This window comes from Vibrio gelatinilyticus (assembly GCF_022836845.1).
In the GTDB taxonomy this organism is placed as follows: domain Bacteria; phylum Pseudomonadota; class Gammaproteobacteria; order Enterobacterales; family Vibrionaceae; genus Vibrio; species Vibrio gelatinilyticus.
In genome coordinates this window covers 1-57671 of the sequence record NZ_JAJNNZ010000002.1, presented here as the reverse complement: position 1 = coordinate 57671, position 57671 = coordinate 1, and the positions used below count along the sequence as shown (strand labels likewise).

At 45.2% G+C, this 57671-nt stretch carries 56 protein-coding genes, 2 tRNA genes and 2 pseudogenes (1 of these 60 running past the window's edge); 32 read left to right on the top strand and 28 right to left on the bottom strand.

The genetic code is table 11. The features are described from left to right. Nucleotides 1-4, bottom strand: the start of a protein-coding gene (gene argS, locus LNL84_RS02445; protein WP_244354958.1) for an arginine--tRNA ligase. 1730 nt of this gene lie to the left of the window's left edge; 4 of the gene's 1734 nt are visible here — the first part of the coding sequence; its start codon is at nt 2-4; its stop codon lies off the left edge, out of view. A 175-nt stretch (nt 5-179) separates the two neighbouring features. Between argS and LNL84_RS02440 the strand changes: the two genes are divergently transcribed. Beyond that, entirely contained in the window at nt 180-779 is a 600-nt protein-coding gene (locus LNL84_RS02440; protein ID WP_244354955.1) for a VOC family protein, read from the top strand. A gap of 98 nt (nt 780-877) precedes the next feature. On the opposite strand, the gene purU is transcribed toward LNL84_RS02440, so the two are convergent. After that, complete coding sequence (gene purU, locus LNL84_RS02435; RefSeq protein WP_244354952.1) at nt 878-1711, bottom strand: formyltetrahydrofolate deformylase; 834 nt, start codon at nt 1709-1711, stop codon at nt 878-880. A gap of 332 nt (nt 1712-2043) precedes the next feature. On the opposite strand from purU, the gene yoaA reads away from it, so the two are divergent. The 7 genes from yoaA (at nt 2044) to rnd (ending at nt 9509) form a co-directional block, all read left to right on the top strand. Then, nucleotides 2044-3966: a DNA repair helicase YoaA gene (gene yoaA / locus LNL84_RS02430; RefSeq protein ID WP_244354949.1), complete on the top strand. Its 1923-nt coding sequence runs from the start codon at nt 2044-2046 to the stop codon at nt 3964-3966. Between the two features lie 21 nt (nt 3967-3987). Continuing rightward, on the top strand, nt 3988-4689 hold the full coding sequence (gene tsaB, locus LNL84_RS02425; RefSeq protein ID WP_244354946.1) for a tRNA (adenosine(37)-N6)-threonylcarbamoyltransferase complex dimerization subunit type 1 TsaB: 702 nt from the start codon (nt 3988-3990) through the stop codon (nt 4687-4689). Between the two features lie 28 nt (nt 4690-4717). Continuing rightward, a complete protein-coding gene (locus LNL84_RS02420; RefSeq protein WP_244354942.1) occupies nt 4718-5008 on the top strand; it encodes a chromosome partitioning protein ParA in 291 nt (96 codons plus the stop codon). A gap of 21 nt (nt 5009-5029) precedes the next feature. Continuing rightward, nucleotides 5030-5581: a Slp family lipoprotein gene (locus LNL84_RS02415; RefSeq protein ID WP_244354940.1), complete on the top strand. Its 552-nt coding sequence runs from the start codon at nt 5030-5032 to the stop codon at nt 5579-5581. Between the two features lie 3 nt (nt 5582-5584). After that, entirely contained in the window at nt 5585-6439 is an 855-nt protein-coding gene (locus tag LNL84_RS02410) for an alpha/beta fold hydrolase (RefSeq protein ID WP_244354937.1), read from the top strand. A gap of 169 nt (nt 6440-6608) precedes the next feature. Next, nucleotides 6609-8309, top strand: coding sequence for a long-chain-fatty-acid--CoA ligase FadD (gene fadD, locus LNL84_RS02405; protein WP_244354935.1), 1701 nt, complete (start codon nt 6609-6611; stop codon nt 8307-8309). A gap of 81 nt (nt 8310-8390) precedes the next feature. Then, entirely contained in the window at nt 8391-9509 is a 1119-nt protein-coding gene (gene rnd / locus LNL84_RS02400; RefSeq protein ID WP_244354933.1) for a ribonuclease D, read from the top strand. A gap of 41 nt (nt 9510-9550) precedes the next feature. On the opposite strand, the gene minE is transcribed toward rnd, so the two are convergent. Genes minE through minC form a run of 3 tightly spaced genes read right to left on the bottom strand, consistent with a single transcriptional unit; the run spans nt 9551 to nt 11313 of the window. Continuing rightward, nucleotides 9551-9817 (bottom strand): cell division topological specificity factor MinE, encoded by a 267-nt coding sequence (minE, locus tag LNL84_RS02395; RefSeq protein ID WP_244354931.1) that lies wholly within the window; start codon nt 9815-9817, stop codon nt 9551-9553. Between the two features lie 3 nt (nt 9818-9820). Then, nucleotides 9821-10633, bottom strand: a complete 813-nt coding sequence (gene minD, locus LNL84_RS02390) for a septum site-determining protein MinD (protein ID WP_244354929.1) — start codon at nt 10631-10633, stop codon at nt 9821-9823. Nucleotides 10634-10650: 17 nt separating this feature from the next. Further along, nucleotides 10651-11313 carry a septum site-determining protein MinC gene (gene minC, locus LNL84_RS02385; protein ID WP_244354927.1) on the bottom strand — a complete coding sequence of 221 codons (663 nt, stop codon included), beginning with the start codon at nt 11311-11313 and terminating at the stop codon, nt 10651-10653. A 179-nt stretch (nt 11314-11492) separates the two neighbouring features. Here minC and LNL84_RS02380 point away from each other — a divergent pair, with 179 nt between their 5' ends. Both LNL84_RS02380 and LNL84_RS02375 read left to right on the top strand, forming a co-directional pair. After that, on the top strand, nt 11493-11768 hold the full coding sequence (locus tag LNL84_RS02380) for a YcgL domain-containing protein (RefSeq protein WP_244354925.1): 276 nt from the start codon (nt 11493-11495) through the stop codon (nt 11766-11768). Nucleotides 11769-11792: 24 nt separating this feature from the next. Continuing rightward, nucleotides 11793-12770 carry a lytic murein transglycosylase gene (locus LNL84_RS02375; RefSeq protein ID WP_244354923.1) on the top strand — a complete coding sequence of 326 codons (978 nt, stop codon included), beginning with the start codon at nt 11793-11795 and terminating at the stop codon, nt 12768-12770. Between the two features lie 148 nt (nt 12771-12918). Here LNL84_RS02375 and LNL84_RS02370 read toward each other — a convergent pair whose 3' ends face one another. Together LNL84_RS02370 and folD are read right to left on the bottom strand one after the other, a co-directional pair. Next, nucleotides 12919-13170 (bottom strand): HPr family phosphocarrier protein, encoded by a 252-nt coding sequence (locus LNL84_RS02370; RefSeq protein ID WP_244354921.1) that lies wholly within the window; start codon nt 13168-13170, stop codon nt 12919-12921. 272 nt (nt 13171-13442) lie between these two features. Next, nucleotides 13443-14306, bottom strand: a complete 864-nt coding sequence (gene folD, locus LNL84_RS02365; RefSeq protein ID WP_244354919.1) for a bifunctional methylenetetrahydrofolate dehydrogenase/methenyltetrahydrofolate cyclohydrolase FolD — start codon at nt 14304-14306, stop codon at nt 13443-13445. A 310-nt stretch (nt 14307-14616) separates the two neighbouring features. On the opposite strand from folD, the gene LNL84_RS02360 reads away from it, so the two are divergent. The 7 genes from LNL84_RS02360 (at nt 14617) to LNL84_RS02330 (ending at nt 18273) form a co-directional block, all read left to right on the top strand. Continuing rightward, nucleotides 14617-14693: transfer RNA gene (locus tag LNL84_RS02360), tRNA-Arg, on the top strand. 124 nt (nt 14694-14817) lie between these two features. After that, nucleotides 14818-15570: a hypothetical protein gene (locus LNL84_RS02355; RefSeq protein WP_244354917.1), complete on the top strand. Its 753-nt coding sequence runs from the start codon at nt 14818-14820 to the stop codon at nt 15568-15570. 52 nt (nt 15571-15622) lie between these two features. After that, the gene (locus LNL84_RS02350; RefSeq protein WP_244354915.1) at nt 15623-15829 is read left to right on the top strand and encodes a helix-turn-helix domain-containing protein; all 207 of its coding nucleotides are present in this window, start codon (nt 15623-15625) and stop codon (nt 15827-15829) included. A 9-nt stretch (nt 15830-15838) separates the two neighbouring features. Next, the gene (locus tag LNL84_RS02345) at nt 15839-16186 is read left to right on the top strand and encodes a hypothetical protein (protein ID WP_244354913.1); all 348 of its coding nucleotides are present in this window, start codon (nt 15839-15841) and stop codon (nt 16184-16186) included. Then, nucleotides 16179-17234: a helicase RepA family protein gene (locus LNL84_RS02340; RefSeq protein WP_244354912.1), complete on the top strand. Its 1056-nt coding sequence runs from the start codon at nt 16179-16181 to the stop codon at nt 17232-17234. The genes LNL84_RS02345 and LNL84_RS02340 overlap by 8 nt, the downstream gene beginning before the upstream one ends. A gap of 71 nt (nt 17235-17305) precedes the next feature. Further along, entirely contained in the window at nt 17306-17935 is a 630-nt protein-coding gene (locus LNL84_RS02335) for a hypothetical protein (protein ID WP_244354910.1), read from the top strand. Nucleotides 17936-18066: 131 nt separating this feature from the next. Beyond that, nucleotides 18067-18273: a hypothetical protein gene (locus LNL84_RS02330; RefSeq protein ID WP_244354908.1), complete on the top strand. Its 207-nt coding sequence runs from the start codon at nt 18067-18069 to the stop codon at nt 18271-18273. A 3-nt stretch (nt 18274-18276) separates the two neighbouring features. Here LNL84_RS02330 and LNL84_RS02325 read toward each other — a convergent pair. Beyond that, nucleotides 18277-18429: pseudogene (locus tag LNL84_RS02325) on the bottom strand (IS3 family transposase); the annotation flags it as partial. Between LNL84_RS02325 and LNL84_RS02320 the strand changes: the two are divergent. Beyond that, nucleotides 18419-19001 (top strand): annotated as a pseudogene (locus LNL84_RS02320) (tyrosine-type recombinase/integrase). The pseudogenes LNL84_RS02325 and LNL84_RS02320 overlap by 11 nt on opposite strands. Nucleotides 19002-19330: 329 nt before the next feature. Here LNL84_RS02320 and LNL84_RS02315 read toward each other — a convergent pair. Beyond that, a complete protein-coding gene (locus LNL84_RS02315; protein ID WP_244354907.1) occupies nt 19331-19930 on the bottom strand; it encodes a hypothetical protein in 600 nt (199 codons plus the stop codon). 509 nt (nt 19931-20439) lie between these two features. Between LNL84_RS02315 and LNL84_RS02310 the strand changes: the two genes are divergently transcribed. Then, nucleotides 20440-20709: a hypothetical protein gene (locus LNL84_RS02310; protein WP_244354906.1), complete on the top strand. Its 270-nt coding sequence runs from the start codon at nt 20440-20442 to the stop codon at nt 20707-20709. Between the two features lie 64 nt (nt 20710-20773). On the opposite strand, the gene LNL84_RS02305 is transcribed toward LNL84_RS02310, so the two are convergent. Continuing rightward, nucleotides 20774-21205, bottom strand: a complete 432-nt coding sequence (locus tag LNL84_RS02305) for a hypothetical protein (protein WP_244354904.1) — start codon at nt 21203-21205, stop codon at nt 20774-20776. A gap of 207 nt (nt 21206-21412) precedes the next feature. Between LNL84_RS02305 and LNL84_RS02300 the strand changes: the two genes are divergently transcribed. The 3 genes from LNL84_RS02300 (at nt 21413) to LNL84_RS02290 (ending at nt 26049) form a co-directional block, all read left to right on the top strand. Further along, nucleotides 21413-24307 carry a bifunctional serine/threonine-protein kinase/formylglycine-generating enzyme family protein gene (locus LNL84_RS02300; protein WP_244354902.1) on the top strand — a complete coding sequence of 965 codons (2895 nt, stop codon included), beginning with the start codon at nt 21413-21415 and terminating at the stop codon, nt 24305-24307. A 77-nt stretch (nt 24308-24384) separates the two neighbouring features. Continuing rightward, a complete protein-coding gene (gene avd, locus LNL84_RS02295; protein WP_244354900.1) occupies nt 24385-24744 on the top strand; it encodes a diversity-generating retroelement protein Avd in 360 nt (119 codons plus the stop codon). Between the two features lie 303 nt (nt 24745-25047). Next, a complete protein-coding gene (locus LNL84_RS02290) occupies nt 25048-26049 on the top strand; it encodes a reverse transcriptase/maturase family protein (protein WP_244354898.1) in 1002 nt (333 codons plus the stop codon). Nucleotides 26050-26149: 100 nt separating this feature from the next. On the opposite strand, the gene LNL84_RS02285 is transcribed toward LNL84_RS02290, so the two are convergent. Continuing rightward, nucleotides 26150-28000, bottom strand: a complete 1851-nt coding sequence (locus LNL84_RS02285) for a hypothetical protein (RefSeq protein ID WP_244354896.1) — start codon at nt 27998-28000, stop codon at nt 26150-26152. Between the two features lie 451 nt (nt 28001-28451). Here LNL84_RS02285 and LNL84_RS02280 point away from each other — a divergent pair, with 451 nt between their 5' ends. From LNL84_RS02280 to LNL84_RS02265, 4 genes are all read left to right on the top strand, one after another. After that, nucleotides 28452-30305: a hypothetical protein gene (locus LNL84_RS02280; protein ID WP_244354894.1), complete on the top strand. Its 1854-nt coding sequence runs from the start codon at nt 28452-28454 to the stop codon at nt 30303-30305. A 23-nt stretch (nt 30306-30328) separates the two neighbouring features. Continuing rightward, nucleotides 30329-33175, top strand: coding sequence for a serine/threonine protein kinase (locus LNL84_RS02275; RefSeq protein WP_244354893.1), 2847 nt, complete (start codon nt 30329-30331; stop codon nt 33173-33175). Nucleotides 33176-33254: 79 nt separating this feature from the next. After that, nucleotides 33255-34760, top strand: coding sequence for an Hsp70 family protein (locus LNL84_RS02270; RefSeq protein ID WP_244354891.1), 1506 nt, complete (start codon nt 33255-33257; stop codon nt 34758-34760). Beyond that, the gene (locus LNL84_RS02265) at nt 34760-35473 is read left to right on the top strand and encodes a PP2C family protein-serine/threonine phosphatase (protein WP_244354889.1); all 714 of its coding nucleotides are present in this window, start codon (nt 34760-34762) and stop codon (nt 35471-35473) included. The genes LNL84_RS02270 and LNL84_RS02265 overlap by 1 nt, the downstream gene beginning before the upstream one ends. Before the next feature lie 135 nt (nt 35474-35608). On the opposite strand, the gene LNL84_RS02260 is transcribed toward LNL84_RS02265, so the two are convergent. From LNL84_RS02260 to LNL84_RS02235, 6 genes are all read right to left on the bottom strand, one after another. After that, nucleotides 35609-36904, bottom strand: coding sequence for a tyrosine-type recombinase/integrase (locus tag LNL84_RS02260; protein WP_244354887.1), 1296 nt, complete (start codon nt 36902-36904; stop codon nt 35609-35611). Nucleotides 36905-37223: 319 nt separating this feature from the next. Then, the gene (locus LNL84_RS02255; protein WP_244354885.1) at nt 37224-37673 is read right to left on the bottom strand and encodes an NfeD family protein; all 450 of its coding nucleotides are present in this window, start codon (nt 37671-37673) and stop codon (nt 37224-37226) included. A 2-nt stretch (nt 37674-37675) separates the two neighbouring features. After that, entirely contained in the window at nt 37676-38602 is a 927-nt protein-coding gene (locus LNL84_RS02250) for an SPFH domain-containing protein (RefSeq protein ID WP_244354883.1), read from the bottom strand. 209 nt (nt 38603-38811) lie between these two features. Then, nucleotides 38812-39666 (bottom strand): co-chaperone YbbN, encoded by an 855-nt coding sequence (locus LNL84_RS02245; RefSeq protein WP_244354881.1) that lies wholly within the window; start codon nt 39664-39666, stop codon nt 38812-38814. A gap of 317 nt (nt 39667-39983) precedes the next feature. Further along, entirely contained in the window at nt 39984-40811 is an 828-nt protein-coding gene (locus tag LNL84_RS02240) for an SDR family oxidoreductase (RefSeq protein ID WP_244354880.1), read from the bottom strand. Between the two features lie 97 nt (nt 40812-40908). Continuing rightward, a complete protein-coding gene (locus tag LNL84_RS02235) occupies nt 40909-41823 on the bottom strand; it encodes a TIGR01777 family oxidoreductase (RefSeq protein WP_244354878.1) in 915 nt (304 codons plus the stop codon). 273 nt (nt 41824-42096) lie between these two features. Here LNL84_RS02235 and LNL84_RS02230 point away from each other — a divergent pair, with 273 nt between their 5' ends. The 5 genes from LNL84_RS02230 (at nt 42097) to yfcE (ending at nt 44988) form a co-directional block, all read left to right on the top strand. Then, a complete protein-coding gene (locus LNL84_RS02230; protein ID WP_244354876.1) occupies nt 42097-42831 on the top strand; it encodes a DUF1538 domain-containing protein in 735 nt (244 codons plus the stop codon). Nucleotides 42832-42890: 59 nt separating this feature from the next. Next, a complete protein-coding gene (locus LNL84_RS02225) occupies nt 42891-43622 on the top strand; it encodes a DUF1538 domain-containing protein (protein WP_425244282.1) in 732 nt (243 codons plus the stop codon). Next, complete coding sequence (locus LNL84_RS02220) at nt 43612-43962, top strand: P-II family nitrogen regulator (RefSeq protein WP_244354873.1); 351 nt, start codon at nt 43612-43614, stop codon at nt 43960-43962. The genes LNL84_RS02225 and LNL84_RS02220 overlap by 11 nt, the downstream gene beginning before the upstream one ends. Then, nucleotides 43959-44363, top strand: coding sequence for a CBS domain-containing protein (locus LNL84_RS02215; protein WP_244354872.1), 405 nt, complete (start codon nt 43959-43961; stop codon nt 44361-44363). Before LNL84_RS02220 ends, LNL84_RS02215 begins: the two co-directional genes overlap by 4 nt. A 79-nt stretch (nt 44364-44442) precedes the next feature. After that, nucleotides 44443-44988, top strand: coding sequence for a phosphodiesterase (yfcE, locus tag LNL84_RS02210; protein WP_244354871.1), 546 nt, complete (start codon nt 44443-44445; stop codon nt 44986-44988). Between the two features lie 56 nt (nt 44989-45044). Here the strand turns inward: yfcE and crr are convergent, their stop codons facing one another. From crr to miaB, 9 genes are all read right to left on the bottom strand, one after another. Continuing rightward, nucleotides 45045-45554: a PTS glucose transporter subunit IIA gene (gene crr / locus LNL84_RS02205; RefSeq protein ID WP_244354870.1), complete on the bottom strand. Its 510-nt coding sequence runs from the start codon at nt 45552-45554 to the stop codon at nt 45045-45047. A gap of 41 nt (nt 45555-45595) precedes the next feature. Further along, nucleotides 45596-47323, bottom strand: a complete 1728-nt coding sequence (gene ptsI / locus LNL84_RS02200; RefSeq protein WP_244354868.1) for a phosphoenolpyruvate-protein phosphotransferase PtsI — start codon at nt 47321-47323, stop codon at nt 45596-45598. Between the two features lie 136 nt (nt 47324-47459). Next, nucleotides 47460-47717, bottom strand: coding sequence for an HPr family phosphocarrier protein (locus LNL84_RS02195; RefSeq protein ID WP_244354866.1), 258 nt, complete (start codon nt 47715-47717; stop codon nt 47460-47462). Between the two features lie 299 nt (nt 47718-48016). Next, nucleotides 48017-48985: a cysteine synthase A gene (gene cysK / locus LNL84_RS02190; RefSeq protein WP_244354864.1), complete on the bottom strand. Its 969-nt coding sequence runs from the start codon at nt 48983-48985 to the stop codon at nt 48017-48019. Nucleotides 48986-49207: 222 nt separating this feature from the next. Then, entirely contained in the window at nt 49208-50722 is a 1515-nt protein-coding gene (lnt, locus tag LNL84_RS02185; protein WP_244354862.1) for an apolipoprotein N-acyltransferase, read from the bottom strand. Between the two features lie 46 nt (nt 50723-50768). Then, nucleotides 50769-51665, bottom strand: coding sequence for a CNNM family magnesium/cobalt transport protein CorC (corC, locus tag LNL84_RS02180; RefSeq protein WP_244354860.1), 897 nt, complete (start codon nt 51663-51665; stop codon nt 50769-50771). A gap of 59 nt (nt 51666-51724) precedes the next feature. Next, entirely contained in the window at nt 51725-52195 is a 471-nt protein-coding gene (ybeY, locus tag LNL84_RS02175; protein WP_244354858.1) for an rRNA maturation RNase YbeY, read from the bottom strand. Further along, nucleotides 52196-53290, bottom strand: coding sequence for a PhoH family protein (locus LNL84_RS02170; RefSeq protein ID WP_244354856.1), 1095 nt, complete (start codon nt 53288-53290; stop codon nt 52196-52198). A 115-nt stretch (nt 53291-53405) separates the two neighbouring features. Beyond that, a complete protein-coding gene (gene miaB, locus LNL84_RS02165; RefSeq protein ID WP_244355406.1) occupies nt 53406-54830 on the bottom strand; it encodes a tRNA (N6-isopentenyl adenosine(37)-C2)-methylthiotransferase MiaB in 1425 nt (474 codons plus the stop codon). 348 nt (nt 54831-55178) lie between these two features. On the opposite strand from miaB, the gene LNL84_RS02160 reads away from it, so the two are divergent. Then, entirely contained in the window at nt 55179-56336 is a 1158-nt protein-coding gene (locus tag LNL84_RS02160; RefSeq protein WP_244354854.1) for a 2-octaprenyl-3-methyl-6-methoxy-1,4-benzoquinol hydroxylase, read from the top strand. A gap of 24 nt (nt 56337-56360) precedes the next feature. On the opposite strand, the gene LNL84_RS02155 is transcribed toward LNL84_RS02160, so the two are convergent. Continuing rightward, nucleotides 56361-57398: a lactonase family protein gene (locus tag LNL84_RS02155; protein WP_244354852.1), complete on the bottom strand. Its 1038-nt coding sequence runs from the start codon at nt 57396-57398 to the stop codon at nt 56361-56363. A gap of 168 nt (nt 57399-57566) precedes the next feature. Then, nucleotides 57567-57651 (bottom strand) — tRNA-Leu (locus tag LNL84_RS02150). Nucleotides 57652-57671: the final 20 nt, after the last annotated feature.

Here is a 57671-nt window from a genome sequence, read left to right as displayed (position 1 = left end):
TCACACGCATTTCCTTCAAAACTTGGCTTCAATTCTTGGAATTGGATTTAATCTAGTAAATTGGCGCACATAATAGCAATTTTAGCGCCGCTCACCTAGTGGGAAAGTTTGTATTTTTTCTGATTCTAGCTTAATCCTGCTACTATTTGGCGTTTGATGACCAAAGTGAGCACGAAAAAATGCAACAAACCCTGATAGAAAAAGGTCTAGTGCCTTCTGCAATGTTGAATGAAATCGATGATTTTCTAGATAATATTCAGGCTTTATGCAGCCTATTAGCTATCGATTTATCGGCTTATCAAGCCGATCACATTGCGCTGCGTATCAACGATGGTGAGTTGGCAAAAGCTGCGCATCATGCATGGCTTGACTATGGCAAAGTGATCTCTGAGGCGCAAATTAATGGCCGCCCAATTATTGTACTGGAGTTTGATAACCCAATCGCAGCCCACAGCTGGACGATAGAGTGTTTAGAGTTGCCTTACCCAGCTATTGGTAAAACACATCCGGTTGAAGATTGGGAGCATGTCGAGTTTGTGGTGCCATCGGAGGCACAGACTGCGGACGCATTTTTGCTAGATTTGTATACTAAGTTCCCAGAGCTTGAGAGCCAGCTTGAGAAGGCGAAAGCACAAGGTGTGAAAGTGAAGTTATCGAGCCCGAAAGGCGAAGGGGAGCGGCTAGCGAATCCGACTGTAGCGTTTAAGTGGCAGGGTATCTGTATTAAACTTCACCCACATTCGTTGAAAACCATTGTGGAATCAGAACAAGCCGATTAACAAACTCGAAAGTCACTTTGAGCTTGGCAACATGTGATTAGTAGCATGTGTTTAGTGATCCAGGCTCTAGTGACTCTGCTCTTTTCTATGGTGCTTGATTACAGAATGACAGTTTTATTGCCGTATACAAACACGTGGTCATTGATCACTTTGTTGAGCGCTTTACTTAATACATTCTTTTCTACGTCTCGTCCTGCTTGGGCCATATCTGCTGCACTAAAGTTGTGATCGACGGGGATGACTTCTTGTTTGATAATAGGTCCTTCATCGAGGTCGTTTGTCACAAAGTGCGCTGTCGCTCCAATGATCTTTACTCCTCGATCAAACGCTTGCTGGTATGGTTTTGCACCAATAAAAGCAGGCAGGAAGCTGTGGTGAATATTGATGATTTTATGATGGTACTTTTCGACAAAACCTGGGGTTAATACGCGCATGTATTTCGCTAGCACTAGGTAGTCAGCATCGTATTGGTCGATGGCTTCGAGCATTTTCGCTTCATGCTCTTCACGAGTTAAGTCGACATGCGAAACATGGTGATAAGGGATATCAAATTTCTGTGTCAGCGACTGTAAGGTATCATAGTTACCTACGACTGCGGCAATCTCCACATTGAGGCTACCGTCAAAGTTTTTCATCAGAATATCACCTAAACAGTGTGCTTCTTTCGTGACCAGAATTACCACGCGTTTGCGAGAAGAACCAACCAACGATCGCTTGGTCCCCTTTGGTAGTGCCTGATCCAGATCGGCGAGGAAGGTGGCATCATTAAAATAACCTTCTAACTCTGTGCGCATAAAAAAGTGACCACTGGCATTGTCTACATACTCGTTGTTGTGAACGATATTTAACTGATGCTTATAACAGATATTGGTGATCTTGGAGATGAGTCCCGGCGCATCATTGCAGTGCGTTAGTAAGGTTTTCTTTTCCATGTGAACGGCTTCCATAAAATAGACAATTGAAATTAGAGTTCGGCGGCGCAATTCGATTCAGAGACAGCAGGGATTGAAACTTAGTGACCAAAGAGCAAGTGCATGCATATGTCAGCGATAATCCAGAGTGCTAATGTGAGCTCAGCCGTAATATGACTCCCATATTTAATCTATTCTGGCGTTGGTTTCAACTAAATAACAGTGCCTCTGAACAGATAGGACACTTCTTAGCTGCGCCAAGCCAATGAAATTGACAATGGAGCAGGAGTCGCCAGCGCTCCTTAAACCTGCAATAATGACGGATACTATTTACCATCTAACCAACTCGCGGTATGACACCCAACTCAATCAATAAAACCTTTACCAGTGATGGTGCCTTAGGGAAAGTGATTCCTGGTTTTCAACCAAGGCAGCCTCAACTTGATATGGCAAAAGCCGTTGCCCAAACCATATTGGATGAGTCTCAACTTGTGGTTGAAGCCGGAACGGGGACAGGAAAAACGTTTGCCTATTTAGTGCCTGCATTGTTGAGCGGTAAAAAAACGATCATCAGTACGGGGTCTAAAAACCTGCAAGAGCAACTGTTTCATCGTGACTTACCACTGATGGTTGATGCTCTAGGATTTCATGGGCAAGTGGCGTTGCTTAAGGGGCGTTCTAACTATCTCTGTTTAGAGCGTTTAAGTCGCCAGATGATTGAAAGTCATACGACAGAGAGCAATCCCGAGTTATTGTCTCAGTTAGTCAAAGTGCGAAGTTGGTCCTCGGAAACCAAGTCAGGTGATTTGGGTGAGTGCGATGCCATCGCCGAAGATAGTGTTGTTATCCCGACAATCACCTCTAATAATGACAATTGTTTAGGAAAAGACTGTCCCAATTATCAAGAGTGCTTTGTACTAAAGGCTCGAAAAAAAGCGCTGGATGCCGATCTCGTGGTGGTGAATCATCACCTCTTTCTTGCCGACCTCTCAATCAAAGAAACGGGCTTTGGTGAGCTTATTCCTGAAGCGGACGTCTTTATCTTTGATGAAGCGCATCAGATCCCGGATATTGCCAGCCAGTATTTTGGCCAATCGCTGTCTAGTCGTCAGATCCAAGATCTCGCCAAAGACATCGAAATAGGTTATCGCACCGAAGCAAGAGACATGCGCCAACTGCAAAAAATGGCCGACAAACTGTCTCAAAGTGCCATGGATATGCGCATAGTACTTGGTGATGCGGGTTTTCGTGGGAATTGGCGTGATGCCATTCAAAGTCTGACTGTAAAGCGAGAAGTGGAGCGTGTCACGGATGCTTTGCAATTGGCCATTGATGTGCTTAAGTTGACACTCGGACGCAGCCAATTACTCGATACTGCATTTGAGCGGGCCAATACTATTAAAGGACGACTAGAGCGCGTTTGCGATGTGTCTATTACCGGATACTCCTACTGGTTTGATACAACGCCTAGACACTTTACTTTGCATATCACACCGCTCTCGGTCGCCGATAAATTTCACGAGCAAATTGAAATGAAAGGCGGTGCCTGGATATTTACCTCTGCGACATTGGCAGTGAACGATGATTTTGGTCACTTCACCTCACGTTTAGGGCTAAAACCAAGCCAGAAATTTGCTCTGCCAAGCCCTTTTGATTACGCCACGCAAGCGAAGTTGTGTGTGCCGCGTTATATTCCGGAGCCTAACAGCTCCGGGTTGGCAGATAAATTGGTTCGCATGTTGGCACCCGTCATTGAGAAAAATCAGGGGCGCTGTTTCTTTTTGTGTACCTCTCACAGCATGATGCGAGAACTTGGTGAGCGTTTTAGAGAAACGTTGACCTTACCTGTATTGTTGCAAGGAGAAACGAGTAAGCAGAAGACGCTAGCCGAGTTTATGGAGCTTGGTAACGCACTGCTTGTTGCGACAGGTGCGTTTTGGGAAGGCATAGATGTTAGAGGTGATACTCTGAGCTGTGTTATCATCGATAAACTGCCCTTTACAGCGCCTGATGATCCTTTGTTAAAAGCGCGTATTGAGGATTGCCGATTGAGAGGCGGAGAGCCGTTCACTCAAGTACAATTACCCGACGCGGTGATTACCCTTAAACAAGGGGTCGGGCGTTTAATTCGAGACAACAATGATAAGGGAGCACTGATTATCTGTGATAATCGCTTAGTGACCCGAGATTATGGTGGCACCTTCTTAGCCAGTTTGCCGCCGATCCCTAGAACAAGAGATCTGGCAGTCATCCAAGACTTCCTGATCAGCAAATAAGTAACAGTTACTGAGAAACACATGACGACAAAAATACTCGCCATCGATACGGCAACAGAAAACTGCTCCGTCGCTTTATTGCACGGTGACAAAATATACGCTCGTAGCGAAGTTGCACCGCGCGATCACACCAAAAAAGTGTTGCCAATGGTTGATGAGGTTCTAAAAGAAGCGGGCTTAGCGCTAGCGGATTTAGATGCATTGGCGTTTGGCCGAGGTCCAGGAAGCTTTACTGGCGTTCGAATTGGTATTGGTATTGCTCAAGGTTTAGGCTTTGGAGCTGACCTACCGATGATTGGCGTGTCGACCTTAAAAGCAATGGCGCAAGGAACATACCGTAAACACGGTCAACAGAACGTTGCCTGTGCGATTGATGCTCGTATGAGTGAGGTGTACTGGGGACGTTTTGTTCGTGATGAGAATGGTGATTGGTCTGAGACTGAGCCAGAATGCGTTATTCCACCACAAGATCTAAGTCAACTATTAACGCCTAGCAGCGCAAGCTGGATATCTGCCGGCACAGGTTGGCAAGCTTATAAAGAGCAACTTGCTGAGCTGGATCTCGAGATTTCGCCAGGTGAGGTACTCTACCCTGAAGCGCAAGATATGGCGTTCTTAGCCCAGTTTGAATGGCAAAAAGGCAATACAGTGTCGGCTGAAGAGGCCAGCCCGGTGTACTTGCGCGACAAAGTAGCCTGGAAAAAGCTTCCAGGTAGGGAATAGCTCCTTACAGGAGAAAGAGTAACGAATTATGGTATCTATCCCGAGGTTGCCCGCAACGGTTAATAGTCAAAAGCCACAGAAGGGGCGTTCGTTAACCAAAACCAAACAGGCAAAGGCTGGTAGCCAGGTCTCTAAAGTTGCGCAAGCTGTGTCATTGAGTGTCAATCAGACGCAGCACTCAGAATTCGAGCGTGCCCGCATACACTATGATCTTCCCGAAGGGCGCAATAAAAAAGCACTCGAGGAGTACATCGGCGTGATGCAGCACAGCAAAAAAGAGGAGTTGGCACGCCTACTAGGGATAGATATTTATATTTGATGAAACAGTGAGGTGTAGACAATGATAAACACTGTTAAACGTATTTCCATAGTTATCGCCGTCATACTTGCACTTGGTGGCTGTGGCTCCCTTCCTGAGCAACTGGTGTCTAGCAACGAATTAGTGGTGACCGATTATGGTCAATTTGTTTCGTCTGCTGATGATAGTGACATTCGACTCGGTGGAGTCATTGATACGGTGACCAACCTAGTTGATCGTACTCGAATCGAGGTGGTTAACTTACCAATCGATTCACAAGGAAAGCCGGATATAGACCGCGAGCCTGATGGACGTTTTATTGCTTATGTAGACGGCTTTATCGACCCGATTACCTATCAACGAGGCCGACTCCTTTCTGTTGTCGGTAAGAAGCAAGGTCGTGAAAAAGCCAAAATTGGTGAGTTCGAAGGTGAGTTTCCCGTCATCAATGTTTATGGACAGTATTTGTGGCGAGTCGAAGAGAGGCTGATAATAAATCGTAGTCATGGAGCATTTAGTTCTTGCTGGGGCTATTACTGTGATGACTTTTACTACGGCCCAACTCAAGGTCATATCATCAAAGAGGTCAAGTAACATATGCTTAGCTCAGCGCTTGCGATTGATGATAGGAAAATCGCCTATTTAGAAGTAGGTGACGCTAAAACGGCCGTGAAAACGGTCGTTTTCGTTCATGGCTGGATGGATAACGCGGCGAGTTTTCACGTGCAACTTGAGCTGATTGCGCAGCAATGCCCAACATGGCGCGCAATTGCCATTGACCTATCTGGTCATGGTCATTCTTCACACAAGTCTCCCCATCACTTTTATAGCTTTCACGATTATATTGATGATCTTCACCTCATACTTTGCAAACTTCACGCAACCAATGTTTATTTAGTCGGGCATTCACTTGGTGCATTAATCACGAGTTGTTATAGTGCTGCTTTTCCTGAATTGATATCAGGGTTAGTTCAAATCGAAGGGCATTTTCCCTTAGCTGAGCCAGCTTCTTTATGTGTGAAGCGCATAAGAGACGGAGTTCAGAGTCGTAAACGTTGGCGTGCTAAGCCGCAACGCGTATTAGAGTCAAAACAGCAAGCTGTGAGCTTAAGAGCCTCGACCAACCATCTTTCGGAAGGTCTTATTGAGCCGATTGTACAACGTGGTGGTTATATGCAGGGCGAACGCTGGCACTGGCATCACGACAGCAAATTGAAATGTGACTCGGTCTACCGCATGACATTAGAGCAATCGGCGGCCATCATAGCGGCGATTGAAGTGCCTCATATAGTGATTCTTGGTGAGCAAGGCTACCCTGAATTGCGTTCACCACGATATTTACATGCACTTAGTCGTGCGACTGTTGAGTATGTTGCTGGTGGACATCATTGCCACTTAGAGTCTCCTAGTCGAGTATTTGAACTAATTTCTGGTCTAGTTAACAAAATTTAAACAACTGTTTTCGTCTTTCGTGCTCCAATTGGTGCAATGTGTTGTAATGGCCTTCAAAGTAACTGGTTTGACCAATGAATATTCTAAAAAGGCTTGTAATGTATTTGTTACAAGTTGAAGGGGTGAGCCAGTAGTGAGCCGAATGGACGAAACATTGAGGAGTATAACTGTGGATAAACCTTGGCTTTCTCGATACCCAAGTGATGTACCGGAAACAATCAACCCAGATCAATATCCTTCGCTAGTCGAAATGTTTGAACAGTCGGTACATAAATTTGCCGACCAACCAGCGTTTGTCAATATGGGCGCGGTTATGACATTTCGTAAATTGGAAGAGCGAAGTAGAGCATTCGCCGCATACCTGCAAAATGATCTAAAACTGCGAAAGGGCGATCGCGTTGCGCTAATGATGCCCAACCTTTTGCAATATCCGGTGGCGTTATTTGGGGTGCTTCGTGCGGGGCTCATCGCAGTGAATGTGAACCCTTTGTATACTCCACGTGAGCTAGAACACCAGCTCAATGATTCTGGTGCTAAGGCCATTGTTATTGTTTCAAACTTTGCCAGTACACTTGAGCAGATTGTTGAAAGAACGCCTGTCAAACACGTGGTATTGACTAGTTTGGGACAAATGCTGCCCGGAGCTAAGGGGACTATCGTCGATTTCGTTGTTAAATACGTCAAAGGCATGGTGCCAAAATACAATCTTCCGGGCGCTATTTCATTTAAGAAGGCGCTCCATAAAGGTCGCCGAATGCAATACGTCAAACCGTTTATGACGGGTGATGATATTGCGTTTCTTCAGTATACCGGAGGTACCACTGGCGTTGCCAAAGGAGCGATCCTTACGCATCGCAATATGTTAGCCAACGTCATGCAAGCGAAAGGAATGTATGGCTCCGTTCTTAACGAAGGGCGTGAGTTGGTCGTGACAGCGCTGCCGTTGTATCACGTCTTTGCGCTTACCGTGAACTGTTTATTGTTTGTCGAAATGGGCGGACAAAACCTTTTGATCACCAACCCAAGAGACATTCCTGGGTTTATTAAAGAGCTGCAAAAATATCCCTTCACGGCCATAACCGGTGTAAACACCTTATTTAATGCACTGCTCAATAACGAAGACTTTCACGAGCTCGATTTTAGTCGCCTAAGTCTCTCCGTTGGTGGTGGTATGGCGGTGCAAAGAGCCGTCGCTGAGCAATGGAAGAAATCAACCAATTGTTTGCTTCTTGAGGGCTATGGTCTTACGGAGTGTTCACCTTTAGTGGCGGCCTATCCATATGACTTGACCGAGTACAACGGTTCTATTGGTTTACCGGTGCCATCGACCGAGATTCGAATTGTCGACGATGAAGGCAATCCGGTAAGCAACGATGAAACGGGCGAGCTTCAAGTGCGTGGTCCTCAAGTAATGCAAGGCTATTGGCAGCGTGCAGAAGCCAGTAAAGAGGTGATCAATGAACAAGGTTGGTTATCAACAGGCGATATCGTGAAGTTTGATGATGAAGGCTTTTTGCATATTGTTGATCGTAAGAAGGACATGATTTTGGTGTCTGGGTTTAATGTATACCCTAACGAGATCGAAGATGTGATTGCTCTTAACGATAAGGTGTTAGAGGTTGCAGCCATTGGTGAAGCAAACGAAGCTTCGGGCGAAATTGTTAAAGTCTTTGTGGTTAAGAAAGACTCGAGCCTTACCAAAGAAGAAGTGATTGATCACTGCCGAGAGCACCTCACGGGTTATAAGATCCCTAAGCGTGTTGAGTTTAGAGACGATCTTCCAAAAACCAATGTCGGTAAGATCTTACGTCGTGTTCTGCGTGAAGAGAACGACGCCAAGTTGACCAAGACTGACGAGAAAACAGTGTAACAATCTTGTCATACTTAGCGTGATTATCTGATAGAATGCCAGCCATTAAAGCTGGCATTTTTTATTGCAAAGAGAGTCTGTGTGGATTATCAAATAGTGACAGAGTTAGCCGACTTAGAGTTGGTGTGTGCAAAGGCCCGCGAGGCTGATGTTGTGATGCTGGATACCGAGTTTGTTCGGATTCGAACTTACTACCCAATGTTGGGTCTTATTCAACTTTATGATGGTGAAACCCTTTCATTAATCGATCCTGTCGCGCTAGATGAACTGACGCCGTTTACTGAATTGCTGAAAGACACCTCGGTACTTAAAGTTTTACATGCTTGTGGAGAAGATCTTGAAGTGTTTGCTAACAGCTTTGGTTGTATGCCGATACCGATGGTTGATACTCAGGTTATGGCCGCATTTTTAGGCTATGGACTCTCAACAGGCTTTGCCGCTTTGGTCAAAGAACATTTAGATATTGAACTTGATAAGAGTGAATCTCGCGCAGATTGGGTAGCTAGGCCACTGACTCAAAAACAGCTTGAGTATGCCGCGGCGGATGTGTATTACCTTTACCCACTCTATCAAAAACTTTATCAGCAAGTGAGTGATAAAGGCTGGTGGCAAGCGTCTCAGCAAGAATCTGATTTGATGATGCAAAAGCGCGGTATTATTCCGAACTCTGATACAGCGTATGCTGATATTAAAGGCGCCTGGCAACTTAACCGTAAACAGTTGGCTGTGTTAAAACCCTTGGCTGCATGGCGGTTGAAAGAGGCACTACGTCGTGATTTAGCGCTAAACTTCGTGGTAAAAGAGCAAGACCTATGGACTATCGCACGGCATAGCCTTGTGAGTCCGAAATCGATGGAAGAAAACGGTGTCGATCCTCGTTCAATTCGTCGTCACAAAGACAAAATCGCATCGATTGTCAAGCTTGGAAAGCAGTTACCTGAAGATGAGTACCCTGAAAAAATTGAGCGCTTAATGGACTATCCTGGCTACAAACAAGCGTTTAAAATCTTAAAAGATGAAGTGAAAAAGGCATCGCAGCAGACTGGGCTTGCTACCGAATTTCTTGCGTCCAAGAAACAGTTAAATCAGTTTTTGACTTGGGTTTGGAGACGTCATCGCGATCCTGCAAAATTACCTGATGTGATGCAGGGCTGGCGCCTCGAGGTGCTTGGTCTGCAACTCGATAAAGTGATGAAGTAAAAAAAGGCTCGTGAGAACGAGCCTTTTTTTAATGGCGAAGTTTAGTTCTCATCATCTTCAGGCAGCTGAACGTTTAACTCCAGCACCGAGATATCGTCATCTCTGTGTTCAAATGTCAGATCAACCATTGACGGGTCGACTGCTACATATTTTGCGATCACTTTAAGAATATCGTCTTTCATTTGAGGTAAATAAGACGGTGAGAGTGAGCCCTGGCCTCTGCGCTCGGCAACAATGATCTGTAAACGCTCTTTGGCCAAGTTAGCTGAGCTTTTTTTCTGTGGTTTAAGAAATTCTAATAAAGACATCTTTTACCCCCCGAATAAGCGCTTAAAAATACCTTTCTTCTGCTCAGCAAGGAAGCGGAAGTCAACTTGGTCACCCAGTAAGCGTTCAACGGTATCTGCGTAGGCCATGCCAGCATCCGACGCTTCATCAAAAATAACAGGCACGCCTTTATTTGACGCATTGAGAACCGCTTGGCTTTCAGGGATCACGCCTAGCAGAGAGATGTGTAAAATCTCTTCTACATCTTCAACGCTCAGCATGTCGCCTTGAATGACGCGAGTGGGATTGTAGCGCGTCAATAAAAGGTGTTGTCGAACGGGTTCGAGGCCTTCTTCTGCACGTTTAGACTTAGAGTCTAGAATCCCTAAAATACGGTCAGAGTCGCGTACCGATGAGACTTCTGGGTTTGTCGTTACTATGGCTTCATCCGCAAAGTACAGAGCCATGAGTGCACCTTGTTCAATGCCCGCTGGCGAATCACAGATCACAAACTCAAAGCCCATTTCATCGAGCTCATTGAATACTCGCTCAACGCCGTCTTTAGACAGAGCATCTTTGTCGCGAGTTTGTGATGCTGGTAAAATGTAGAGATTCTCTGTGCGCTTATCTTTGATTAACGCTTGGTTCAGTGTCGCTTCGCCATTGATAACGTTAACGAAGTCATAAACAACGCGACGCTCACAACCCATGATGAGATCGAGATTACGAAGACCGATATCAAAATCGATAACCGCGGTTTTCTTGCCTTTCAAAGCAAGACCAGAAGCGATAGCTGCGCTAGAGGTTGTTTTTCCAACACCGCCTTTACCAGATGTGACAACAATAATACGTGCCATAGGAGTTTCCTTTTAAATTAAATAGACAGCGTTTCAATACTGAGTGATTCGTTTTCCATGCTAAGCATGACTTTTTTGTTCCAGTATTCGCCTGCAATTTGATCGCTAAGCCAATAGTTTCCAGCGATGGAAATCAGCTCAGCTTGTAAATCATTACAAAAAACTTTTGCCTGAGAGCAGCCACTAGCACCTGCGATAGCCCTGCCTCTCAGTGTACCGTGAATGTGGATCGTCCCATCGGCAATGACTTCAGCGCCAGCGCTAACATGACTGAGAACGACCAGGTCGCCATCTTTGGCGTAAATTTGCTGACCAGAGCGCACTGGGGTGCGAATCACTTTGGTTGGTTGCATCTTGGCTGGTGCTTTAGCAGGCATATTGCTGGCAGTCATTACAGCCAAACCGACCTGTGACGCCAGAGTCTGAGTGCGCTTATCTTTGCAACCTGTAATACCCACAGGGATCATCCCCACTTCTTCAATGCCCAGTTTTAAGTCAAGGAAATCAATATCACCATCAACTTTCGCAATATTGATGACAACGGGCGCCGATTTAAAAAAGCTCGGAGCTTGATCAATTTTCTCTTTGATGAAGTGAACGGTATTCGAGATGTTATTATCAGAAAGATGTAACACTGAAAGCGTAAAACTGCTACCTTTCAGATCGGGTGTTTGAGACATCTACGAAGAATTCCTTGTAGTAATGGCATTGTCTTTGACTAGGCTAGTCATGTTATATTCCAACAGGGATGACGGCAAGTTATCTCATGACCAAATAGGCAAATAACACGCAATTTTCTTACAAAGAGTACGTTGTACTTTTCATTGCGTTAGAGAGATGTTAAACAAGAGGCTTATCAATGCTTTGTTCAATTTACAAAAGCTCAAAAAAAGAAGGTATGTACCTGTATGTCAACAAGAAGGATGATTTTTCACAAGTCCCTGACACCTTGTTAGAGATGTTCGGTAAACCTATCTTTGTCATGGTGATTAAAATTGAACAGCGGAAATTGGCATCTGTGGATGTCGAGAAGGTAAAAGAGTCTCTAAAGCTAGAGGGTTTTTTCCTACAGTTGCCGCCACCGCCAGTCAATCTGCTTGAACGCCATAAAGAACTAAAAGCAAAACAGAAATAAGAGCGAGTTGCTCAGGAGGGCAATTTGAAAAAAGTATTGTCAGTGATGTTGGCGTTAAGTGTATCTGCGCCAGCATTTTCAGTCGAAAAAGTATCTTTTGAACAGTACGTTGAAGAGATGAAGCAAGAAGCAAGGGAACTTGGGATATCAGAAGCAATTCTGACGGAGGCTTTTACAGGCGTCGACTATAAGCCTCGTGCAGTAACCGCAGATCGTAATCAGCCGGAGAAAAGGCTCACTCTTGACGAGTATATCCCTAGGGCTGTACCAGACTGGAAAGTAAAACAAGCTAAGAAGCTGTATGAGAAGCACTATGCGGAATTAACACGCATAGGAAACGACTATGGCGTACAACCAAGGTTTATCGTCGCTCTGTGGGGCGTAGAAAGCAACTTTGGTAAGTTCACTGGTAATTATCGTGTTATTGATGCTCTGTCTACGCTCGCGTACGAAGGGCGCCGAGAAGCATTTTTCCGTTCTGAGGCGATGGCTGCATTGACGATTCTAGAGCAAGGCCATATCGCACCCAGCGAAATGAAAGGTTCTTGGGCTGGAGCCATGGGACAGAGCCAGTTTATGCCAAGTTCTTTCTTAAATTTTGCCGCAGATGGGAACGGTGATGGTAAGAAGGACATCTGGGATAACGAAGAGGATGTGTTTGCTTCCACGGCTAACTATTTATCGAAATCTGGCTGGAATGATACCTACACCTGGGGGCGACAAGTGAAAGTTCCTCACGGCATCTCACCGGATCTGCAAGGGCGTGAAGCTGAAAAAGGTAAATACCTTCAAGAGTGGAGTAAGCTCGGCGTTACTCGTTATGACGGACGTCCGTTACCCAAGCTCAACAAGGACATAAAAGCCTGGCTTATCATGCCTGACGATGAAAATGGCCGTGTTTACCTGGTTTACAATAATTACAACGTACTCATGAAGTGGAATCGCTCGTATTACTTTGCGCTAGCGGTGAGTCATCTAGCTGATCGAATCGCTATGAAGTAATAAATGATGATGGTTAGAGGGTGAATGATCTCCCGATGAGCGACATGCCTCTATTTAGTCAGCTCGCCCCTCGCTATCTATCGATTACTTAGCGAGAGGCGAGCTTTGTTTTAAGGACTTCGCTCTTCGGCACTTAGCGTGTAAGTGGTTAGCCTGTTACCGTTTCTAGAAACTTGGTAAGCTCATCGACGGCTTGTTGGTTTGTTGATTGTACGGTGACTTCTGTGCCTTTGACCAAACCAAGAGTTTGTAGCTTAAACAGATTCTTTGCTGTGGCTGTTTTACCGTGAGAGATCACCTCAACCTCTTCTGTGTATTTCTTAGCCTCTTTTACAAATTGCGCCGCTGGTCGTGTATGAAGGCCATTTTCTGCAGTGATCACTGCATTTTTCTTAAACATATCACATACTCCTCAATTAAATGTCTCAGTTGAGTTTTACGGACAAACAGAACATGAGTCTGTGATCTAGAATTGAGTCGGTCGATTTCACCGAAACTTTAAGCGTAAAAATGCGACGGTGTATACAGTGTTTATTTTCTTTTTTTATCTTGCAAAGTTTTTATTATCATGGAGTTAAGAGGCGATCGGTCACTGGCAGAGTAAAGCGAGAGCTGTGTTTGGTAGGCAAGCGCAGTGCAGGGCCAAAGGGCCCTGCGCGATAAAGCGAATCGTTATTTCTTTTTGGTGTGGAACTGCTCGCAGGCAATCATCGTGTTTTCGATTAAACTTGCGACCGTCATTGGGCCAACGCCGCCCGGTACTGGAGTAATGAAACTGGCGTTTTCTTTGGCAATATCGTATTCCACATCACCCACTAAGGTGCCATTTTCTAGCCTATTTATGCCCACATCGACCACGACGGCCCCTTTCTTAATCCAATGACCCGGAACAAAGTTAGGCTTACCGACAGCAACCACAACGACATCAGCCTGACGAACGTGGCTTTCCAAGTCTTTGGTAAAACGATGACAAGTCGTCGTGGTGCAGCCCGCAAGCAAGAGTTCTAGTGTCATAGGACGACCCACAATATTCGAGGCGCCTACAATGACGGCGTGTTTACCGCGCAACTGAATATTGTAGCGATCCAGTAGCGTGATAATGCCTTTTGGTGTGCACGAACGAAGCTTAGGAATGCGCTGTGCTAAACGACCCACGTTATAAGGGTGGAAGCCGTCGACGTCTTTCTCTGGGATAATACGCTCAAGAACATGCGTAGTATCGATTCCTGCTGGAAGAGGAAGTTGGACAAGGATGCCGTCAACCTCGGGATCGTTGTTGAGCTCATCAACTAATTTTAATAACTCTTCTTCTTTCGCGCTCGCTGGTAAGTCATATGATTTGGACACAAAGCCAACTTCTTCGCAAGCTCGGCGCTTGCTGCCCACGTACACTTGCGATGCTGGATCTTCACCCACTAAAACGACGGCTAGGCCAGGGGCTCTTAAGCCAGCGCTGGTTCGTGCCTTAACACGTGCAGCCACTTCGGAGCGTACAGTTTGGGAAATGAGTTTTCCATCGATGTTTTGAGCAGTCATGTTGTTCCTTGAAATTGTTATTTCAACCAAAACTTAAGGGGACGCTGTGGTAGCGTGATGTTAGTCATAACAATTGTTTGCGATGACCGTTGTGTTAGACACTTATTGTGTGCCATTTTGGTTAATCAAGCTGATATTTTTGTATGCATTGTCCCAGAAAACATTTCCAATTGCTACAAAGCAAACGTTTGCATCGAGGTGTTTTTCGTCACTCGGCTCAATATTGGCTTTTTTTTGGGCGGTTGAATCACAAAGAGTGAGAAAGCCATTGATTTACCCACTTCAACTCGTATAATCCTTTCCCTGTAGCGCGCCCTTAGCTCAGCTGGATAGAGCACGTCCCTTCTAAGGATGTGGTCGTAGGTTCGAATCCTACAGGGCGTGCCATTTATTACAAAAAGCCCCGTTAGCTCAATGAGTTAACGGGGCTTTGTCGTTTCTGTGGTGCCGTGGTGGTGCCGCTGAATTGGCTAATAACTAAAGTATTTGTGTCATCAAGGAAGGTGCGAAAATGAGCTTCGTCGAACATCAAGAAAAGTACCCGTCTAGAGCTAGAGCTAATAACGCGTCGTTCAAATACTACACCAGCCCACTTATTGTTAAGCACCCCATAATCGATGAAGAGTATCTAGCGTCACTCGTTAAAGAAGCAAGGCTTTTACCCGGCTTAGACCTAGTGCTACTAGAGAGGCTCGAACGGCCTATATTGAAAACGCAAATCCAGCAAACATATCAAGAAATAAAGCTACTTTTGTTGGAGTTAGGTTATGAGGAAATCAATGGTACATACGAGTACGAGAACAACCCCGTTTTGCTGGAGCATGCGCTGATACTCTTAGCTAGTGATGAAAAATCTAATTATTTGAGTGCCCTTGGACACGCGTTGCTTAGGCTTCGGCAAGTCGTCCACTGTTTGCTTAAAGGTGATTCTGACTCGGCAGTTGAACTTTGTTTTTTGCTTTCTGGGCATTTAAATAACTTGTTAGTGGCGCGAACAGATAAGCAAGTTTTGATGGCACAAAGGCGCTGTGATGTCTCATCGCGCAGTAACAAAAATAGAAGTGAGTTTTCTGGTTGGTGGCAGAAGGAAGCGCAAAATCTAGCGAAAGAACACTTCGCCACGAACCCTACAGATACTAAAACCCGAGCCGCTCAATTAATTCGACCTGAGCTAATTAAAAAGAGTACTAGCGATACATTCGAGATTCCATCGATCAAAGAAATAGCGGAGAAAATTAAAAAAAATTGCGGCAACCCTGAGTAGCCGCAAAGTGCTTGGTTAAGTTGGCGTTACTACCAATTAAAAGGAGTAGCTCATGCCAATTTGCATAAATCCCAATACAACCCGTTTAAACCGCAAACAAGCCGCAGAGTACCTCGGTGTTACCGAGGGCACTCTCGCTGTCTGGGCCTCCACAGGCCGCTACCAGCTTCCATTTATCAAAGTCGGGCGCAAGGTCTTTTATCGACAGTCTGACCTTGATGCCTTCATTGAGTCCAATGTTGTTACACAGACAAGGTAGGTGCTGATTATGTCTTATATAAAACCAAATACACCAGCTAACTCTTTACTAGTAGCGATGATGTTCATGAATGGTTTAGATGAGAGGCTGACGCTAGAAGACTTAGCTGACGGGCGTCTGCTCAAGAAAGTGCGGGGGGGTTATAAGCCTCACGTTCAAGTTAAAGACTTCTTCTTTAAAGGGTCCGACAGAAGGTTGATTCTGACCCGAGATGGGGCTGAGTATATCTATAACCAGTACGTTAATTCACAACTGGTAATGAGAGCAGATTGGGATGGTTCGTTCACCAGTAAGTCTGAGCTAAAACAGAAGATTGCTGATTATAAACGAGTAAATTTGAGAGGTGAACATGGTTAGTTATGTATCGCAGAGCAACGAAAGACTCTACCCATGGACATCAGGATCAACGGGGTATGACGTACAAGTCGACTACCTCATTGAAGGCATCTTGCCTGCGAACTCATTTGGTGTCGTCTATGGCCCGAGTGGTTCATTTAAGTCCTTTCTTGTTATGGACTGGGCCGCACACATTGCGACAGGAAAGACATGGAGTGGCCGTAACGTTAAGAAAGCAGCTGTATTGTATGTGGTAGCGGAGGGTGGAATAGGTGCTCCGCGTCGGATTAAAGCGTGGGAGCGTGCCAACCTCAAGGGAGGGGCAGCAAAAAACTTTTACTCAATATATGAGCCTGTACACATCGCAGACCCTCGTTCACTTAATGCGTTGATGTCGACGATTAAACAAATAGAGGAGGTTGAAAATACTCAGATAGAGCTGGTGGTCTTCGATACATTAGCACGGTGCTTTAATGGTGCAGATGAGAACAGTACGCGGGATATGAACTTCTTTGTTTCCGGCTGTGACATGCTGAAAGCCATGATGAAAGTCTCAGTGCTTATCGTTCACCATAGTGGGAAGAACGAAGCCAATGCTGCGCGAGGTAGTTCTGCGTTGCGTGCTGCTTGTGATTTTGAGTTTAAAGTGGTGAAAAATCCGAGTGATGATTCCGAAGGCGAGAGTCTGACACTCAGTTGCGAGAAAATGAAAGATGACCAGCCCATAAAACCTGCTGCTTATACCTTAAAGCCTGTAATGGTTTTCACTAATCATGAGGGGAAGAATATCTACTCATTGAGCGTCGATAGTGATGAAGCAAGAGAGGTACCAGATGTTGATAGTCATCCGGAAAAAAGTGAGATGAGTCCTGTCCAAGTTGCTCTGTGGGAAATAATACGCTCTAGATCTGCCTCAGGTGAGTCGACGGTAAGAGAAATTATAAGAGATGACTTCAAAGCTCTCGGTTATCCAGTTAAGAACTTTAGTCGCTCATTACAGAGGTTACAGAATAGAGGCGTAGTTATTGAACAACATGGCCAACTGCACTGCATGGTGGATAAAGCCTAAACACTCCTCCCCTCCGCTTCTTCCCTACACAAGAGGCGGAGGGGAGGATAAATTTCAGTAAGGAGAATCTTGTGACGGATTGGAACAAAAATCGGCAGTTATACCAACAGGCATACTTAGAAACGGGAGTTAGTTTAAAAGGGTGGTGTCAGCAAAACCAAGTGGACTACCAATCTGCTAGAAAGCAAATCAGTGTTAAGGATATAAAGCAGGTCGCAAAAAACTCACCAGAAACGAAACGGCAAAATGTGATCGAGTCTCAGCCTCAGAAAGCGAACCAAACCTCATTTTCTAAAGGCAATCAAATTGCACGTAAACATGGCGGTTACTCCAGTCTATTAAATGAAGATGATGTGGAGCTTGCCCTTCAAGTAAAAAGCTTAGAGGATGAGTTACTGGCGTGCCGTTCTCGTTTGGTATCGGTTATGAAGTATCGCTCAAATATAGAAGCTCAGGTCAGAGAGTGCAGTGACGTTGAAATGAAAGTCGCGCTTTCAGAACTGTTACTTAAGAGCATGGAGGCAGAAGAGCGAACTATTGCTCGTATCGAGTCCTTATCGGCAACCCTATCTAAGCTTGGGCGGGATGCGATACTTGTCGAAAAAGACAAAGTTCAAATAAAGATGATTGAGCAGACCATAAATATTCGGGATAGAGAGAGCCAAGAAGATGATAAGGTGACATATTACATTGATTGGTGAGTTTGCTTCGTTATCATAAAGTCGATTATCGTCCTGATAAAACTAGCACTACCTCATACTTTCCATTTTTAGCCTTTCAATTTAAAACCATATGCAGTCAAGATACCATTAGTCTATTTGTAGGAGGGACTATGGCTGCAGATATTAAGTTCAATTGGTCAGCAAGTATAGAGATTGATGGGGAGCACTTCCCAGAAGACATGTTAGGGCACGTGAGATATGCGGAGTTTCTAACACGATTTCTAGTATCCCAAGGCTTTGATGAGAGCCGTGAAGGGGAAGACAGGGAAAGGAACTATGTCTTAAACCTTAACTCAGCTTGGGGGAGCGGTATGTAGTGGTCAACTGATATTGGCCACGCTCTTAGAGTTTAACCAGAACAATCGTTCTGACTCGTTGGGTGTCAGCCCTCCATTATATTGATGGGGCCTGACCTGACAGTAATACTGAATTATGTATCGAGTAATTTCTTGTTGAGCTTCAATAAAGCTACGTAACCTACCGTCGGCACCCTTCAAGCTCGAAGATATCTGGCGAATTCGCACTAGACTAGAAATCGAAGGCAATATCATGGAATTGGCCCTGCTCAATCTCGCCATCGATTGCAAGTTGCGTTCTTGTGACTTGCTAAGAATGAAAGTGAGGGATATTTCTTCCGGTGGTGTGATTCAAGATCGTGTGCTTTACAGCCAAAGTAAAACGGGCAGAGAGGTACAGTTTGAGAACACTTCACGCACTGCACAATCATTAACTTAATGGTTGATTTATAGTCAACTTTCGGCTCAAGACTATCTGTTTCCCAGTCCCCGTAAACAAGGGAGGCCTTTGAGCTATAGTTGCTATGCCACCATTATTCGCCGCTGGGCAACGGAACTTGGCTACGATCCCTATCTCTATGGAACGCATTCCATGCGCCGCACCAAGGCGACATTGATTTACGCTCGAACTAAAAATATACGGGCTGTACAACTATTACTAGGGCACGTGAAATTAGACGAATACTATTCGTTATCTGGGTGTAGAAATTGAAGATGCATTGAACATCTCAGAAGGGATTGAATCATAGGACGATTAGGTAGTTAACGAAAGGTATCTCATTGTTATCAACAATATTGATTTAATCCAATATTGTTTGGTTTGATTTGTCTCGTGATTGGCGTATTTGTGCTTTCATGAAGGCTGTTTTTATATCAAATACATCGACGTTGCGTTGTGATGCCATGCCTTGATGCGTGAGATATTGAAGATGGAATGTGTTGAGTTTGAAATGGATTGCCCGCCTAAAAAGCCTACCTGTTAAACCAGTCATGCCCGTTCCACTGTTAAATACTCATCAACCCCAAAACAGCTTAATCGCAAGTTACTTACCATGACAGCGCCCATTCTCTATTCAGCTCAAGGTTCTTGTGATACATACAGCAGCCGTAAGTCAGGATCATGTAGATAGTCGTTCTCTAGCTGAGAGTAAACCGTCTGGTAAGTTGCTTGCGCTTGTTCAGGAGAGGGGGCGACAAGGCGCAGTTGATAACTGCATAGTCCACTAAAGCAGTGCATTTTGAAAACCTGATAGAAGCCTTGGTATTGTGTCGTTTCAGGTCCTCTAAAATCACGCTGACGAAAAAAGCCATGTTTGAAACTATCTAGATTGGGCAACAAGAACTCCGCTTTACCCATGGGCGCATAGTATTGCTCACCATCTTCACTAAAATGTTGGTAATCAATCGCCGTAAAGCGACTCAGTGATGCTTGCTTTAGTGACCAAGGAAGCTCAATAGAGAAAAAGAAGATAGCCTGTGTTTGAATTTGCTTTTGCATGAAGTGGTATAAATCTGAGGCATCAAGTTCGAAGCCAATAACTGGCATGCTATCGTCAATGGACTCGGTTGGTGAGGGAACTTTCAATAAATAGTAAGGATAAGGCTTATCTTGGCTATAACTTGCAGCCGAAAAGCCAAGAATTAACCACATAGTGATGATCGTTAGAAAACGCAGCATAGAATCTCTTTATTTGAATGTGTCCCTTAGAGTCTTATTATGCTTATTTTGATCTTTGATACTACTGAAAACGTTGGAGTCATGAGTGCATAATAAAACCCTTTTTTCGCATTAATCTGCGGCTTAACAGTAAATTGCGTTTACGCTAGCTTGCAAGATACCTCGTCAACACTTAAAGATGATTCCCTATCTAAGTTGCAGGGAACTGCAGAGCTTGTTGCGATACGGCACGCTAGAGGCCCGAGGCCGGACTCTCTATTGACTCACGAATTACTGAGGATTTACAAACGATATACCAGCGTCATCCCCACTTACGCTCTATCTCAACATGGTCAAAATGGAAGCTAAACAATCTATTTATTACATTCGAACCAGAAGCTCTAACGGCCTATGAACAAGGTCGTTATCAAGCTTGGGATGAGTTAAATCATACCTATAAAGTCGAAGGATTCACCGATTTTAGGGTAATGCCAAATACCAAGTCACTGACATTTAAAGGAAACTACAACGTGCCTGAGCTTGCCAAACGTTATGCTGAAATCGAGGGCATAGCTTCAAGTTCCACCAATCAAAACTTGGGAGATGGCAGTCAGATCTGCCTTGATTTAGAAGACAAATCCCGCACTTACTATTTCATCAAGGCAAGTGGTGATTGCATAAGTGGTTGCATAGACAAACATGTGACAAAGGTACGAGTGACCGCAGCCAAGCAACTACAAACATCAATCACTGATAATAGACAACAAGTAAAAGCAGTCATCGATTTAAATTGCTTATAGCTTTAGTAGGTGGTCGCTGTAATCGGGCACTAAATGTCATCAGGTTAGCTATCGAAACGCGGTACTAATTTTCCGCTTTTACATAGCCAGCCAGCTCGTCCAGTCCTGTTAGAAATTCACCGAAGGTTGCTCTACCATAGCCAGACTCATCATCGGCATCAAAAGACTCAATAAAGAGCGCCTTTTCATGCTCGACATCTCTTTTTATTGCAAGCAGCTCAGATAGTCCAAAAGAATCAGGGCTAGCCTCAATATGTTTTATAACGACAACATCTATATCACTCGCTGCCACACTAACCAGCTCTCCGGTTCGCCCCCAATGATGACGGTTAGCGAACTTTCGCTTAGCGTCTGTTTGTTGACCTTGCACCATGGCCTTTAAGATGCCTTGAAGCTCATGAGAGCTAAAAGGGACAAATAGCAAAATATTATCGATACGAATTTGATATCGAGCTAATCTGTTTAATGCAATTTTTAACTTTAACCAACGTAACATGTTAATACCGTTGTAATTATTTGAATCTGACTTATGTAGCTTACCGAGTGAAAAATATAGCAGTTATTTACATGGCCATTGAGTTATTGGTTCTGTCTTTGGCGCAATCGAATGATAAATCAACATCTATGAAAATTAGATATTGCAAGAGGGGGAATGAGATTGTTAAATAATAGATAATACAGTCAGTAAAAGAGTACGGATACAATGGAGTTAAGCCAAGCCAGGCAATACCTTAGCCTAGGTAGTGACCAAAGCGCGCCCCTTTCCAACGATGAAATCAACGAAGCATTAACCAAGCAGCAAATGATGCTGCGTGAAAAAATTGAAACCGCCCCGACGAAAGCGTTAGTCGATAAGTATCAACAGCGTCTCAACGATGCTGAAAAAGCGGCTCGAGTATTAAGAGCAAGTTTGGCGGACAATGCAGCCAAGCCATCAGCTTTAGCAACAGAATCTCCTTCAATCAGCCAAACCATGATGGCGGATATGCCCTTGTCGGGCACTCAGTTTAGCTCGGTATCGCAAGGCACTGTCAATACCTTACGGGCTGGGTATGAGCTGGCTGGGCGTTATCGTATTGAGGGTGTGCTCGGTCAAGGTGGAATGGGCGTTGTCTACCAAGCATTTGATAACATCAAAGAGCAGAGCATCGCGATTAAAACGCTGTTACCACACTTGGTGAATAACCCTAAGGCGTTATCTCGTTTTATGGATGAAGCCAAGCTCTCAAGCCAGTTATCGCATCCAAATATCGTTAATGTGTTCGATGTACAGCAACAAGGTGACCAAGTTTTTCTCACCATGGAGCTCCTTGAAGGCCAAGACTTACGAGCGTTAATTGAAGCTCGTCAAGCTGCTAATGTGCCCTTTGATGTAGATGAGGCAATGAACATTGCCAATTCCTTATGTGACGCTCTAAGCTACGCCCATAAACAGACGGTTCACCGTGATATCAAACCTGAGAATATCTGGCTTGATGAAGAAGGTGAGGTTAAGTTGATGGATTTTGGTATTGCGCGCGTAATGAGCAATACCCAACGCACCCAAACTGGCGCTGCAACAGGGACTGCCTATTACATGGCACCTGAACAACTCAAAGGCACCAGTAAAGTTGACCAGAGAGCAGATATTTATGCCCTCGGGGTGATGCTTTATGAATTACTGTCAGGAGATGTGCCAACGGGGCGTTTTAAGTCGCTTACCGAGCTGAATGACCAAATACCACAAGGCTTGTCAGATGCTGTTGACAAAGCTTTAGAGACAAAAGCCGAAGACAGGCCAAGTGACGCGGCTGAACTCAAATTAGCCCTTGCTACAACCATAGGTATCAAAAGCAATATATCGAATACTTCCAATCTAAAAACGCAACCGACAACTTATCCAAAAGGCAGCAACAAACTGGTGCCAATTGCGCTTTCTCTGGCCGTGATGGCGGGGAGCGGCTTTGCTTATCAGCAAGGTTGGCTCGATAGCATTATTGCCGATTTAACTCCAGTCGATAAAGCCCTCATTGCCGAGCATCAAGCGCAAGCAGGTAGGCTGCAAGGGGAAATCAAAACCATCGCTCGCCGCTTCGATAACGGGGTGCGTGACTTAACCTCGGATTTGCGCGATGCCGAGCGTAATAACAGTAACAACCTTGAACCGCTTCGACTTGCCCAGCGCTTAACGAAAGATTACTTGGTTGATGGCAATCTCATCCCAGAGCTGGAAGGTAAGCTTGCGCAAGCACAAACTTTGTTACGTACTCAAAACCTTAATGAACAGCAAAGTGCTCAAGCACTATTGCTACTTGAAGAAGTTAAAGCTGGCTATCAAAACTTATGGCAAGAATTTAATGCCAGCAAAAGTCTTTATGCCAGCCAAACTAAGGCGACCAGCGCGAAAGCCCAGCTTGAAGCCTATCTAGCTAAACAAGGCTATGGTCAATCCGAAAAAGTAAAACAAGGGCTATCCGCCTACCAATTAGCCTTGAAAGCACGCAGTGAAGGGCATTTTACTCAAGCAAACAAGGTGTTTTCTGAGAGTGAACCGCTACTGGTGCAGGCACTGTTGCAAACAAAACTGATTAGCGCAGAAAAAATAAAAGCAGAAGAAGCTCAAGCCGCATTGCTGGCCGCAATCAAAAAGTACTCATTGCAATCACCAGAACAAACTGAGGCCAATACCCTGCAAACTAAAGGGCAAAGCTTAGCCAAGCAAGGCTTATATTCAGAAGCCAAGCAAAGCTATAGCCAAGCTGCGCAACACTACCAACAATTGCTTAATGGGTTATCTGGTGATATCGCCAATGTTGAAGCACAATGGGCTAAAGCGGCTAAAGCGGCTAAAGCGGCTAAAGCGGCGATAGAGAAGGCGGCACGAGAGAAGGCGGCACGAGAGAAGGCGGCAAAAGCAGTTCGCTTGGTTGGTAAGTTAGTGACCATCCCCGCTGGTAGCTTTAGAATGGGCTCCAATGATAGTCAAGTTGACGATGAAAAGCCTGTACATCGCGTGACGCTGAAAAGTTTTAAGATGATGGAACACGAAGTCACCTTTGCCCAGTGGGATGCTTGCGTGGCCGCTGGTGGCTGCTCGCATAGACCAGATGACCAAAACTGGGGGCGTGGCAGCCGCCCTGTCATCAACGTCAGCTATAAAGACATTACCCAGCAGTTTATTCCATGGCTGAATAAAACGACTGGTCTTAAGTTTAGCCTGCCGAGTGAGGCGCAGTGGGAATATGCTGCCCGCGCAGGGAGCCAAAGCAAATACAGCTGGGGCAATAGCATTGGTAGTAATCGAGCCAACTGTGATGGCTGTGGCAGTCGTTGGGATGACAGCAAAACCGCACCCGTAAAAAGCTTCTCAGCCAACCGCTTTGGCCTCTATGACATGCATGGTAATGTATGGGAATGGACGCAAGATTGCTGGAATGACAACTACCATGGCGCACCCGGAAACGGCAACGCTTGGAAGTCAGGCGAGTGTGAAAGACGGGTGCTTCGCGGCGGGTCTTGGTACAGTGTTCCGAGTTATCTGCGCTCAGCCCCTCGCAGCTACTATTCGCTTGGCATTCGCTTCAACAGTTTTGGCTTTCGTTTAGTCCAGGGCCAATAATTTCCCTTTACACTTTTTTCTTTTTCCCTTTTCTTGGTTTTAATCTGATATTAGCCAAGAAAAGGGCGTAGGTAACGATGACAATGAACAAGCCAGGCAGCATTGCTGTGGTGGAGAACTGCCACCAGTATCTAATATGGCTAATACCAAAGCTCGATCAGTTCCCTAAGAATAGACGCTTTAGCCTAGGTGAAAAAATAGAACGTTGCGCCTTAGCACTGCTCTCTTGCTTAGTTGAGGCAGGGTATGCAACGACCAGGCATAAGTTGCAATGGTTAGATAAGGCTAATCGGAATTTAAACCTATTGCGCCACTTATGGCGCCTTAGCTTTGAGCTAAAGGTCATTAATATCAAAAGCTATGAAACGGGCAGCCAATATGTGGTGGATATTGGCAATCAAGTCGGAGGCTGGCGAAAGGGGGCGTCACAGAATTAAATTATGGACAAAAAGGTAAGCATCTATCGAAAGTCTGCTTCGCGGCGGGTCTTGGAACAATAATCCGAGAAATCTGCGCTCAGCCAATCGCAACAACAATTCGCTTGGCAATCGCAACAACAATAATGGCTTTCGTTTAGTCCAGTTCGCATCACTGCCAGAGTGCGGTAACTCAAGGGTTACGCAGCGTGTAAATGATGTGCCCATGAATGCTTATCTTAAAATAATAAGGAAATTATTTTGAATAGTTACGCTATGGATAGCGCCTTCAAATCGAGTAGGGACCAAAAGGGGTGAAGGCTTATGAAAAGACTGGGTAATCTTTGGGATAAAGTCACTAGCTTTTCAAATTTGTATTTAGCCTATAAAAAGGCAGCTAAGGGCAAACGCAATCAAGTGAAAGTGGCCCAATTTAGTTACCAGTTAGAGGCGGAGCTATTTGCCATGCAAGCAGAGCTTCGCTCAGGCAGCTATCGGTTTGGCGGTTATCGAAAGTTTATTATTTTCGATAGAAAACCAAGAGAGATTAGCGCGGCACCGTTCCGAGATAGGGTACTACACCATGCCATCATGAATGTACTGGAGCCTATCTTTGAGGCTCGGTTCTATCATCACAGTTACGCCTGCCGCAAAGGTAAGGGGGCGCATTTGGCTGTCAATGTTTATCAGGTATGGGCACGAAAGTATCGATATGTGCTGAAACTCGATATACGTTCCTTTTTCGCCAGTATAAATAACAAAATACTATTTGATAAAATCAAGCGTGTTATTAAAGACAAGCCGTTGCTTTTTTTGATTCGAGAACTATTAAAGTCTCCTCAGCAGTTGGTCGGGTTGCCAATGGGTAATTTAACCAGTCAGTGTTTTGCTAATTTATTTCTTAATGAGCTAGACCACAAGGTAGCAAGCCAATCACCTGCTTATCTGCGTTACGTTGATGACTTAACTATTATGTCTAACTGTAAATCGCAATTGTGGGCAATTCAAAACGTCATTGAATCTGAACTTGTTGCAATTGGGTTAGTGTTGCATCCTCGCAAGCAAAGCCTGCTAAGAACAGTACAAAAAGTCGATATGCTGGGCTATAAAGTAAGTTCGACGCGTCGCTGGGTGCGCAATGATAATGGCTATCGTTTTGCGCGAAAGTATCGTCAAAAACATCGGCGCTATATACAAGGCAAGCTGCCTCTTGATTTCGTCAAGGCGTCGATGATGGCGTGGATTGGTCATGCTGTTCATGGTGAAAGTGTTGGTTTGAGAAGGGCGATAATTTCTCCCTTGAATTGGGCTGTGTCAGCCCAATAATCGAAAGGCTTTTTGAGTTGTCATACAGCATCAGCGGTAATTCCAGAGGGTAAAAATAAAGCGCCACATATGGCGCTTCACTATTAGGGAAAGTTAAATCTTAAGCAAATCGCTCAGCTCGAGACGCAGCCTCGGCGGCATCACGGGCACTTTGCTCAGCATTCGAGGCAGAGCTTTTTGCGTCTGATACGCTGCCCTCAATGCTGACTTTCAGGCTAATGGCATCATCCTTACAGCTTTCCGTTTCGCCTTTGGCTTCGCCGGCCGCCTCCATAAACATTCGAGTTTGAGTGCAGTGGTTACCGGCTTGAATCATATGCTCACCTGCGTTTGTCATATAACTCTCAGCTTTGGCTGCGTGTTGCAGTGCATCTTGCACCGCGGCTTCGCCTTGGCTTCTCATCTGTTCCAAAACACCCACTAATTGGTTGGCAGCATCTCGTGCTTGAGCCAATAATTGTTCAGCCTCTTCTTTGGCTGCAAGGGCATCGGCTTTTGCTTGCATTGCAACAGCATTTGCTTGAGACGCTTCATTCCTAAGGTGTTGAATACTGTGCAGCGCGCTACTGGCTTGCTCTGCTTCATTATCTGCTAAAGAAGCACTTTCTGCGGCTTTACTCAGTTCAGCTTCAATTTGACTGGCGGCAGTTTGTGCTTGGCTTTGTGCACTTTGCGCCTCATTGTTAGCCGATTGCGCTGAACTTGACGCTGTTTGTGCTGTGGACTGTGCCGATTCCGCATTGCCTGCAAAATTTTGTGCTTGTGAGGCTGCGTTCGCAGCAGTGCTTTGGTCGCTGGATGCTTGCTGAGCGGCTTGATTGCTTTTCTCAGCAAACTCGGTGGCTTTTTCGTTGGCAGTTTGCGCCTGTTGCTGCTGTTCAGCCGCACCTTGCGCTGCGGCCTGCGCTGAAGCTTGTGCAGCACTGGTGGCTTCGCTGGCCGCTTGGGCCGCTGTTTGAGCAGTCAACGTATCGTCCTTGGCGGTTTCTGCTTCATTTTGTGCATCTTGAGCTTCAGCGCTGGCTTGCGCCGCCTGTTGTTGTGCTTGCTCTGTTTGACTTTGTGCCATTAAGGATGCGTCTTTCGCGGTTTCGCTTTGAGTTTGAGCCTGTGCACTGGCTTGACTCGCTTGCTGACTTTGTTGTTGCGCGGATTGCGCACTTTGGCTGGCCAAATCTGCGGAGGATTGGAATTGTTGCGCTTGTTGCGACGCAGTTTGTGCATCAGATTGAGCCGCTTGAGCGTGTTGATTTGCTCCTTCGGCTTGTGATTGAGCGCTTTGTGCTCCTTGGCTCGCGTTTTCTGCTTGCGATTGTGCATTTTGCGCGGAAGATTGAGCTTGCTCCGTTTCACTAGCGGCTTGCGCTGCTTGCGATTGTGACTGGCTCGTTTCACTTGCAGCTCGCCCAGCCATCGCGGCCGCTGTGGTTGCAGCAGTCAGCTCTGATTGAGCATCACTAGCGGCGCTTTGCGCCGTACGAGCTTCAGTTTGTGCTTCACTTGCTGCGCTGCTTGCTTGGCTAGATGCTTGGCGTGCTTCTGCCGCCTCACTGCTTGCGCTATCAGAGGCTCTTGCTGCATTCGCAGCTTGTTCTCGCGCATCGCTTGCCGCTTGGTTTGCAGTATTAAAGTGTTGCTGAGCAGATTGACTCGCTTGAGCGGCTTGTTCGGAATGCTGTTGGGTTTGACTCGCGTTTTGATTGGCATTGTCGGCATCTTTTTGAGCCTGGCTGCTTGCTTGAGTTGATGCTTGTGCTTGCTGCTGAGCTTGGCTCGCAGACTGCTGACTCGCTTCACTTTGTTGCTGAGCCAGCGAAGCTTCATTTTGTGCCCGCTGTCTATCAAGCTCAGAGTTTTGAGCCAGTTGTTGTATTTTCTCAGCCTGAGCTCTGGCTTCGGCCAGTTGCTGCTCTAGATTCGTTCGCATAGCGTTAAGTTCACTTGAAGGCATAATGGTGACCTTTGTTTCCATCCAATGACATTTTGTATATCGCTGCTGCCATAATTTATTACGAAGCAGCTTCCCTGATTTGCTTAGTGTAGCGGAATTTATAACATTGTCATTCCCACTATTGTTGTTGTGAAATTGTTAGGTACTATTTGCTTTGATATTTATCATTAGTGTGAATGGAGTGGCTGCAATACTATTTGATGAGTGAATGGATTTTAAATAATAACGAGTCAGTCCCCGTTTTATATAGGATTTCTGGGGAGGTAGGCCTCTTATCACACCTTGGAATTAAGAATGTTAATGAGTAGAATAGATGTAAGCAGCCATAATTGATGATTAACACGTTAGCAACGTTTCAAGGTTCACGTCTATCACAATTTACTGATTTGCTGTGTCAAAAAACTAAAAAGTAAAGATTTGCACCCAGCAAGTTTATAAGGATAGGAATTACATGGAAAATTTGGCACTGCTGCGCCAACAGTTCAGTACATCTAGTCAACAGGCGGTAGATATCAGTCAAGCTTTAGAGCTTGGTCAAGCACAAACACCGCTTAGCGAGAAGTTTCAACACCTTGCTACTCAGTCCCAAAGTCAGGATTTCCACCTCACCCTAATCGGGCTATCCGGTACTGCCCGAAATGCGGCTATTAACTGGCTCTATGGGCAAGAATATAGTGTTTTCGCCATTAATCACGAAAAAGCGATCGGTTTACTAGAAATTACGCTTAAAAAACAAGGTTACAGCCTAGAGCAGAACGGCACGCGTCAAGAGTTTGATGATTGGACAAGTTTAGAAAAGGTGCTGGGTGAAGGGCTCTCTTTTGGAGATACGCCTCAAAGCCTCAAGTTGGATGTGCCAAGCGAAAAAGGCCTACAAAACCTAACGATTTATATCCCCGATACTATCACCACCCTAAAAACCTACCCAGCGGCATTAACTCGGGTGCTGATGAACAGTAACGTTCTAGCCATTGCGGGGGAAGCAGAAGCTGAGCTAACCGAAGAAGATGCGAGAGAGTTGGAGCAATTGACGGCTCAAATGCAAGGCTTTTGGCCACTAATCCATGTGCCTGATCTCACCAAAGGGTTACAGCTACCCGACAATGGCTGGTTCAACCGTTTTCGTTGCCCAATACGCTTGCCAGAACAGTTATTAACCGAAGCGGTGGAAACTTCAATCCCAGAGATTCTCACCAACTCAAATGACCCACTTCGTCAAAAACTGAACTTACTAAGTCAAAGTAATGCTCTGCTTCAAGGGGTTGATGCGTTAAATGATGAATTTGAGCAGCAAGCGAAAAAGCTCACCAATCGTAAAAAACGTGAAAGTCGCCAAACGGATCGTACTGGCCATGGAAATGCCGAATCCATCATGCTTGATAGCACGTTAAAACAGCGCATTAATGATGAGTTTAATGAGCTAAGTAAGAATCTAGCGGAACTGAGCCGTAAGCGCGAAACGCCCAATGCAACTAACGCTGTTAACTTAGCGGCATTTATTGAAAAGTTGGATGTTGATGGACTTGACCAACAAAAGCAGCACAAAATCATAAAACTCAGCTTAAGTGAAGACTATCAGAAGCAATTGTTAGCAGTGATCAAACAGCAAAGTGACCAGTTTTTGATTCAAGATGTGTTAACACTTGAACAAGGTTTGGCGAATATCACTACGTTAGTCAAGAACCACCCACAAACTGAGCAGTATCAATTATCGTCACACACGTTTTCTAAATCTCGCCTTCAACAAGAGCTACAAGAAGTGCTGGGGCTAGAAATTCGTTATCAAGGTGAGTTGCCGCACCAAGGTTTTTTGGCGCGATTAGGCGCTGGTCGCCAAGCGATGATGGGCTTGATGTTTGTCGGTATGGTGTTGGGGGCGCTTAGCCCTAATCTTCGTTCGGTGCTTATGTTGCTCGGCTTGCCACTATTTTTTGCTGGTGTGATTTACTCTTACATTTCTTTTCCAAAAGAAGAAGCCGCAAGAATGGAAAAAGAGCTGCATAAAGTTCGTGGAGAAGTGAATAACATCGCTAAGCGATTGGTCTCTGAAACAAACCGTTTGAAAGTGAATCAAATCAACCGCTTTTTAGATCAGCAAAAACGTCATTGGCTCAGCGAGCTAGAGAGTCAGCACAAAACCCACGTAGAAGAAAAACGCCAGCAGCAACAGTTTGAGGCCAAACAAGCCAACCAGCGTATTGCGGTTGTTGAACAGCAACTTCGCCAACTGCAGATGCAGACGCAACCACTTAATCAATTGCAACGTCAGGTAGAAAACCTGATCAACCAGTTACAAGCATCCTAAAATAGAGAATCAGGCAACCCAATATGGATATCAATCAAGCAAAGCAAAAGCTTGGGCTAACGGATGAAGCGTTAGCCAGTCAGCCAGAAGCTGCGATTAAAAAAGCGTTAGTGGAAAAGCATCGGTTGTTGGATGATAAAATCAGTTCAGCACCCACACCAGCATTAGCGGACAAGTTTCGACAATCAAAAGTAGACCTAGAGCAGGTTGCTCAATGGTTATTAACTGAGTTAGCTAATGAGGCTAACAACCAGCCAGAGACGACGCAATCGACCCCTTCGGCTAGTTCATCACTGAGCCAAACCATGATGGCGGATATGCCGCTATCTGGAACCGATTTTGATACTGGTTCTTTGATGACAGCAAGTCAAGTGACAGCCTTACCCATCGGTCATAAGCTAGCTAACCGTTACCGCATTACCGAAGTGCTCGGCCATGGCGGAATGGGTGTGGTTTATGCTGCTTTTGATGAAGTGAAGGAACAAGCTATAGCGATTAAAATGGTGTTGCCGCATTTATCGCAAAGTGAGCGTGCTAAGCAGCGTTTTATGGACGAGGCCAAGTTGTCGAGCAATTTGTCTCACCCGAACGTCATTAACGTCTTCGATGTTCAGCAAGACGGTGAGCACCTATTCTTAACCATGGAGCTGCTCGAAGGACAAGAGCTGCGTGCTTTGCTCAGCAATCAGCAGCAACTCAACCAGCAAATGGAAGTCGATGATGCCTTAGACATCATCAACAAACTTTGCGATGCCCTTGAGTACGCTCACCAGCACACAGTGCATCGTGATATTAAGCCAGAGAACATCTTCTTATGTGAAGATGGCAGCGTAAAGCTAATGGACTTTGGCATTGCTCGCGTGCTCAGCAACACCCAGCGCACCCAAACAGGCGCCGCTACAGGCACTGCTTATTATATGGCACCCGAGCAACTCAAAGGAATGGGAACGATTGATGGTCGTGCCGATCAATACGCTTTAGCGGTCCTTTTATATGAAATGCTGACAGGTGAAGTGCCAACAGGTCGAATTGAAAGTTTATGCGAAGTAAGAGCAGATGTGCCTCAAGGGCTATCCGATGCCGTAGACCAAGCGTTATCGAACAAGCCAGACCAACGCTTTGCTGACATCACGACTTTCAATCAAGCTCTAACTAGCACGGCTAAGCCTGCTAAAGCCCAAATCACTCAGATAAGCAAGAGCAGCAGTCATACCAGCAACAAGTTTGTCCCTGTTGCGCTCTCCATTGCACTTTTGGCTGGCACTGGCTTTGCTTATCAGCAAGGTTGGCTCGATAGCATTATTGCCGATTTAACTCCAGTCGATAAAGCCCTCATTGCCGAGCATCAAGCGCAAGCAGGTAGGCTGCAAGGGGAAATCAAAACCATCGCTCGCCGCTTCGATAATGGCGTGCGTGATTTAACTTCAGATTTACGCGATGCCGAGCGTAATAACAGTAACAACCTTGAACCGCTTCGACTTGCCGAACGCTTGACGAAAGATTACTTGGTTGATGGCAATCTCATCCCTGAGCTGGAAGGCAAACTGGCTCAAGCGCAAACCTTGCTTCGCAATCAAAACCTCAATGAACAGCAGAGTGCTCAGGCGTTAGTGCTGCTTGAAGAAGTTAAGACGGGCTATCAAAACCTTTGGCGAGAGTTCGGTGCCGGTAAATCCCTGTATGTTAGCCAGACTAAAGCCACCAAGGCGAAAATCGCTCTTGAGTCTTACCTCTCTGAACAAGGTTATGGTCAATCGGAGGCGGTGAAGCAAGCGTTAATGGTTTATCACAATGCTCGTCAAGCGCGAAGTGAAGGCCAGTTTACCCAAGCAAGCAACGCATTTACTGAAAGTGAGCCACTACTGGTGCAGGCACTGATGCAAGTCAAAGAGGTCGATGCTCTAAAAATCCAAACTACAAACGCGAAAACTAAGCTTGAAGCCTATTTAACTGAGCAGGGCTATGGCTATTCAGAGCAGGCAAAACAAGGGCTATCCGCCTACCAATTAGCCTTGAAAGTAAGCAGTGAAGGCCAGTTTACCGAAGCAAACAAGGCGTTTATTGAAAGCAAGCTACTACTGGTGCAGGAATTAGAGCAAGCACAACTGATTAGCGCAGAAAAAATAAACGCCCAAAAATCTCAAGCGGCATTGTTGGCCGCAATCAAAAAATACTCATTGCAATCACCAAAACAAACAGAGGCCAAGGCCCTGCAAACTAGAGGGCAAGGCTTAGCTAAGCAAGGGTTATATTCAGATGCCAAGCAAAGCTATAGCCAAGCTTCGCAAAGTTTTCGAGATTTACTTGGCGGTTATGACGCTGAAATTGCTCAAATCAAAAGTAAATGGGCTAAGGCTGCTAGGTTGAAAAAAGCCAAAGAAGAAGCAGCTCGTAAAAAAGCTGAACAGGAAAAGCAATATAAGAGCAACATGGAAAAGGTTGTTAAGCTAATGAAGAGCTTAAAATCAAAGCTTGAAAACAGTACGGATACCTCTTATTCAAGTGAAACCCATCGCAGAAAGCTAAAAGCTGACTTTGATGTTTCATACTCCGCTAGTCGACCGTGCATTATATATGTCGAATATGAGAAACATACTTATAAGCTCAGTAGTGATCTTCGCATGGATCGTAATGGCAGTTTTTATACCGAATATAGCTGGGTAAACACTTGGCGTTATGATGAGGAGTATGAGCATCGCTTTGACTTTTCAAGTAAAGCAATGAATATCTGGGGTTCTAATGATAGGGTTGATTCTATGTCTAAGTCAGGCGCAATAGAAATAAATAGCACTAACTTGGAGCGCTCTCTCAAATCTATGGTCAAAGAGATTTCGCAATTGTGCCAAAGTAGTAAAGCGCTCAAGAGCTAATCAATAATTCCGGGCTGACACCTTTGTTGCGCTTCAATTTAGATTTCAATACATCTCTCTTTAGACAAGAGATAAAAGGATGATGATGTACATAGGTATAGATTTAGGTACCACCTTTTCGCTGGTATCGTATTTGAACCCACAGGGTATACCCGCTCTTTTTCATGACTGTCACGAAGTGGATGAATATCGTACGCCATCATGTGTATACATAAGTGAAAACGGAGTGCTGGTAGGCAGCGCGCTTGAAGAGTTACTCGATGATGAGCCAGAGCTTACCCAAGCACGCTTTTTTAAGCTGGCATTAGGGCAATCTCAAGTTGTTTATCACGACGAGTTAGGGCGTGATTGGTCGCCGCAGGGGCTATCGGCGCTGGTGCTCAAGAAACTTTTAAAAGACGTGCAAGCGGCAACCCCTGAGTTGATTGAAGGTGCGTTGATTGCCGTACCCGCCAACTTTACGGATGGTCAAAGAAAAGCCACCAAAGAGGCCGCTAAGTTGGCCGGATTAAAGCACGTTAAGTTAGTGGAAGAGCCCGTGGCCGCAGCTACCTTTTATGGCTATCAGCAGCAAGGTGATAACACCTATTTTGTTTACGATTTAGGCGGAGGCACTTTTGATGCCACGGTTTTGCAAGTCGGAGAGCAAGGTTTATATGCGCTAGCCACACAAGGCAGCAATACCCACGGTGGCAAGCATATCGACGATATCATCATTGCTTATGTCATGGATGAGTTTGAGCGTCGTTATGGTCAATGTAAATTGGACGCTGCCAATCAAACCAAGCTGCGCCGTTACGCTCAAGAGGTCAAAGTAAAACTTTCAAAACCAGGTAAAAGCCATCTATCAAAAACCTTGGTCATCGCTGGGCAAACTCTAGACTTCATCCTTACTCAAGATAAGTTTAATCAACTGCTCGAAGAGTTTGTCGAACAAACATTGCAAGTGTGCGAGCACTGCTTGCAAGCTGCGGGGATGGATTGGTCATTTATTGATACCTTGCTATTAACGGGCGGGTCATCGCTGTTGCCTTTGGTAAAGGATAAAGTGGCAAAAGCCGCTGGGCGCTCGCCAAATGACTTAGTGTGTCGCCAACCCCACCAAGCGGTGGCCTATGGCGCGGCCTTGCTGGCTGAGCAAATGTTTGTAACGTCACCAACGAAAAGTAAAACGTTGCAAGGTGTATGTTCATACAACCTTGGTTTCCGTGCGATTGGTAGTGATGGTAAACCTAAAGTCAAAGTTCTCATCGCTCAAAACAGCCCAGTGCCTGCTTTGGCGAGCCATACTTTCTATACCAATCGTGATGATCAAACTCGCATGGTGTTAGAGGTAGTACAACAACGCGATGATGAAGAGCCGATTAGCTTAGGTGTGAGCAGTTTTTTAATTGAAAATCCGAAGAAACATCATGGCATAGAAGTAACGCTGGGTTATGACTTAGAAGGTTTGGTAACCATTAGTGCCAAAGACCCAGCTACCCAAAAAGTCATAGAGCATGTATTAGGGGAAGAATCTTTGGCTCTCAATGCGCAACTGCTGCAAGAACAACAATGGTTGGAGCAAATTGAGGTCAATGTTTAATGCTGGTTGATGTTGTTGCTTTTTCAGACGTTGGGCATGTATATCAACACAATGAAGATGCTTACTTGCTTGATGAGGTGAACCAAAGTTATGTCATAGCAGATGGTATGGGTGGCCATAACAGTGGAGAGGTAGCGAGTGATATAGCGGTAAAAAACTACCAACAAGCCTTACTTGAACATCAACCGATTGAACAAAGAGCGCACTATTGCCATCAAGCTATTTTGAATCATGCCAATGCAAACCCAGAATGCGAAGGTATGGGCAGTACCATACTGGCCGTGCAAGTGGTGGGTAACGCAGTTGAGTTCACTTGGGTGGGAGACTCACGCCTGTATTGGTTCGCCGATGGAAAGCTGATACGTTTAAGTGACGATCATTCTTTTGTACAAGATTTAATCCACAGAGGCATCTTGACCGAAGAGGAAGCATCGACCCACCCCCAACGCAACTTAATTACCCAAGGCTTAGGAATGAAAAAACCATTAAAGCCAAGCAGTGCGACATTTTATCCATTTCACTCTGGGGTATTGCTGCTGTGCACTGATGGGGTGAGTGATATGCTCAGTGACAGGCAAATTGCTCAAGCTCTTGAGCAACCTTCCACAACAGAGCAAGCCGAGTCATTAAAAGCTGCAGTTTTAGCTACTGAGGCCCGTGATAACTTTACTGCTATCTTAGTATCAATTGATATGAGTAATTATGTACTGTGAGTTGGTAGGTATTCTATTTTCTAAGGTCAGACTTAAAGCGCTAAGATTTTTACCCTAACTAATAGTTGTCCAGATCCGTGCTGGTTGGGGTATGTAATGACATGGGGTATGTAACACGTTGCCAGCCTTGAAAATTTAGCCGCATAAAAACGTTCTAAGCTCTTCCTTGTCTTCATCTGACAAGCTGAGTATCTGTGCTTTGATTTGTTCTAGCGGACTTGGCGTGCTGCGCCCCAGCATAAACTTGGTGGTGCTTTCCAGCTCTTGTCGAACATTATCAACCGACAAGTGGGCATAAACATCCGCGGTGATGCTCACGCTTGAGTGCCCTAGCAGCTTGCTGGTGGCTTGCAGTGAGCCACCAGAAGTAACTTGGTAAGTTGCCAGTGTGCGCCTTAAATCGTGTACCTGAAGGTTTTTGGACGAATCGGTGCTATATAACTCAGCTCGTTCTGTGACCCGCCTCCAGAAGCCGCCTTTGCCACTCTTGTCGGTGATGTGACCAGACTGACTGCGCTTGCTTGGGAAAACAAATTCCTCGCCTGAAGCGGCTTGCTTAGATCGCTTTTCAAGAATTGCCATCGCCTCACCCGACAATGGGACGACATGGGGTTTTTTACTCTTAAACTTTGAGGTTGGAATAGTCCAGGTTTGATTAGCTCGATTTATCTCCCGCCACTCCATGGACAGTACCGTTGCTTTTCGTTGACCAGTTAGCAGTAACAGCAAGATGCAATCTCGATAGATGTCTTCCTCTTGGTCGATAGACTCGAAAAAGCGTTGCAGCTCATCAGGGGAGAGTGTTCGCTCTCGTCGGTGATAAGACTCATCAACTTTTTTTAACGTACTAAAGGGGTTAGAATCTATGTCCGCACGGTTATACATCGACTTCAATAGGGTGAGTGCGTGATTGTGTAAGCTATAACCTTTTTGAGATAGGATACGGTTTAGTAATTGCTTGGCGTCGCTTTTGGTATATTCCTCGGTAGAAAGATGACCGATAGCAGGTTTCAGGTGAAGATTATAGAGCGTTTGGTTGCCCTTTAAGCTGCGTTCACGCCGTTTACCTGCTTTGATATCGAGCTTAAACATTTCTTCGTATACCGCAAAGAGGTCATTGAAGGTATCTGCATTGCGTCTGTTGCGTTTTTCTACGTTAGGGTTAATACCACATGCGATCTGTTGAGCGATTTCCTTGGCTTGATGACGGGCCACTTCTACGGTGATCTCAGGGAATTTGCCAATGGTTACCTTGACGTTTCGACCATTGACTTTTTGAACATAACGGAATGTTTTATCGCCAGAAGGGGAGATATCGATTCCCAGACCACGAACACTACTTATTCCTCCGAAATCACTATATCTTTTCCGTTTTTCCGAAGGTTCAAGTTGCTCCAGCGAGCGTTTGGTAAAGTTAATTCCATATTTCATAGTGCCTTAACCTACTTTTCTGTGGTGCCGTGGTGGTGCCGAAGGGGTTAAATTAGGGTTATTTTAGGCAATTTTGGTTAAATCGGCAATTTATAAATATGGAGTATAATGCATTGACAATTAAGGATAAAACACCTAAATTAAGCCCTCTTTAAATTGGTTAAATTCCTGGATTGAATCCTACAGGGCGTGCCATTTATTCGAGGCGCTAGCAATTTATTGCTGGCGCCTTTTTCGTATCTAGTATCTGTTTTCATCATATTGAAAAGACGGTTGGGATTTCGATAATAAAAAAGCGCCCTTTTACGGGCGCTTTTTGCTACGCTTTGTCGATAAATAAGGTGATTCCATCGACGTCTATGACTTTCACTAAGGTTCCCGCCGGGAGATCTTGGTCAGACTGTGCTGCCCAGGTCGTATCCCCCAGTTTAATGCGACATCGTCCCCTTAAAATATCGTACTCAAGTCTTGTCGTTTGCCCAATGAGTTGTTTCTGTTTTTGGTTGAGATCGCGTCGTTGATCTGAGCTGGCGTCTTGTTTCAGTTGCTTACGCCACCATAACCAAGTTAGCGCTAAAGCAAATACCCCAAATGAGACCCACTGTAATTGCCAGCTCATTGGTATAAAGGTCATGACGATACCGACCAACATGGCCGATATACCAAGCCATAACATATAACCCGCGGTTCCGAGTAGTTCCCCACAAAGCAGCAATAGGCCCAACGCCAGCCAGTGCCAGTAGTTAACTTGTGACAACAGTTCTATCATGGCTAACCCTTTTGTTCGCCTTTTGATTGGTTAAACATTTCTGCAATGCCCGCAACTGAGCCCATCAAACCGGTGGCCTCAAGTGGCAGCATAATAATCTTACCGTTTTCAGCTTGGCCGATTGACTTAATGGCATCGGTATAGCCTTGCGCAATGAAGTAGTTAACAGCTTGCATGTCACCTTGCGCTATCGCGGTTGATACCATTTCTGTTGCTTTAGCTTCCGCTTCGGCTGCGCGTTCGCGCGCTTCTGCTTGAAGGATTGCTGCTTGTTTTTGACCTTCTGCTTTTAAAATCTCAGATTGTTTGTGGCCTTCGGCTTTGAGGATTTCTGCTTGTCTTACCCCTTCAGCCTCAAGAATGTCGGCACGTTTGTTACGTTCGGCTTTCATTTGAGCGTTCATCGCAGCGGTCAAATCTGCTGGTGGCTGAACGTCTTTAATTTCAATCCTAGTGACTTTTATTCCCCAAGGGTTGGTTGCCTCATCCACGATAGAGAGCAGTTTTGTATTAATGGAATCACGTTGACTTAACATTTCATCAAGCTCCATAGAGCCTAATACTGTACGCATATTGGTCAATGTTAAATTGCGAATAGCATGTTCTAAATCGTTGACTTCATAAGCCGCTTTAGGGGCATCGATCACTTGAACAAAACAGACGGCATCGATGACGACATTGGCGTTATCTTTACTGATTACCTCTTGTGGAGGGATATCTAGGACTCTTTCCATCATGTTGATCTTGTTACCAATGGAGTCCACAAAAGGAATGATAAGGTTAAGTCCAGGTTGTAGCGTATGAGTGTAGCGACCAAATCGTTCTACCGTCCAGTTATTACCTTGTGGTACGGTTTTGATACCCGCAATAATAAATACGATTGCCACCAAAATGAATCCGCCAATGGTGATCATTGCATCAATAGCCATATGCTTTTCCTTGTTTTAATCAAAAATCTAATAGAAACGGGATGTTAAATGTACGCTTTTTAATGATTAGAATTCATTCTTGATCACAATGACAGCAGAAGCAAATGATTGACAGTGAAATGCGAAGGGCAGTGGGTATCAGTTTATTGCCTTATATATCAATAAATTAAAAAGGGAGCGTCGCGCTCCCTAATGTACTGTAATGACGGTTAGTAAAGCAGTGAATACAGCTGACGGCGATATTTAGCCGCTGCTGCGTTTCCTTGACCGAGTGCCGCTAAGATATCCATAAAAGACTTCTTGAGCTCACCATCTAGTGCGTTGAGATCTTTAGATAGCGGTTGCCAAAGGATTTCTAGTGCGTCTTCACTGCGGTTGGCTTGATGATATTGCAAAGCAAGCTCTTGAGCCAGTTTCATGTCATCAGGCTGCTGCGCGAGTGCTTTTTCAAGTGCTTGTAGCTCAGGACTATTAGCGGCTTGGTTGTGAAGTTCCAATTTGGCCACCAACTCTTTATACAGGCTGTCTTTGTATTCAAGCGGGATCGCAGATAAGAGTGCTTCAGCATCGCTATATTGCTGCGTATTAAGCAGGCAGCTTGCCATAGCCAATTTGATTTCACCTTTATTTCTGAAATCATCAGATAGATTGGCAAAAAGGCTTAGAGCCTGTTCAGCTTCACCCGCTTGACTAAGCTCTAGTGCTTGTCTAGCGAGCAATTCATCTTCACTTGGCAGGTGTTTAAGCAGCATTTCTTTGATGGTATCTATCGCTTGAGGACCACCTAGTCCATCAACGGGTTGACCGTTAACAAATAGTGCGATGGTCGGCAGAGCCTGAACGCCAAATTGTCCAGCGATAGCCTGTTGCTCTTCGCAATTAAGAAGCGCTAGTGTAAAGGCGCCTGCGTATTGCTGCGCCAATGACTTCAATGAAGGGATAATCTGACTACTTTCTTCGCTCATTGGGGCCCAAAAATGAATCAATACAGGCGTTTGCATTGAGCCTTCTAAGACTTCACGAAAGTTCTGTTCATTCAGATCTACAATCGGCATTTGTTGCATGAGTGTTCCTTAATAGTGTCATTCAGTATGCAGTCAACTAATAACATTGGGGAGAAACACGGGAATATCAAGCTCTAATGCCGTTAATTAGAATGCGATAGCGCCGCGAGATCGCGGCGCTATATAAAGATTCGAAATTGAGTGGCAAAGGTGATTAGAACAAGAAAAAATACGTTAGCGTTACACCTACGGCTAACCAGTTCAATTGGTTTAATGTCATTGCTGCTACCAAACTACCTTAGATAAGAATAGGAATTCAAGATTACGGTGAGCAATGTATCAAGCTAATGTTACGGTTAAATTACAACCATTTATTTTTATGCGGCTTTTCGCAAAATGGAATCCAACAACTTGCTTGGTAGCAACCTTTTGAGTACCCAGAACACTTTTGTGGGAGTCGTGACTCGGTAGCGCAGTTTTGGTCTTGGCGATTCAAGGGCATGAAGCAGTGGGGTGATACATGCACTAGCGGGCAACACAAACTGATTATTAGAATCACTGGCAGCCAATCGGCTGAGTTGTTTATCGTATTCTTTGTGATGCACGCTAGAAGGGATATCAATCCACTTCAGGAAAGCCTCTTTTGCATTGGCACGAAATTGGGTATCTATTGGTCCTGGTTCAATCAATGAGACATGAATGCCGGTTTGGTGCAGTTCGAGTCTCAGGGTGTCTGTTAGGCCTTCTAATGCGAATTTAGACGCGTTATAGGCACCACGATAACGCATAGCAGCAAAACCAAGCACGGAACTGTTTTGGATGATTCGACCTTCGTTATGGTGCCTCATTACCGGTAAAATTTGACGCACCAATTCATGCCAACCAAATAGATTGGTCTCAAACTGAGCACGCAATGCTTCCGTTGGTAGATCTTCGACCGCACCGGGTTGTCCATACGCACCGTTATTGAATAGCCCATAGAGTCTTCCGTGGCAGAGGGCTAATGCCAATTTGGCACCTTTTTTGATGCTTTTCGTATCACTGAGGTCGAGCTGAATACAGGTTAAGCCCTCTTGTCTCAGCCTTTCAACGTCACTTTTTTTTCGACATGAGGCGATAACGAAGTAGCCTTGTTCATGCAGTGCTTTCGCAGCGGCGTAGCCTATACCTGTAGAACACCCTGTAATTAAAACGGCCTTTGTCATGGTTCTTTTTCCGATACTGTTTTCGCCTAACATACGTGTTTCTCAGATAAAGGCAACACGTTGTTAAATCAGAAATGTTAGTAACCGTTGAGGGGGATTAACGGGGTAGGTGGAAGAGGTTTTTTAACGCAGGATCTAGATGTGAGAAGGAAAACTTAAAGCCAAGTTCCGTCAGCTTTTTAGGTTTGGCTCTAGCACTATCAAGAAGTAGGCAAGAGGATTCTCCCATCAGTATCTTTATAGCCCATTTTGGTGTCATAAGAATATGTGGACGTTTAAGTGCTCTTGCGAGTGTTCGACTAAATATTGCGTTGGGTACCGGGTGGGGAGCACAGAAATTATAGGGGCCTTGAGCATGTGGTGTTTCGATAAGGAATACAATCCCTCGAACCATGTCGAGAATATGAATCCAGGGAAAGTACTGTTTACCACTGCCCATAGGGCCGCCTAAACCAAGCTTATATGGCGGCAGCATTTTTGCGAGCGCACCGCCGTGCAGCCCTAAAACTACACCAGTACGAAGTAGGCAGACTCGTGTTGAATCTGATTGGGCTCGCATTGCAATCTCTTCCCACTTCTTACAGACGACATGTGAAAAGCCGTCTTGATGGACATGCAGGCTTTCATCAAAAGGATGGCCCAGCTGATCGCCATAGTAACCAACGGCGGAGCCACTGATAAAAATGCCCGGCGGTTCAGTACTGGCGTGGATTAAGGAGACTATTTGTTCGGTAACTTTCCAGCGGCTTTGGCATATTTTGTCTTTTTGCGCATTAGACCACCTTTTGTTGGCAATTGGCTCGCCGGCAAGGTTTATTACGCCATCAAAGTCGTTGAGGTCGGAAAAGTCATCTAAGCTATTAACATAAGTGATATTTCCAAGGTCAGTATGTTGCAGCGTAGTTTTGGCTTGATGGGTGTTTCTGGTGAGTAAGACGACATCGTGTGTCGTTAAATGTTTGAGTAATTCACAACCAATAAACCCCGACCCGCCAGTTATCAGAAGTTTCATCAATATCTCCAATCACAAGCCATGCTGTCTGACAAATGTAAACCTGTTTTTTGTCATGACAGAAATTTCCATTAATTACTAATCATAGCAACAAATTCATGGTTTTGGCTGAATGTTGTATTACAGCGCGATATCACATTTTGTTAACAGGATTAATGTGAAACCAACTGTATGTTGTCTTTGTCACATACTCTTACATTCTTCTTTGCCATCATCTTAGTAAAATACACAACACAATTGGGCAATAAGTGCAGACAGGGAGGCAAGAAAAAAATGAAATCCATTAAAGCATTGCTTCAATGTATGCTGAACAGTTTACGCGATTTAATGCCAATTATTTTTGTGATTGGATTTTTCCAAATTTTCGTATTGCAAGAGTCATTGCCCAATGTGTTTTCAATTCTTTTTGGGCTGCTGTTGGTCGTACTTGGACTTACTTTTTTTATCTTTGGTCTTGAGATGGGGTTGTTTCCTATAGGCGAGTCAATGGCTCAGGCATTTGCACGTAAAGGCAGCGTTTTTTGGTTGGTGTTATTTTCGTTTTGTCTCGGTTTTGGTACCACTATCGCTGAACCGGCGTTGACCGCGGTCTCGGCGGAGGCTGCAGAGGTGGCTGCAGAAGGGGGGATGATAGAGATGACCGAGGAGGCAATGCAAGATTACGCAGATGGCCTGAGGGTCTCGGTTGCTCTTTCTGTTGGCCTTGCAATCGTGCTGGGAGTAATACGAATTTTAAAAGGTTGGCCGATTCATCGGTTAATTATTTCTGGCTATATTGGCGTTGTGATCCTGACCTGGTTTGCGCCAGAGTCAATCATAGGGGTTGCCTATGATTCGGGTGGTGTAACAACATCAACAATCACGGTTCCACTGGTAACGGCGCTCGGTGTCGGTTTAGCCAGTTCGATTAAAGGACGGAACCCAATGTTAGATGGCTTTGGCTTAATCGCCTTTGCATCATTGTTGCCAATGATGTTTGTCATGGTATATGGAATGGTGGTGACTTGAGTTTTCTGAGTGATTTCCTTCATACCTTGCTGATCACTGTACGTGATGTATTGCCTATTATGGCGATTATTATCGGGTTCCAGTTTGCGGTGTTGCGCCGTCCAATTAGCAATCCGCTAAAAGTCGCAGCAGGGTTTATCTATGTTCTTATCGGCTTAAGTCTTTTTCTTATGGGGCTTGAAATGGCGCTCTTTCCTTTAGGCGAAACTATGGCAATGCAATTGACCACGCCAGCCTTTCTCATGGAAATGAAATTGTCGATAGGAGAGAGCCTAGAGTGGGTCGATTACTACTGGATTTACATATTTGCTTTTTGTATAGGCTTTAGCACGACCATTGCAGAGCCCTCATTGATAGCAGTGGCAATTAAAGCAAATCAAGTATCAGCCGGTGCTATCTCGGTCAATGGGTTGAGAATTGCGGTAGCGCTGGGCGTCGCCGTAGGGATTTCTATGGGGAGCTACCGAATTGTCGTCGGTGATCCTATCCAATACTACATCATCTCCGGTTACATCGTCGTGGTGATCCAAACCTATTACGCACCCAAGTTGATTGTGCCTTTGGCTTACGACTCTGGAGGTGTAACGACATCCACCGTAACCGTTCCACTGGTCACCGCACTTGGACTAGGCCTTGCCTCTACCGTACCTGGTCGTAATCCGATGATCGACGGGTTTGGACTAATAGCCTTCGCCAGCTTATTCCCAATTATTTCCGTGATGGCGTACGCTCAAATTATTCAGTGGCTGACTCGTCGAGCAGCTTCTAAGGAGAACGAAAATGCGATTTAAGCTTATTCTGGCATTTGTGGAAGATAGTCGTACCGATCAGGTCCTTGATGCTGCGCGTAACGCGGGAGCAACGGGGGCGACGGTGATCAATAATGCTCGCGGTGAAGGTGTAAACAAGAAGCGAACATTTTTTGGATTAACCTTAGAAGTGCAAAAAGATGTACTTTTGTTTGTTGTCGAAGAGCACTTATCAAGGCATATCTTGGAAACTATTTGTGATGTTGGAGAGTTTGATGATACCCCAGGACAGGGAATCGCCATTCAAATAGATATAGAAGACGCGGTAGGGGTAGCCCACCAAGTTGAAACGTTGACTAAGGTAGTTGAGGATGAACTATGAACCGACATGATAAGGTGTGCGTAAGGGATGTTATGGCCAACAGCTATGTAATGATTGATGGTCTGACTACGGTTCACGAAGCGATTGTTTTAGCCAAGAAACATCAGGTGAAAGCGTTAGTGGTGAATAAACGCCATGATGATGATGAGTATGGCATTGTGCTGATGAATGACATTGCTAAAAAGGTGCTTGCTCAAAATCGTTCTGCACACCGAACGAATGTTTATGAAGTGATGACTAAACCTGCATTAAGCGTCGATCCTAATATGAACGTTAAGTACTGTGCCCGGCTCTTTGAGCGTTTTGGTATCAGTCGTGCGCCAGTTATCGAAGAGGGAAAGGTCATCGGAATGGTGAGTTACAATAATATTGTCGTCAACGGTATGGTTAAGGGTGAGTAGTGCCTACTGCTATTCTCCTCTGTTCCGTGGCCGCTAAGATCCAGTACAATACGGAAAGAATAAGTATAGGAGATGATCTGTGAAGCTTTTTTTTTCCTCTGATTTGCATGGTTGTTTAGATGCGACGACCAAAGTGTTGGCAGCGTACGAGCGATCGGGTGCTGAGCATCTGGTGATTTTGGGTGATGTGCTTAACCATGGACCTAGGAACGCGGTTCCTAGCCATTATAATCCACCAAAAGTCGCTGAACTATTAAACCGTTACAAAGAGCAAATTATCGCTGTTCGTGGTAATTGTGATAGTGAAGTCGATCAGATGCTGTTGCAGTTTCCGATGATGAGTGATTACGCTTGGGTGATGTTACCTTCAGGATGCCGTCTTTTTGTCACACACGGGCATTTGTATAACGCTGATAAGCGCCCTGCACTAAAACATGGTGATGTGATTGTACATGGTCATACCCATATTCCAATTGCGGAGTGGCAAGGGGAGCAAATCATTTTTAACCCCGGCTCCATTACATTTCCTCGAGGTGATTTTGAGCCGAGCTATGGCTTATTGGATGGTAACGTATTGTCGGTGACTAGTTTTGACAATAACGTATTGGCCTCCATCGAAATTTAGTACCCTCCAAATAAAAAAAACGCTGCACAGGGCAGCGTTTTTCTTATGTAGCCTAATTACTTAGTTACACGTAGAACTGGTGTTTCACCAACAGTTACAGAACCAGAAAGTTTGTTCAACTCTTTGATTTCGTCCATGTTTGAGATAACAACTGGTGTTAGAGTTGATTTTGCTTTTTCTTCTAGAAGAGCAAGATCAAATTCAATCACAGTGTCACCAGCTTTAACAGATTGACCTTCTTCAGCGATGCGCTTGAAGCCTTCGCCTTTTAGTTCAACAGTGTCGATACCGAAGTGAACGAATAGCTCGATGCCGTCGTCAGATTCGATAGAAAACGCATGGTTTGTCTCGAAGATCTTACCGATAGTACCGTTAACTGGTGCTACCATTTTGTCGCCTGCTGGCTTGATAGCGATACCGTCACCAACGATCTTTTCTGCGAAAACAACGTCAGGCACGTCTTCGATATTAACGATCTCACCAGAAAGAGGTGCGATGATTTCGATTGCACCTGTGTCAGCGCTATCGTCCGATACTAGCTTCTTAAGTTTGTCAAACAGACCCATGTCGTGCTCCTAAAGGTTTGATTTTATTCTGTTGAATTATATTAGCAGTTTGTCTTTTCTGCGATAAATTTTTCCACATGCGCTTCAATTTCTGCAGCAGTTGGCATTTGAAGAGCTTCTTCTGCCATAGCTTTCACTTCAGCGAAGTTAGCGTTACGAATAACTTTCTTCACTGCAGGGATAGAAATACCACTCATACTGAACTCGTCTAAGCCCATACCTAGTAGTAATAGAGTTGCACGTTCGTCGCCAGCAAGCTCACCACACATACCTGTCCACTTACCTTCAGCATGAGATGCGTCAATCACTTGTTTGATAACAGTGAGTACGGCAGGTGACAGTGGGTTGTAAAGGTGAGAGATCAGCTCATTACCACGGTCTACTGCTAGAGTATACTGAGTTAAGTCGTTAGTACCAATACTAAAGAAAGAAACTTCTTTCGCTAAGTGGTGCGCGATTGCTGCAGCGGCAGGAGTTTCAACCATTACGCCAATTTCGATATTTTCATCGAATGCGTAGCCTTCTGCACGAAGTTCAGCTTTATACTCTTCGATAGCTTTCTTAAGCTCACGAATTTCTTCAACAGAAATGATCATAGGGAACATGATACGCAGTTTACCGTGAGCAGATGCTCTAAGGATACCGCGTACCTGATCGCGAAGGATTTCACGACGATCTAAGCTGATACGAACTGCACGCCAGCCTAGGAATGGGTTCATTTCTTCAGGCAGATCCATGTAAGGTAGATCTTTATCACCGCCGATATCCATAGTACGGATAATCACAGAATGACCATTCGTAGCTTCCGCTACTTCTTTGTAAGCTTGATATTGCTCTTCTTCTGTAGGAAGCGCTGTACGGTCCATAAATAGGAACTCAGTACGATATAGACCAACACCTTCGCCGCCGTTACGGTTGATGCCGTCACAGTCTTTTACAGTACCGATATTACCGCAAACTTCAACGCGGTGACCGTCTAGCGTTTCAGCTGGAAGATCTTTCAGTTTTGCTAGCTCTGCTTTTTCAGCAATGAAGTTGTCACGTACATCTTTTGCTTCTTGAAGTTCAGCTTCAGATGGGTTTACGATGATTTTGTTGTTCATCGCATCTAATACTAGCATGTCACCATTTTTCACTTGTTTAGTGATGTCATTGGTACCCACGATAGCTGGCAGTTCAAGTGAACGAGCCATGATAGATGTGTGAGATGTACGGCCACCGATGTCACATGCAAAACCAAGAACGTAATCTAAGTTAATTTGTGCCGTTTCAGATGGGGTTAGGTCGTACGCTACTAGGATAACTTCTTGGTCGATATCGCTTAGCGACACGATGTTGATACCGAGTGCATTTTTTACAAAACGCGTACCGATATCACGGATGTCTGTTGCACGCTCTTTCAAATACTCATCATCAAGGGATTCAAGCTCTTTTGCTTGCCCTTCGATAACCGTGTGAATTGCGTTGTCTGCGAAAAGTTTGTCTTTCTTGATGAGCGCTAGGATTTCTTCCTCTAGCTCTTCATCTTCAAGAAGCATTATGTGGCCTTCAAAGATGGCTTCTTTTTCTTCTCCGAAAGTCTCAAGCGCTTTTTGCTTGATGATTTCAAGTTGTTGAGATGATTTCTCACGCGCGTCGAAAAAGCGCTGAACCTCTGAATCAACTTGATCGTCGGAGATTGTATTGGTGTTAAGAACAATTTCGTCTTCTTGAAGTAGTAGTGCTTTACCAAAAGCAATACCAGGAGATGCTAGGATGCCTGAAATCATAGCCTTACCTTAATTTGGTCAACTGTAAAAAGGGATTGGATCTTTTCGCTATCAATAATTTGTAGCTGAATCTTGGCTCAAATTCCAATAAAGCCACTTTGAATCATCAAAATGGCTTTAAAAGAAGTAGGTCGACTTAGTGAAGTTCGTCCATTAGAGCAACTAGGTGGTCTACAGCTTGTTGAGCTTGTGGGCCTTCAGCTGAGATTGTTACCTGAGTGCCTTTGACAAGACCTAGAGTTTGTAGTTTGAATAGGCTTTTCGCGCTTGCGCTTTTGCCGTTAGAAGTCACTGTAATATCAGCGTCAAAGCCTTTAGCTTCTTTAACGAACTGAGCTGCTGGGCGAGTGTGTAGACCGTTTTCAGCTGTGATTTCTACTTGCTTCTCGTACATTTTTTATACCCCAATTGATTTATTTTTTGTTTAGTTTCTAAACCAAGCAAGCTTAACTGGTAACTCGAGGTTTCGCTAGGAATCCGCGGTTAAATTCTGTTAAAAAGCGTGTTGGTTTTGATTTAAGAGTTATGAATAGAGTTCTCACCTTATTCACAACCCATGAATATGTTTGCATTGCTTCTTTTATTTTGAAGCTAAAAATAAAACAGCCCTGATATTACCAAAGGCTGTGATAGATTCAACAAAAAAGCCCCATAAAGGGGCTTTTTTAGGATAAAAATTGATTTGGCAACATATTACTGCTGAATCTCTTTCTCTGTAAATATACCTGCGAACAATGCTGTGCTTAGGTAGCGTTCACCTGAGCTAGGTAGTACCGTAACAATGGTTTTTCCAGCAAATTCAGGTAGTTCTGCCAGTCTGTTGGCTGCCACTACGGCTGCGCCAGACGAGATGCCCGCCAAAATACCTTCTTCTTCCATCAGGCGGCGTGCCATTTCAATTGCTTCATCAGATGTTACCGTTTCGACTCGGTCAAGCAGTTCGAGATCTAGGTTTCCAGGAATGAAGCCTGCACCGATACCCTGAATCTTGTGTGGTGCTGGTTGTACTTCTTCTCCGGCAAGAACCTGAGAAATTACTGGAGATTCTGCTGGTTCAACAGCTACAGAGACCACAGCTTTACCTTTTTCGCCTTTGAAATAGCGGCTTGTGCCTGTAATTGTACCGCCAGTACCCACGCCAGCAACGAACACATCAACTTGACCGTCGGTGGCTTCCCAGATTTCTGGACCCGTAGTTTGTTCGTGGATCTGTGGATTTGCAGGGTTATTAAACTGCTGTAACAATAGGTATTTATCAGGATTAGAAGCAACAATCTCTTCCGCTTTTGCAATCGCGCCTTTCATGCCCTTCGCAGCTTCAGTTAACTCGAGGTTGGCACCGAGTGCTTTAAGTAGCTTACGGCGTTCTAGGCTCATAGATTCAGGCATAGTCAATGTGAGTTTGTAGCCGCGAGCTGCTGCAACAAAAGCAAGAGCAATACCGGTATTACCACTGGTAGGTTCGACCAACTCAACCCCTGGCTTTAGCAGGCCTGTTTTTTCAGCATCCCAGATCATGTTTGCGCCAATACGGCATTTGACACTGAAGCTCGGGTTACGAGCTTCAATTTTTGCCAATACTTTACCGTTGCTTACTTTGTTCAAACGAACAAGAGGTGTGTTGCCAATCGTTTGAGAGTTGTCTTCGTATATTTTGCTCATGCTTTTGTTCCTTCAATCGTAAGCCAAATGACGTAATATTCAGTTGGTCTAATTCATTCGTAAATACTCGACTAGCATATGATCTTGTTTGAAAAGGAAAAAGGATCAAAAAGTTATATATTATGATTTTATAAGGAGTGGAGTTTCATCGATGCCGGCGATAGCACTCACATAGCTAGCCTGAGCTAAGCCTCTCCCACTCATTACGAGCGGGAGAGATGCCTATTTATTGCGTCGAAACCAGCAGCCAACCAATAGGCTTAAGGCAACCCAGACGAAAAGAGGCCAAGAGCCGATAGTACGATACCAGGTCGATCCGTTTGTTGGTGTGAGCTCCGTTTTTAGTACAGCGGTCTCGAATTGTGGGATTTGTGCAGTGATATTGCCTTTGTGATCAGTGACAGCAGTAATGCCGTTATTAGTGGAGCGAATCAAGGGTAATCCAAGCTCCAGGGCTCGCATTCTGGCGATTTCCATGTGTTGCATTGGGCCAATTGAGCGACCAAACCATGCGTCGTTAGACAGGGTGAGGAGGAAGTCCGTGTCATCAGTGACATTTTGGCGAACCTGTTCATTGAAGATGATTTCATAACATAAAGCAGGCGCGAGATGCATACCATTGGCAACGATATTGGGTTGTACATAGCTGCCGCGACTAAAAGAAGACATTGGCAGATTAAAAAACGGAGCTAGCGGTCTTAGCAGATCTCCAAAAGGGACAAACTCACCAAATGGCAACAAGTGGTGTTTGTGATAGCGCTCTTCTAGATCCAACTCATACTCACCATAAGGCGTTTGCCCTACCACAAGAATACTGTTGTAGTACTGGCCAGATTCTGTCTTATTGATCACGCCAGTAATGACGGCGGTGTCATTCATTTTGGCGGCTGAATCGAGGTTACTTAAGAATGACGGGAGTTCATATTCCATAGCCGGAATAGCGGCTTCGGGCCATACCACGATGTCAGCGCCCCAGTTTTCACGGGTAAAGTCGGTGTATTTCATGATCGTTGGCCAACGATGGCTAGGTAGCCATTTAAGGTTTTGGTCAACATTCCCCTGGATCAATACGATTGATTTTGTTTCATCTTTCCTTGGCTCCACCCAATGGACTTGTCTTAGACCATAAGCTGTGGCGAAGATAACAGCAGGGATCAGCAATATAACCGGACGTCGTGCAGTCAGCGCATAGGCTAGCGAGGCAGCGCTCATCGTTAAAGCAAACGTTAGCAGTTCGACGCCTCCAATTGGTGCAAAGTGGGCGAGTGGTGAATCGATTTGACTGTAGCCTAGCCAGAGCCACGGAAAGCCTGTAAGCACCCAGCCTCTAGCCCAGTCGAACAAAAGCCACAATGATGGAACGGCTAAGAAATAACGTGGTCGAGAATCACTTGGGAAGAAGCGGTTAAGGGTCCAACCAAAAAGCGCGGGATAGAGTGCTAGGTAACCAACGAGCAGCGCCATCAAAAACAGACTGGCTGCTTTTGGCATACCTCCGAAGGTATCAATGCTGACATGGACCCAGCTAATGCCCGTTGCAAACTGGCCTAACCCCCACGCGTAGCTTGTCCAGAATGCACTACGTGCACTTTGCTCACGCAACAAAAGCAGAAGAATAAAGGGACTTAAGATGGCAATGGGCCACCATTGATATGGGGCGAAAGCGAGTGTTGTACTTGCGCCAACAAAAGCGGCCCCAATGGGCCGCAGTAAGCGAAGACGAGTTATGTTCTTCATTTAGTTTAATTCTCTCGAATAGTAACGCTCTGTGGCGCTGATGACTTTATTCGCCTAATGTCGGAGCCACTTCACTGTCGGGGATAGTGACCTGGAGTTGTACGACGCGTCGGTTATCAGCAGCGGTTACTTTGAAGCTGTAGTTATCGATTTCAACAATTTCGCCTCTTGAAGGCAGATGACCAAACGCAGTCATCACTAACCCACCCACAGTATCGACTTCTTCATCACTGAATTCACAACCAAATGTCTCGTTGAATTCTTCGATTGTGGTTAACGCTTTAACAGTGAAGGTATGTTTGCTGAGTTTTCGAATCTCAAGCTCATCCGCATCGTCGAATTCATCTTCGATTTCACCAACGATTTCTTCAAGAATATCTTCGATTGTGACCAGTCCCGATACACCGCCAAACTCATCAACAACAATGGCCATATGATAACGTTCTTCACGAAACTCTTTTAACAAACGATCGACTCGTTTGCTTTCAGGGACAACAACCGCTGGACGAACAACTTCGTTGATATCGAATGGGGCACTGTCAGAGCCCAAATATTTGAGTAAGTCCTTAGCTAAGAGAATGCCTTCAACATGGTCTTTATCTTCACTAATCACCGGATAACGAGAGTGTTGCGCATCCGTCATTAGCCCAATCAACTGGTCTAGTTCGTCAGACTTTTCGATCGTAACCATTTGAGAGCGAGGCAACATGATGTCCCTTACTCTCATCTCCGAAATTTCCATAACACCTTCTAACATGTCTCGGGTGTCGTGGTCGATTAGCTCATTGACTTCAGAGTCACGGATAACATCCACTAACTCTTGGCGATCTTTTGGCTCACCTTGAAACATTTGACCTAGGCGCTCTAAGAAGGACTTTCTACTCGGACCTTCTGATTTTTTACTGTTTCCCTCTGAACTCGGGGGGGGAGTGTCTGCGTTCATGACGTCTCTATCAAAAATGCTATCAGATGTGTGATAGCTCACATAGCAAGTGGTAAATGCTACCAGTCGCCCTTTTCATCTATATAGGGGTCTTTAAAGTGCATCGCAAGCATGATCTCAGTTTCTAATGCTTCCATTTCTTCTGCTTCTTCGTCCTCTATATGATCATAACCTAGCAGATGAAGGCTGCCATGTACAATCATATGAGCCCAATGTGCATTCAAGCTCTTACCTTGCTCAATAGCTTCTTTTTCAACGACCTGACGGCAGATAATGAGATCGCCAAGTAGGTTTAGCTCAATGCCTGGTGGTGCTTCAAATGGGAAGGATAATACGTTCGTAGGTTTATCCTTACCTCGATAGTCTAGGTTGAGTTGATGGCTTTCTTGTTCGTCAACAATCCTAACGGTGACTTCGGCGTCAGGTTGAAATTCGCTAATGGTTTTCTCTAACCACAATTGGATTTCTTGCTGTGTCGGCAAACCTTGCTCATCGTCGACAGCAAGCTGTAAATCGAGTTCAATAGTCATCTAATCACCAGAAGATTGTTGGGTTGTTGCGGGAGTGCTTTGGACCAGGGCTGCGGCAGCTTCACGTTCTTCTCTGCGGCGGCGTTCTTGTTCTTTACGAACTTTTTGGTCTTCGCTTTCCCATTTTTCGTAGGCGTTAACGATACGAGCAACAACTGGGTGACGAACCACATCGTCAGATTGGAAGAAGTTAAAGCTGATTTCATCCACTTCATTGAGCACTTCGATAGCATGGCGAAGACCCGACTTGGCACCACGCGGAAGATCGATCTGTGTGACATCACCAGTAATCACAGCGCGAGAGTTAAAACCAATACGGGTTAAGAACATTTTCATTTGTTCAACGGTCGTATTTTGGCTTTCGTCGAGAATAATAAATGCGTCGTTTAGTGTGCGCCCTCGCATATAGGCGAGAGGAGCGACTTCAATGACGTTTCTTTCTATGAGCTTTTCTACGCGCTCAAAGCCCAACATTTCAAAAAGCGCATCGTAGAGCGGACGCAAATACGGGTCGACTTTTTGGCTCAAATCGCCGGGTAAGAAACCGAGCTTTTCACCAGCTTCTACGGCTGGGCGAGTCAGCAAAATTCTGCGGATTTCTTGACGCTCTAATGCGTCGACAGCAGCGGCGACAGCAAGGTAGGTTTTGCCCGTGCCTGCAGGGCCAATACCAAAACTGATATCGTGGGTCACCATGTTCACCAAGTATTGGGCTTGATTAGGTGTCCGTGGTTTGATGATACCTTTTTTGGTCTTGATGAAGACTTCTTTACCGTGTTCAATAGTGGCATCTTGAGACTGTTCTAGAACACCAGATTCTTTGACGGCGAGGTGGATTTGCTCAGGCTCGATATCCGGTATGTGACCTCTGACTGGAGCAGTATCAACGTACAGAGACTTTAAAATATCCAGAGCCGCAGCCGTCGTATGAGGTTTGCCTACGATAGTAAAGAAATTACTTCGGTGGTTGATCTCGACACCTAATCGGCGTTCTAAGTGTTTGATGTTGTCATCGAAAGGACCGCACAAGCTGGAAAGACGGCGGTTGTCAGAAGGTTCTAGATGAATCTCTAGAGTTACGATTTGATTACTCAATGTTGCCTCGCATTTTGCCCCTTAAGGCTATGTGTGGAGCCCAGTGTTCGCTAGGCTCCGCATTCGTTCCCAATTAACCCCAAAATAGCACATTGGAATGGTTTGGGTACAGGCATTAAGGCGTAAAGGTTGCTACACCTAGCTCATCTTCGCGTTTTGTCTTCGCCATCATTTGAGTTGGAGAAATGACGGTACGAAGATCCATATCTTTCTCAGTTCTTACGAGCTCTCCGCGCAAAGAGTTCGCAAAGACATCGGTAATTGTCACATCGACGAACTGACCGATAAGTTCTGCGCCACCTTCGAAGTTAACCACACGGTTATTTTCGGTACGTGCACGTAGCTCCATTAAGTTCTTTTTAGAAGGCCCTTCTACCAATACGCGCTGCTCAGTATCGAGCATTTGACGAGAGTAGCGCATAGCTTGACTGTTCACTTGCTGTTGAAGCTCGTACAAACGTTCTTTCTTCGTTTGCTCGGAAAGATCGCAAGGGTAATCAGCAGCAGGCGTTCCTGGGCGTGGAGAGAAGACAAAGCTAAAGCTCATATCAAAATCAACGTCTTTGATAATCTTCATTGTATCCTGGAAATCTTTATCTGATTCGCCAGGGAATCCAACGATAAAGTCTGAGCTAATTTGGATATCTGGGCGTGCTTTACGTAGCTTACGAATGATAGATTTATACTCAATCGCCGTGTGCGGGCGCTTCATCATAGTCAGAATGCGGTCTGAACCACTTTGTACTGGTAGGTGAAGGAAGCTAACAAGCTCCGGAGTGTCTTCGTATACGGCGATGATATCGTCTGTAAACTCCAGTGGGTGGCTTGTGGTGAAACGAATACGGTCGATACCGTCGATAGATGCAACCAGACGCAGGAGCTCTGCAAATGAACAGATCTCGCCGTCGTGTGTTGGACCACGATATGCGTTGACATTTTGCCCCAGTAGGTTCACTTCACGTACGCCTTGCTCGGCAAGCTGCGCGATCTCAAATAATACGTCGTCCATTGGGCGGCTAACCTCTTCACCACGAGTATAAGGTACCACGCAGTAAGTACAGTATTTTGAGCAACCTTCCATTATGGAAACGAAGGCGGTAGCGCCTTCAGCGCGAGGCTCTGGTAGGTTATCGAATTTTTCGATCTCAGGGAAAGAGATATCCATAACAGGCGCGTCGTCGCTTTGAGATTGGCGTATCATCTCAGGTAGGCGGTGTAATGTCTGAGGGCCAAAGATAACGTCTACGAATGGTGCACGCTGGCGGATGTGATCACCTTCTTGAGTCGCTACACAGCCACCTACACCGATCACAACACCTTCTTTTTTGTCTTTCAAAGTCTTCCAACGACCAAGTTGGTGGAAGACTTTTTCTTGTGCTTTCTCACGGATGGAGCAGGTGTTAAGAAGTAATACATCTGCTTCCTCTGGCTCTTCCGTTAGCTCGTAGCCATTTGCAGCATTAAGCAGATCGGCCATTTTTGATGAATCGTATTCGTTCATCTGGCAGCCCCAGGTTTTTATTAGCAGTTTCTTACTCATCTCACTTTCGCTCATCAGTTGTTCATTTGATTCGTGAACTATTGTTCAAATTATATACACACCTTCACATTGGCGTCCAAAACGCGATTGTGCTTCAGTTGTGTAATGTCGCCTTAGCGGCGATAAGCGGCGTATTGTACTGCTTTAAAAACCGCCTGACTAGTAGGGCGTGAAAATCTCTTTGAACGCTTATATATAGGGAGCTACGACGCAGTAACAATAGCAAGGGGTGTTGAATTAATAACCTCTTTAAATGTATTGATTTTGATGGAAATGATAAGCGAAGCGTTCACGTTTTTGGGTTTGCCACGTACAATAGCTCAATTCAGGTGTAATCAAGTAGAACAGATGAAACAATATGAGATAGCCGTGATAGGCGGAGGTATGGTGGGGGCCGCTACGGCGCTTGGCTTAGCTAAACAAGGACGTAATGTTGTTTTGGTTGAACCTTATCCACCAAGAAGCTTTAGTGTTGATCAGCCGATGGACTTGCGTGTTTCCGCCATTTCTCATCAATCAGTGACTTTGCTCAATGAGTTGGGTGCTTGGGATAGCATTAAATCTATGCGTGTTTGTCCTTATTCAAGATTAGAAACCTGGGAAATTGATAGCTGCCGCACCCGCTTTAATTCAGCCGCGCTAGGGCTGGATTCTCTTGGCTACATTGCCGAAAACAGAGTAATTCAACTTGGTCTATGGCAGCAGTTTTCGGCATTTGAAAATCTGACGGTGATTGAGTCTGGGGCGTTGGATTCGATTGCTCTCACTGACGAACAACATCAAATTAGCTTGGTGGATGGCACACTGTTTAGTGCAAGCTGGGTTGTCGGTGCGGATGGTGCAAATTCTAAAGTACGGGATATCGCTGGAATCGGCGTTACGGCGTGGGACTACCGCCAAGAATGTATGCTGATCAATGTCACGACCGAAAAACCGCAGCAAGATATCACCTGGCAGTGGTTTACGCCTTCAGGGCCTCGCTCGTTTCTGCCTCTTCCTGGTCATAAAGGTTCTTTGGTTTGGTATGATTCACCAAAGCGTATTCGCCAACTCAAAAGTATGGATAACAAGCGCTTGCAAGAAGAGATTGAAACACACTTCCCTAATGAACTAGGTGGTGTTGAGGTTGAGCAAGTCGGCTCTTTTCCATTGACGCGTCGTCACGCGCAGCAATACTTTAAGCAACGTTGCATTTTGGTCGGTGATTCGGCTCATACCATTAATCCCTTGGCTGGGCAGGGGGTGAATCTGGGCTTTAAAGATGTCGCACAGCTATTAAAAGTCACAGAGCAAGAACAAGGCTTATCGGAAGGTGCCGCCAGAGCTTATCAGTGGGCAAGAAAGCCCGATAATCTATTGATGCAAACGGGGATGGATATCTTTTATAAAGGTTTTAAAGAGTCGTTTCCCCCTCTGATGCTCGCTCGCAATGCACTGCTTAAAGTGGCGGAAAATGCAGGGCCACTAAAGAAAAGGATTTTGAAATACGCAATCGGCCTCAACTAATCAGGCCAATTGCGTTTATTGAGCTCAGTGACAAACCACACATACGGGTTGATTGAGCTCTAATTGACCTTTTTGCTCTCCAGGCTGTCCTGTAAGCAGGTTCATTTTCAGTGATACCACATTGTGGCTGTGCTGATTTGAAATCACCATCCATTGGCCGTCAGGTGTAATCTCAAAATCCCGAGGGAAGTCGCCACCGCTACTCACGTAGCCTCGATATTGAGGAGTTTGGCTCGATGTTATATCGAACCAACTTATCACCGACTGGGCACGCCCTGAGAGGTAAACAAACTTTTCGTCTGGAGAGAGCTTAATCGCTCCGGCTGCCTGGCCATTCTCTTCGTGCTCAGGAAATGCATCCAATACGTGGATGACCTGCCAATAGCCTTCCAACGTTTTTTCAATGACACAAAGTTGTTCTGTTAATTCACACACAACGTAGCCTTTTAAGCCGTTTTGCGTAAATACGACATGCCTTGGCCCACTTCCTAGGGGCATCTCGAGAGTTTGTTGCAGGTCTAACGCTGGAGTGTCGCCGGTGTCATCAAGAGTGTAAAAATGAAGGGCATCTATCCCTAAATCCACCGTAACAACAGTGTTTTCTGGGGCAAAGACAATTTGGTGTCCATGAGCGGCCTCCTGGCGGCTTTGATTAACGCTGCTGCCCACATTTTGCCAATAAAAAGCTCTAACACCTATTTCGCCGCTAGGTTGAACGGAGAAAATCTCAAATGTTGCGGTTCCATAGTGAGCAATCGCTAGCCACCTTTTGTTATGCGATAGGCTAACATGGCAAGGGTAATCTCCACCCAGTGGGACGGTTTGTTGCTCATTGCCAGATTCATCTAATCGATGAAGACTTGCGGCATCGTGCTTACTCAGCTCGCTAACACAGTAAGTATTACTCGATGATGTACATATGTAGGAAGGGTTTTGTATCTCTGTGGATGAATACGTTTGCTCGAACTGCCCTGTGTCGTTGACTAGCATACAACGTGATAGCCCTAAGTTGTCAGATGTTGTGTAACGGCCTAGCCATAAGAATAGAGGTGATACCGTCATATTCTGCTCCTTTTATTTTTGAGCATGACTGATCCGTCAACGCTTTTAAATACGCTTTATTGGGTATTGTGAATGGGATCGCCAACAAAAAGAAACGGTGAAACTTTCGCAGCTGTCTGGAGATAGAGATGAAAAAAAAGCCCGTCAAATGACGAGCTTTCTTAATGATGGTGCGGAAGGAGAGACTTGAACTCTCACACCTTGCGGCGCCAGAACCTAAATCTGGTGCGTCTACCAATTCCGCCACTTCCGCATCAATTCTGTAGTCATAGT

Bases quoted from the DNA above. Each gene is read 5' to 3' on its own strand.
- LNL84_RS02285 (WP_244354896.1), bottom strand. From the start codon at position 28,000: ATGCCTTCAAGTGAACTTAACGCTATGCGAACGAATCTAGAGCAGCAA.
- LNL84_RS02260 (WP_244354887.1), bottom strand. From the start codon at position 36,904: ATGAAATATGGAATTAACTTTACCAAACGCTCGCTGGAGCAACTTGAA.
- LNL84_RS02305 (WP_244354904.1), bottom strand. From the start codon at position 21,205: ATGTTACGTTGGTTAAAGTTAAAAATTGCATTAAACAGATTAGCTCGA.
- LNL84_RS02195 (WP_244354866.1), bottom strand. From the start codon at position 47,717: ATGTACGAGAAGCAAGTAGAAATCACAGCTGAAAACGGTCTACACACT.
- LNL84_RS02250 (WP_244354883.1), bottom strand. From the start codon at position 38,602: ATGGCTATTGATGCAATGATCACCATTGGCGGATTCATTTTGGTGGCA.
- LNL84_RS02160 (WP_244354854.1), top strand. From the start codon at position 55,179: ATGAAACAATATGAGATAGCCGTGATAGGCGGAGGTATGGTGGGGGCC.
- LNL84_RS02240 (WP_244354880.1), bottom strand. From the start codon at position 40,811: ATGACAAAGGCCGTTTTAATTACAGGGTGTTCTACAGGTATAGGCTAC.
- LNL84_RS02340 (WP_244354912.1), top strand. From the start codon at position 16,179: ATGGTTAGTTATGTATCGCAGAGCAACGAAAGACTCTACCCATGGACA.
- LNL84_RS02315 (WP_244354907.1), bottom strand. From the start codon at position 19,930: ATGCTGCGTTTTCTAACGATCATCACTATGTGGTTAATTCTTGGCTTT.
- LNL84_RS02345 (WP_244354913.1), top strand. From the start codon at position 15,839: ATGTCTTATATAAAACCAAATACACCAGCTAACTCTTTACTAGTAGCG.
- tsaB (WP_244354946.1), top strand. From the start codon at position 3,988: ATGACGACAAAAATACTCGCCATCGATACGGCAACAGAAAACTGCTCC.
- LNL84_RS02245 (WP_244354881.1), bottom strand. From the start codon at position 39,666: ATGCAACAAATGCCGATTGTAGATCTGAATGAACAGAACTTTCGTGAA.
- LNL84_RS02275 (WP_244354893.1), top strand. From the start codon at position 30,329: ATGGATATCAATCAAGCAAAGCAAAAGCTTGGGCTAACGGATGAAGCG.
- cysK (WP_244354864.1), bottom strand. From the start codon at position 48,985: ATGAGCAAAATATACGAAGACAACTCTCAAACGATTGGCAACACACCT.
- folD (WP_244354919.1), bottom strand. From the start codon at position 14,306: ATGACTGCTCAAAACATCGATGGAAAACTCATTTCCCAAACTGTACGC.
- LNL84_RS02280 (WP_244354894.1), top strand. From the start codon at position 28,452: ATGGAAAATTTGGCACTGCTGCGCCAACAGTTCAGTACATCTAGTCAA.
- LNL84_RS02220 (WP_244354873.1), top strand. From the start codon at position 43,612: ATGCGATTTAAGCTTATTCTGGCATTTGTGGAAGATAGTCGTACCGAT.
- LNL84_RS02410 (WP_244354937.1), top strand. From the start codon at position 5,585: ATGCTTAGCTCAGCGCTTGCGATTGATGATAGGAAAATCGCCTATTTA.
- LNL84_RS02215 (WP_244354872.1), top strand. From the start codon at position 43,959: ATGAACCGACATGATAAGGTGTGCGTAAGGGATGTTATGGCCAACAGC.
- LNL84_RS02265 (WP_244354889.1), top strand. From the start codon at position 34,760: ATGCTGGTTGATGTTGTTGCTTTTTCAGACGTTGGGCATGTATATCAA.
- ybeY (WP_244354858.1), bottom strand. From the start codon at position 52,195: ATGACTATTGAACTCGATTTACAGCTTGCTGTCGACGATGAGCAAGGT.
- miaB (WP_244355406.1), bottom strand. From the start codon at position 54,830: ATGAGTAAGAAACTGCTAATAAAAACCTGGGGCTGCCAGATGAACGAA.
- LNL84_RS02370 (WP_244354921.1), bottom strand. From the start codon at position 13,170: ATGTTTAAGAAAAATGCAGTGATCACTGCAGAAAATGGCCTTCATACA.
- LNL84_RS02350 (WP_244354915.1), top strand. From the start codon at position 15,623: ATGCCAATTTGCATAAATCCCAATACAACCCGTTTAAACCGCAAACAA.
- avd (WP_244354900.1), top strand. From the start codon at position 24,385: ATGACAATGAACAAGCCAGGCAGCATTGCTGTGGTGGAGAACTGCCAC.
- lnt (WP_244354862.1), bottom strand. From the start codon at position 50,722: ATGAAGAACATAACTCGTCTTCGCTTACTGCGGCCCATTGGGGCCGCT.
- purU (WP_244354952.1), bottom strand. From the start codon at position 1,711: ATGGAAAAGAAAACCTTACTAACGCACTGCAATGATGCGCCGGGACTC.
- LNL84_RS02255 (WP_244354885.1), bottom strand. From the start codon at position 37,673: ATGATAGAACTGTTGTCACAAGTTAACTACTGGCACTGGCTGGCGTTG.
- minC (WP_244354927.1), bottom strand. From the start codon at position 11,313: ATGTCTCAAACACCCGATCTGAAAGGTAGCAGTTTTACGCTTTCAGTG.
- LNL84_RS02420 (WP_244354942.1), top strand. From the start codon at position 4,718: ATGGTATCTATCCCGAGGTTGCCCGCAACGGTTAATAGTCAAAAGCCA.
- corC (WP_244354860.1), bottom strand. From the start codon at position 51,665: ATGAACGCAGACACTCCCCCCCCGAGTTCAGAGGGAAACAGTAAAAAA.
- minD (WP_244354929.1), bottom strand. From the start codon at position 10,633: ATGGCACGTATTATTGTTGTCACATCTGGTAAAGGCGGTGTTGGAAAA.
- LNL84_RS02415 (WP_244354940.1), top strand. From the start codon at position 5,030: ATGATAAACACTGTTAAACGTATTTCCATAGTTATCGCCGTCATACTT.
- yoaA (WP_244354949.1), top strand. From the start codon at position 2,044: ATGACACCCAACTCAATCAATAAAACCTTTACCAGTGATGGTGCCTTA.
- LNL84_RS02330 (WP_244354908.1), top strand. From the start codon at position 18,067: ATGGCTGCAGATATTAAGTTCAATTGGTCAGCAAGTATAGAGATTGAT.
- ptsI (WP_244354868.1), bottom strand. From the start codon at position 47,323: ATGATTTCAGGCATCCTAGCATCTCCTGGTATTGCTTTTGGTAAAGCA.
- LNL84_RS02270 (WP_244354891.1), top strand. From the start codon at position 33,255: ATGATGATGTACATAGGTATAGATTTAGGTACCACCTTTTCGCTGGTA.
- LNL84_RS02290 (WP_244354898.1), top strand. From the start codon at position 25,048: ATGAAAAGACTGGGTAATCTTTGGGATAAAGTCACTAGCTTTTCAAAT.
- LNL84_RS02230 (WP_244354876.1), top strand. From the start codon at position 42,097: ATGAAATCCATTAAAGCATTGCTTCAATGTATGCTGAACAGTTTACGC.
- LNL84_RS02225 (WP_425244282.1), top strand. From the start codon at position 42,891: ATGGCGATTATTATCGGGTTCCAGTTTGCGGTGTTGCGCCGTCCAATT.
- LNL84_RS02235 (WP_244354878.1), bottom strand. From the start codon at position 41,823: ATGAAACTTCTGATAACTGGCGGGTCGGGGTTTATTGGTTGTGAATTA.
- LNL84_RS02380 (WP_244354925.1), top strand. From the start codon at position 11,493: ATGCTTTGTTCAATTTACAAAAGCTCAAAAAAAGAAGGTATGTACCTG.
- LNL84_RS02155 (WP_244354852.1), bottom strand. From the start codon at position 57,398: ATGACGGTATCACCTCTATTCTTATGGCTAGGCCGTTACACAACATCT.
- LNL84_RS02440 (WP_244354955.1), top strand. From the start codon at position 180: ATGCAACAAACCCTGATAGAAAAAGGTCTAGTGCCTTCTGCAATGTTG.
- crr (WP_244354870.1), bottom strand. From the start codon at position 45,554: ATGGGTCTGTTTGACAAACTTAAGAAGCTAGTATCGGACGATAGCGCT.
- LNL84_RS02355 (WP_244354917.1), top strand. From the start codon at position 14,818: ATGAGCTTCGTCGAACATCAAGAAAAGTACCCGTCTAGAGCTAGAGCT.
- minE (WP_244354931.1), bottom strand. From the start codon at position 9,817: ATGTCTTTATTAGAATTTCTTAAACCACAGAAAAAAAGCTCAGCTAAC.
- LNL84_RS02300 (WP_244354902.1), top strand. From the start codon at position 21,413: ATGGAGTTAAGCCAAGCCAGGCAATACCTTAGCCTAGGTAGTGACCAA.